Here is a 56,943-nt window from a genome sequence, read left to right on the forward strand (position 1 = left end):
TATAGGCGAGGATTGCAACACTCCTATACTACTGTTGAACAAGAGCATCAATCCCATGCTTGTTGCTACACTTGCTGCAAAAATATATACCTTGACAAGATAGACAGCAACATAAAATCTTTTAAAAAATGGTTTATTATTGACTTGCTGAGCCAGAGAAAACCTCACAATAACTCCAATAATAAGCAATACACCAAACACACTCAAAATTGAAATTAAAAAAATCAATCCTATGTATTCTGTATCAATTGCTCTTATTATCAGTATATTTGCCAAAAAAAGTACCAAAAGCTGTGTTCCAACAAAAGATTTAAGATAGATTCGTTTGAGGATTATGAAGTTGCTCAAGCCATTAAGAGAAAATATAGCTATTTCTTTATTTCTTAAAATTATCCATATAAACATAAAAACAAAGTAAAAGAAAAGAACAACTTTAATAAGGAATACATAGATATCACTGACTCTAATAATTGGACTGCTCGGAATATACCATGACGGCTGATTCTCTAAACTGGCAGAGCTTGTTTGAACTTTTGAGATTTGATTAAACTTTTGGGATAAAGCTTCTAAAACTCTTTTTTTATCGTCAGATTTGAAAAATATACTGGCTCCTTGATATTGCTCATCTGTCAAATCTTCTATAGGGCTATTATTTATCTTTACCTTATAATCGAGGTCTCTAAACTTCTTTTCTTTTCTAGGATGATAGTGTGTTTCAAAATAAGTAATATTTGATAGAGGGGATCCATAATCAACATTACCTTTTCCATCATTTTTATGCCCTAGAAAACGCACACGGATAATAAAAGGAACATCAAATTCTTGCGAAACCTCTTTTATTGCCTTAATAAAATCTTTACGATTTATAAACTCTACCTTCACATCAAGGTCGTTAAGGTCATTATTGGGATTATTTATTTTGGGCTGATAAATCTGGGTATAATTTGGAAGTTGAACAGCTTCCCTCAACCGTGTGGCTTCTTTATCGGTATAACGCATATAAGCAATCATGCAAGTAATCAAAGAAAAAAGGAGTAATAAGGTAAATTTCAACAGCTTATTCATCACGATTTACCATTTATTTCCAACTGCCTGATAGCCCCAGCTATATCCTCCATAACGATAACCTGTAGAAGATATCCAAACTTTATAACCTGCCGGATACCAGCCACTACTTTGATTTCCTCCGCCTTGGACATAAGCAGTGCTTTGATGCTTTACAGCCCAATTATAATACTCTGATGTCAAGGTTTTCTTCCCCAAAGCGGCATCTGGAAAAGTTTTATAATATGCCACCTGTTTGCCGTGTTTCGTAAAATTATTTTGCAAAATACGAACAGCACGTTCCATCTTTTCAACACTATCGCCAAAAACACCATCGGCAGATATTTTCTCAGCAGTCGCAATCTGACTTGCCCCAAAAAGAGCTAGCCCTAAAGTTGATACGGCAATAATTTTTTTGATTTTCATAATAAAGCTTCCTTTCAAATACAACTATTTTTTTCTAGGACAACAGTACTTTTTAGCCTCCTTCCTTTATTTTATATTTATTAGTCTAACACGAGAATCCTCTGATAATTTTCCCTCTACATTTAGTTTTCATGAAAAAGTAGAAATACTTTAAGCTTGAAAAATGCGGCTGCTACATTTAGGCGAAAATCAAAAAAAGACTGAAATAATTCAGTCTTTTTATTCTTTTTTATTTACTCTGCAATCACTTCAACCTTATAGCCATCTGGATCAATAATAAAGTAATAGCGTGTGTCGGAGTTAGGAAGGACTTTAAGTTCGGTAACTTCAAACCCTGCTTGTTTTTGTTTTGTATGCAGTTCTTCCAAATTATCAACCGAAATAGCAATATGTCCATAGCCATTACCCAAATCATACGCTTCATGATTGTAATTATAAGTCAATTCTAATTCGTAGTTATCACCAGGTAAAGTCAAATAAACTAAAGTAAATTCATATTCTAAAAAGTCACGACGACGTTTTTCCTCAAAACCAAAAGCTTCTTGATAAAACTTGATTGAAGCGTCCAAGTCTTTGACGCGGTAACAGGTGTGTGCCATTTTCATTGTGTTTTCCTCCATTTTTAGGCTTCTAGGTACATTGCCCAGATATCGTCAAAAAGTCCCAAGTTAAAGTAAAAAGGGGCATAGGTTTCCAGGTATGTGGACACTTCGTCAAAGTCTTTCGATTGTTTGGGAAACTGTGTATCCGCAAAGGCAAGATTAGCCAAACGTGTAACGTCATCCACCTCAACTGGCGCCCGATGACGCATCAAATAAGTATAAAAAGGCTGTCTCATTTCCAGTTTTCCTCCAAAAACTTATGACGTAAACGGCTAGACAAAGCATAACGCTCAGGATTTGTTTTATAAAATCCTTGATGATAATCCTCTGCCGGCCAGAACTTTTGTGCGGGTTCTATTGTGGTAACAATAGGCTGATCAAAACGTCCAGAATTTTGAAGTGCTTCTTTTGACTTTTCAGCGACTTCTCTCTGTGAGTCAGCAGTATAGAAAATAACTGGACGATAGTTATCGCCACGATCCTCAAATTGCCCAAACATATCGGTTGGATCGGTCTGCTCCCAGTAAAGTTCCACTAAATCTTTGTAAGTGATTTTTTCATTATCAAAGATAATCTCCACTGCCTCAGTATGGCCTGTCTGATGATTGCAAACTTGCTCATAAGTTGGATTATCAACATGACCGCCTGTATAACCACTTGTCACAGCAAGAATCCCTGTTTGTTCCTCAAAGGGCTGTACCATACACCAAAAACAGCCACCGGCAAATATTGCTCTTTCTTTACTCATACTCTTTCCCCGTTCTTCTTAGTTGAAGATATTATAACAAAACTCACTCTATCATGCACTTATTTTTTTCTTTAAATTCCAAACGGCTTTTATTTATGGGAAAAAAAGCTGGATGAATCCAACTTTTTAGTGTTTTTATCAAATGAGCTCTGTACCTTCTGGACTTTGTTTAATTTTTTTATTCTTCATCAAACCGCCAAGCGCTTTTTTAAATTGTCCTTTAGATATACCAAATGTCGCTTTGATATCATCTGGCGCTGACTTATCATTAAAAGGCATTTTTCCACCCATACTCTCAAGATATGCGAGAATCATCTGTGCATCAGCATCCAACATTTCATAAGCACGTGGTCTCGCACTAAGGTTTAAACTACGGTCTTGATCACGGAAGCCAATGACACGTACCTGAAGCTCTTGCCCGATACGGAGTGTGCCAAAAGCTTCGTTAGGATGGATGAAACCAAGCATATTATTATCTGGAAGATAGACGAAAGAGCCCGTTTCTTTGTTACGGTAAACAATCCCGCGTAAGTCTTGGTTTTGCATATTGTCATAGGCCGGTCCTGACATTTCCCAGAAATCTTGGTGCCAAGCTAATTTACCCCAAAGACGATCTTTCGCATCAACGACGATTTTAACAAAGAGCTTATCCCCTTTTTTAGGCCATTGATCTTTATCTTCTGGTAGCGGAAGATCATCAAGCGAAACCACGATATCTTTCCCAGCTAAACCAATATCAACGAAAGCGCCCAAGTCACGACGAACATCGGTCACTGTGCCCCAGCCGAATTTTTCACGTGTTGCTGTTGGTTCTTGCGTTGTCATGCACATTTTGTCAGATTTATCCACATAGGCAAAACCTGTGACGATATCCCCTACCTGGTGTTCGCCTTCTGATTTTGCAAGACGTATGATATTATCATCTTTCTGCAAAAAGTAAAATTGATCATTCTCAGCTGTAATAATCGCTGAAAATGTTGTTGCTAATAAATTATTCATTCTGTTTCCTTAAAAACGGCTCCGCAGAGCCGTTTATTTCTGATTGTTTTTTTTTGCTCTCTCTCGATTATATAGAATAAAATCTTTTACAATCAAATGACGATACAAACTTAAACATCCAAAAGTTCTTTTTCTTTTTCAGCAGCCATTTTATCTGCTTCTTTAACAGCATTATCTGTTATAGTTTGAATGTCTTTTTCAAGTACTTTCAAATCATCTTCTGTGATTTCTTTTGCTTTTTCTTGTTTTTTCGCTGTATCGATAGCATCACGACGGATGTTACGGATTGCAACTTTTGCACCTTCGATGTATTTACCCATCTCTTTAACCAACTCTTTACGACGTTCTTCTGTCAACATTGGGATAACCAAGCGAATAACTGAACCATCATTTGCTGGTGTAATTCCAATATCACTGGCATTCAAGGCATGCTCGATATCTTTCAAGATTGTTTTATCAAATGGTGTAATCATCAAAACACGCGCTTCTGGAATTGTGATTGATGCCATTTGATTTAGTGGTGTTGGTGCGCCATAGTACTCCACAGAGATGCGGTCGAGCAAGCTCGCATTGGCACGACCTGCACGGATGTGACCAAGGTCACGTTGCAAGCTGTTCAATGAGCTATTCATACGTTCTTTTGCATTATCAATAATTTCGTTTGCCATGATTTTTCCTTTTTATTTTATTATAAATTTATTCTACAGTTGTTCCGATTTCTTCACCTTGAACAACACGTTTAATGTTTCCAGATTCATTCATATTGAAGACAACAAGTGGAATGTGGTTGTCCATTGACATTGTTGAAGCCGTTGAGTCCATAACGTGAAGACCTTTTGTGATAACGTCCATGTGTGTAAGGTTGTCAAATTTAACTGCTGTTTCGTCAAGTTTTGGATCTGCATTATAGACACCATCGACACCATTTTTAGCCATTAAAATAACATCCGCATTAATTTCTGCTGCACGAAGTGCTGATGTTGTATCTGTGGAGAAGTATGGCGAACCTGTTCCACCTGCGAAAATAACGACGCGACCTTTTTCAAGGTGTCGTTCAGCGCGACGACGGATATAAGGCTCTGCAACAGCTTTCATTTCGATAGCTGTTTGAACACGAGTAGGTACGCCAAGTGCTTCAAGTGTATCTTGAAGAGCTAAGCCGTTCATGATTGTAGCTAGCATGCCCATATAATCTGCTTGGGCACGTTCCATACCGATCTTTTCACCGGTCACGCCGCGCCAGATATTTCCACCGCCACAAACAATGGCGATTTCTGCACCAAGAGCGTATACTTCTTTGAGCTCTTCAGCAACTTTTTTCACTGTTTCAGGATCAATTCCAAAACCCTTTTCTCCAGCTAAAGCTTCGCCAGAAAGTTTCAAAAGTACGCGTTTATATTTAATATCAGCCATAGTTACCTATCTCTTCTCTATTCTTTTTTATCCCTACTATTTTACCATAAAATTTAGCTGAAAAAAAGACCATATGGTCTTTTAACAAGATTATTTATTTTTTGCAGCTTCAACATCACGCGCAATAACCAATTCTTCGTCTGTTGGTATAACCAAAACTTTAACACGTGATTCTGGAGTAGAAATGATGCCATTCGCCCCGCGGACATTCTTTTCTGGGTCAATTTCCATACCAAACCAGGACAAGCCTGCTACAATATCACGACGAGCATCAGTATCGTTTTCCCCAATACCTGCTGTAAAGATAAGTGCATCTGCTCCATTGAGGACCCCGAAGTACTGTGCGATAAATTTCTTCAAACGGTCAATAAACATTTCATAAGCTAGGATAGCTTTTTCATTGCCAGCGTTACGTGCTTCCTCTAGGTCACGCATATCACTTGAAAACTCTGATACACCAAGTAAGCCAGATTTTTTATTGAGCACATCAATAACATCTTGCGCTGACCGTAGGCTAGGATCACTTTCAAGCATATAAGAAATCACCGAAGGGTCCATTTCTCCTGAACGTGTGCCCATCATAACACCCGCTAGTGGTGTGAAGCCCATTGAAGTATCAACAGACTTTCCGCCTTCAATAGCAGTAATCGAAGCACCATTACCAATGTGAGCGGTGATAAGTTTTAGGTCTTCTAGTGGTTTCCCTAAAACTTTTGCTGCTTCACGTGACACATACATGTGTGAAGTTCCATGCGCTCCATATTTACGAATAGCATAGTCGGTATAGTATTTTGTTGGAATGGGATAACGGAAGGCTTTTTCTGGCAATGTCGTGTGAAAAGCTGTATCAAAGACAGCTACAGCAAGTGCATCTGGAAGTAATCGTTTAAAAGCCTCAATCCCTAGCACATTTGCTGGGTTGTGGAGAGGGGCTAAAGTTGAAAGGTTTTTTATCTCTTCTAAAACTTCAGGAGTAATTACAGTAGACGTATTGAAAAATTCTCCACCCGCAACAACACGGTGACCAATAGCTGTAATCTCACGGAAACTACTAATGAGTTTAAAATGTATCAACTCGTCCATCAAAAGCAAGACTGCTTGACGATGGTCAACAATATCCTGCTCTCTTTTATGCACTTGATCATCAAACTTCGTTGTTGAAATAGAATCTTTCAAACCAATACGTTCAAAAATACCTTTAGCAATAACTTTTTCTTCTGGCATATCATAAAGTTGCCATTTTAGTGATGATGATCCAGCGTTAACAGCGAGTGTTTTTTCCATATTTTAAAAATCCCTTCAATATGTAAGTGTTTTCTTTTTGTCTTACTAGTATAACATAACTTTAAAAAATATCTTAAAAGAAATATTAAAAAAACGGCATTTTACACGCCGTTTTATTTTATTTCGCTTTTGCCGCTTCAACATCGCGTGCAATTACAAGCTCCTCATCAGTTGGAATAACAAAGACTTTAACGCGTGATTCTGGTGTTGACATTTCTCCTTCAAATCCAAAAACATTCTTAGAGAAGTCAACATCAATACCAAACCATGACAAACCTTTTAAGACGCCTTCACGTACTGGAGCTGAGTTTTCCCCTACACCTGCTGTAAATACAATCGCATCGGCACCGTTCAAAACAGCCAAGTATTGACCAATGAATTTTTGAATACGATCAACATACATTTCGAATGCTAAGGCTGCATCTGTATCCCCAGCATCACGAGCAGTAATAATTTCACGCATATCAGAAGACAAACCAGAAACACCAAATAGTCCTGACTCTTTATTCATCATGTTGACAACGTCTTGAGCATCCTTGAGTGAATCGTCGTTAGCAATAAGATAAGGGAAAACAGAAGGATCCATATCGCCTGTACGTGTTCCCATCATAATGCCTGCTAAGGGTGTGAAGCCCATTGAAGTGTCGATGGACTTGCCACCTTTTACAGCAGTGATTGAGCCCCCATTACCGATATGAGCAGTAATGATTTTTGTATCCTTAATATCTTTGCCTAACATTTTTGCAGCTTCTTGTGCCACAAACATGTGTGAAGTTCCGTGTGCTCCATATTTACGCACTGCATTTTCAGTGTAATATTTTTTAGGCAATGGGTAACGGAAAGCTTTTTCAGGCATTGTTGTGTGGAAAGCCGTATCAAAAACAGCTACCGCTGTTGCTTCAGGCAACAACTCCAAGAAAGCCTTTATACCAGCAGCATTTGCTGGATTGTGAAGGGGAGCAAGCGGTGAAAGCTCTTCAATTTGTTTCAGTACTTCCTGATCGATCAAAGTAGATTTTTTAAATAACTCTCCACCAGCGACAACACGGTGACCTACTCCTGCAATCTCTGAAAATTCTTCAACAATATGGAAACGTTTCAAGTCTTCAAGTAAAATGTGAACGGCTTGTGTATGATCTACAATATCCAACACACGTTCTTCTTTTTGATCATTAAATTTTACGGTTGTGACTGAATCTTTCAAGCCAATACGTTCGATTAAACCTTTTGCAAGAACTTTTTCTTCTGGCATTTCATACATTTGCCATTTCATTGATGATGAACCAGCATTAACCGCAAGAGTTTTTGTCATTTTATCTATCCTTCTTCTTTCAAATTTCTCTTAAATTATATCACAAAACCAATTTGAAGGCAGTGACTGGCCAAGAGTTTTTGGTCAAATCTTAACATTTTTCACAAACTCAGACATAAATTCTTGCAAAATAGAACGGTCTGCTAAATCAGACAAGGGGTAAACAAAAGTCGGTGTATTTGTCTGGTTTTTACTTAATAAATAAATTGATTTCCCTGCACCTTTAAAGAGTGATGAAGGTAATGTAATAACTGCAGCAACATGCGCATGCTCTTTAATCCAAGCCTTCAAAAACTCAGACTGTGCACTTGTCAAAAGATTATCTGGAGCTAAGAAGAGCGCAAAACCACTCTCTTTCAGATATTTGAAAGATTGCTCAACCATTAAATGGTGCACATAGGTATGTTCTGATTTGTCATGCACTTGAAAATGGCTGGCTGTTTCATCGTCTGGATAATAACCAACTGGGAGATCACTCATCACAACATCCACAGGTTCCAAGGGCTGTGGTTTAACGGCATCGATTTGGAGAAAACTTGCTTCTGTTCCCATGACTTCTGACATTGAAGCGGACAAATCCAACAAGAGGTCATCTACTTCAAAACCAACATAGTCTACTTCTTTTTGCATGTGAACCAAAAGCGTTTCCGCCAAATTCCCCGTTCCTGAGCCAAATTCTAGTAAACGAATCTTTCTTTCTTTGTGTAACTCCTCAATGATAAAATTAAAGATGAAACCAATAGAATCCGGAGTTAAATTATGATTTGCCTGCATTGGTGCGACACGTGACCCCTGAAGCAAAACAAACTGAAACAGCTTTTGCCATTCACTTTTCGTGAGGTTCATTGAACGAACCTTATCATTATTTTCCTTCGTCAGTGACGCAAATTCTAAAGCGCCTAAGTAAGCTGCATTTTGTTCCACAAAAGCATCATAAAAATCAGTCAAGAGCTCTGCTTGAATTGCCATAATATTCTCAAGAACTAATCCAAAGGCTTTTTCGATTTTCTCTATATCCATGTAACCTCCAAAAAATAGTCTGCCCGAGACAAACTATTTCTTATTTTATAATTTTTCAATTTCCACAAGAGCCTTAACAGCGAGGGCTAAGAGTGCAATCACCATTGCAATTTCATATAAAGCAGCACGGTGACTGACCGCTTGACCGATGGCTACAGCCACGATGAGGACAGACACAGATGCAAAAACAAAGATATCTGCACTTCTTCTCACATCCTTCGGCATTAAAAAGATATAGCCCAAGGCAAATAAAACTAAAAGTATCAGATAAAACATGCTTTTCTCCTTATTTTTGGCTTCTTAGTCTTTCCTCAAATTCCTCTGCTGTTTCAAGCGCCATATGCAAACTATTATTTATTCAGCAGTTTTTTTCTTTTTCGTTGCTTTTTCACGCATTGCTTTGTCAAGAATTTGTTTACGCAAGCGGATTGATTCTGGTGTTACTTCCATGTATTCGTCATCACCCAAGAATTCTAATGATTCTTCAAGAGACAAGATTTTAGAAGCGTTAAGGACTGAAGTTGAGTCTTTATTAGATGAACGAACGTTTGTTTGTTGTTTAGCTTTTGTAACGTTAACTGTCAAGTCATTATCACGTGAGTGCTCACCGATAATCATACCTGCATAAACTTCTGTACCCGCTTCAACAAAGAGAACACCACGCTCTTGTACGTATCCCATAGCATATGATGTTACAGAACCTTGGTCCATAGAGATCAAAGCACCACGGCTACGTCCACCGATTGTTCCTTTAACCATTGGCATATATTGGTCAAATGTGTGGTTCATGATACCATATCCACGTGTCATTGACATAAATTCTGTTGTGAAACCAATCAAACCACGTGCTGGAACCAAGAAGACTAGACGTGCTTGACCATTACCTGTGATTTCCATGTCCAACATGTCACCCTTACGTTCTGAAAGGGCTTGGATAATTGATCCTTGGTATTCTTCAGGTGTATCAATACGTACACGTTCAAATGGTTCACATTCTACACCGTCAATTTCTTTAACGATAACTTCTGGACGTGAAACTTGAAGTTCATAGCCTTCACGACGCATTGTTTCGATAAGGATAGACAAGTGCAATTCTCCACGACCTGAAACGATCCATTTGTCTGGTGAATCAGTATTTTCAACACGAAGTGATACGTCTGTTTGAAGTTCTGCTTGCAAACGTTCTTCAACTTTACGTGCAGTTACCCATTTACCTTCGCGGCCTGCGAATGGTGAGTTATTTACAAGGAAAGTCATTTGAAGTGTTGGTTCGTCAATGTGGAGAACTGGCAATGGTTCAATGGCATCTGTAGGTGTAACAGTTTCACCTACGAAGATATCATCCATACCAGAAACAGCAATCAAGTCACCTGCTTTTGCTTCAGTGATTTCTTGACGGTCAAGGCCAAAGAAACCAAAAAGTTTTGTTACACGGAAGTTTTTAGTTGAACCATCAAGTTTAGACAGTGTTACATTGTCCCCAACTTTAATTGTGCCACGGAAAACACGTCCGATACCAATACGACCCACGAAATCATTGTAGTCCAAGAGAGAAACTTGGAATTGCAAAGGTTCATCAGAGTTATCGATAGGAGCCGGGATGTGTTCGATGATTGTATTAAAGATTGGATCCATTGTTGCTTCTTGATCTGCGGGATCATCGCTCAATGAAGATGATCCATTAATAGCTGAAGCATAAACAACTGGGAAGTCCAATTGATCATCGTCGGCACCAAGTTCGATGAAAAGTTCCAACACTTCATCTACAACTTCTTGTGGACGTGCAGATGGTTTATCAATCTTGTTCACGACAACGATTGGTGTCAAGTTTTGATCCAAAGCTTTTTTCAACACGAAACGTGTTTGAGGCATTGTACCTTCATAAGCATCTACGACAAGAACAACACCATCGACCATTTTCATGATACGTTCTACTTCACCACCGAAGTCCGCGTGTCCTGGTGTGTCCAAGATGTTGATGCGTGTGTCGCCATATTCTACAGCTGTATTTTTAGCAAGGATTGTGATCCCGCGTTCTTGTTCAAGGGCGTTAGAGTCCATTGCGCGTTCAGCAAGGTTTGTACGGGCATCAAGCGTTTGTGATTGTTTAAGTAACTCATCAACCAAAGTTGTTTTACCGTGGTCGACGTGGGCAATAATCGCAACGTTTCTGATGTTTTCGCGTAATTTAGTCAATTTATTTCTACCTATTCTTTCGAAAAATTCATACGGAAATCGCGTCTCCGTAGCTTGAACGCTAGCTTTTATGGTGCGCCCAAACAATATATCAGATTTATTATAGCACACTTTTTGTCAAAGGCGAAAATGCACGCGTTTACAAGTTTTCTAAGGGATAAAATTAACAAATTTGACTCACTTCCTACTATGAAAATTAGTTTATATTTTTGAAATAGTCCAAACAAGTTAACCGTTGGTTAAGAAAAATAACGACTAAAAAGTCACTTAAAAACTTATCAACACTTGAAAACCGCTTACAGTTAGGGTAAAATAGAACAATGAAAACACTTTATGATGTACAGGAATTGTTAAAAAAATACGGTTTTATTAATTTCATGACCAATCGCTTAGATGCGATTTATTTTATGCAACAGGAACTTACAAATATGGTTGAACAGGGGATTTTTGAGAAAAGTGATAAAGAATACCTCACTGCCCAACTTATTTTACGTCGTGAAGAAAGAATTGAGAAGGAAAAACTAAATGGCTAACAAAATTATTGGTATTGACCTCGGCGGAACTTCTATCAAGTTCGGTATTTTGACACTTGAAGGTGAAGTTCAAGATAAATGGGCTATCCCGACAAATATTCTCAGTGACGGAAAACATATTGTCCCTGATATCATTGAGTCTATCAATCACCGTTTAAATCTTTACAACTTGGATAAGTCTGACTTTATTGGTATTGGAATGGGCACGCCTGGTACAGTAGATATTGAAGCTGCTACTGTCCGAGGTGCATTTAACCTTAACTGGGCCGATACTCAAGAAGTTGGTGCGCCTATTAGCGAAGGCGTCGGCCTACCATTCATTCTTGACAATGATGCAAATGTTGCAGCTTTAGGCGAGCGTTGGGTCGGAGCTGGTGAAAATCAGCCAGATGTTGTCTTTATCACTTTAGGAACTGGAGTTGGTGGCGGTATTGTTGCTGCTGGAAATCTTATCCACGGTGTTGTTGGCGCTGCCGGTGAAATCGGACATATCGTAGTAGAACCACATGATGGTTTTGCTTGTACTTGTGGAAACCATGGTTGCTTAGAAACAGTCACTTCTGCTACTGGCGTCGTACGTCTTGCAAGAAAATTCGCTGAAGAATACGAAGGAAGCAGCCAAATTAAAGCAAGTATCGACAATGGTGACGAAGTAACTTCAAAAGACATCTTTATTGCAGCAGAAGCAGGTGATGCCTTTGCACTTAGCGTTGTGGATAAATTTGCTTATTACCTTGGTTTTGCTTGTGCTAACCTTGGAAGTACCCTAAATCCTGCTGCTATTGTCATCGGTGGTGGCGTTTCTGCTGCTGGAGAGTTTCTTCGTTCTAAAGTTGAAACTTATTTCCAAAAATATTCGTTTTCAACAGTACGTGATTCTACAAAAATTAAACTTGCTGAGCTTGGCAATGATGCTGGTATCATCGGTGCCGCAAGCCTTGCTTTAAAATTCAAATAATAATCTTAGGAGAACTTAAATGATCTGGATCATTGACTTTATACTTTTAGCCCTCATTGTTGTCTTTTTTCTCTATCCACGTTGGACACTCAAACGTAACGCCAAAGTCGTTGAAGCACCTGAATTTGAACGTTTGATGGCTACTTCGCAACTTATCGATGTACGCGAAGCAGCAGATTTCCGAGTAAAACACATCCTTGGTGCTCGTAATTTACCTGCTTCTCAAATAGAACAAAGTTTGAACGCAATCAACAAAAAGAAACCTGTATTACTTTATGAAAATGGTAAACCAACAGCTTCAGTCAAAGTTGCTAAACAACTCAAAAAAGCTGGCGTACCAGAAGTTTATATTCTTAAAACTGGCTTGAACAACTGGCCTGGAAAAATTAAAAACGGATAAAAAAAAAAAGACCTTACCGCGTGTGTAAGGTCTTTTTTATTATCCAAGTTCTGCTTCGAGCATCCAGATTGTTTTTTCAACATCTCCGAGTGCAACTGTATAAAGGTCAACAGTAACTGCATCATTTTCAGATTCAGCAATATCCATGCCTTCTTGGAAAAGTTTAGCCAAGTATTTGTAAGTATCCAAGACACCGTGCAAACGTTCAGACATTGATTTATCCCAAGTTGCTGGTTGAAGCTCAATTTTTGACTTCTCATCAAACTCTTTAAGCGTTGAAACTGGTGAACCACCAATCGTAATTAAACGTTCAGCAAATTCATCTAAATGCTCGTTAAGTCCATCCATGAACTCATCCATTTTAGGATGCAAAGTCAAGAAACCAGAACCACGCATATACCAGTGTGTTTGATGAACAAGTGCTGCTGCTTGAGATAAATCTGCAACTGTTTGATTCAAAACTTCTTGTGTTTTTTCCTTAGACATAGAAACCTCCAATTTTTTATTTCTATTACAATTATATAAAAAAAGAGGTCAATTATAAAATATTCTGCTTAAGATTGTGAGTTTTTTATCTTTTTATCGTATTAATAAACATGCTTATATTTTACTTCATTATCGGGACCATCTTTGGCTCTTTCCTCGGTCTAGTAAGTGAGCGCTGGGATACAGAAGCCTCAATTATTTTTGGGCGTTCACAATGTAGTTCTTGCCAAAAAGTCCTCAAATGGTGGCAACTCCTTCCTTTAATCTCTCAATTCATCTTTAAAAGTAGGTGCGCCTTTTGTGGAGAAAAATTTTCTTACAGTTATTTTATCTTAGAATTTCTTACCGGAATTCTCTTTGGTGCACTTTGGTTTGATTTAGACTTACTCCACTTTTTAACCCTCTTCATAAGCTTACTTTTGAGCAAATTTGATATTGATACTTACTCTTATCCTTTAAATATTGGTTTAGGCTTTACTGCTTGTTTTTTTATTTTCTTTCCTATCAGTCCCATAAGCTATTTCTGGCTCGGTCTTGCTTGTGTTTCTTTTTTTATCAATATTGGGATTGGTGCTGGCGACTTCCTCTGGCTTTTCTTGGTATCTTTTTCTGTATCTTTAGAAGAAATCCTCCTACTTATCCAACTGGCTTGTATGTTTGGCCTATGTTTTTTACTCATTAAAAAAAGGAAAAAACTCCCCTTTATTCCTTTTCTCAGTTTTGCATATCTAATCGTAATTCTTCTGCCCCAAATCCCGTAAGGGTCACTCCAAGAAGGCGGACTCCTATTGTTTCATCATAATCAATCTCTTCCAGTAAATCCTGAGCCACATGTGCAAGTGTAATTGCTTCATTTATCTTCTCTGAAAGTTTTTTGCGTTTCGTAATTGTCTTAAAATCAGAGTAACGTAACTTGAGTACAACTGTATCACCCAGAAGTTGATGGCGTTTCACATTAGTAGAGACGCGTTCGGAGAGGTTAGCGAGTTCCTGTTTGATATCTTCACTATTATAGAGGAGTTTGCTATAAGTTCTTTCTTTACCTACTGACTTTCTTTGACGACTTGTCACAACTGGAGCATGATGAATACCATTGGCTTTCAAAAAAAGATTCCAACCATAAACCCCAAAGCGTTCAGCCAAGAGTAATGGGTCAGCTGCTTGAATTTCCGCGCCGGTAAAAATTCCCAGCTCATGCAGCTTTGCTCCAGTAGCCTTACCCACACCGTGAAATTTTTCCACTGGCAGTTCTGCTAGAAAATCTTTTGCTGCCTCGGGCAGGATGACAGTCAAACCATGGGGCTTTTCATAATCCGAAGCAATTTTTGCTAAAAATTTATTATAGGAAACCCCCGCTGAGCAAGTCAAACCAAGCTCAATAAAAATATCATGCTGTATAAGTTTCGCCACTTTGATTGCACTTGTTGATCCGATCTTATTTCGCGTAACATCCAGATAAGCTTCATCAATGGATGCCGCTTCTACTTCATCAGTATAACGATTAAAAATTTCCCGCACTTGTTCTGATATGGCACGATACTTTTCATAATTTCCACTGATAAAAACAGCTTGTGGACAGAGTTCATAAGCTTCTTTTGCACTCATAGCCGAGTGGATTCCAAAGGCTCTAGCTTCATAGGAACACGTTGAAACAACGCCACGTCCTCCTGTTTCCAGTGGATTCCGTGCGATAACCACAGGCTTACCTTTTAATTCTGGATTGTCCCGTATTTCTACTGAAGCGAAAAAGGCATCCATATCAATATGGATGATTTTTCGTGACGTATCATTGACCAGTGGAAATGTTAGCATACTTTTATTATATCATAGAGCTGATAAGCGGTATAGGTTTACAGATTGGGGTATATAATTTAATGGTGCTAGTTTTTTGGGGATAATGATTGTTACTTTTAAATCATTTATCTTCTACTTTAACAAATAAAAAAACTTCCTGTTGAGGAAGTCTTTTTGTTTTTACAATGTATTTTTTGTCAACTGACTGAGCAAATCCTCAAAGGCTGCTTCATATTGTTGGATATTGCCTGCGCCCATGAAAACATAAACACCGCGGTTGTGATCCAAAAGTGGCGAAACATTTTCCACTGAAATAACACGAGCAGGCTTACGTACTTTATCCGCAAGGTCTTGTGCTGTAATTTCATGGTGGTCAACTTCACGCGCAGAGCCATAAATTTCAGCAAGATATACAGTATCTGCAGAATCAAGGACTTGAGCAAATTCATCTGCAAAGGCGATTGTTCGTGTAAATGTATGAGGTTGGAAAACGGCTACAATTTCACGATCTGGATATTTTTGACGCGCTGCATCAATCGTTGCTTCGATTTCGGTAGGATGATGTGCGAAATCATCAATAATGATTGTTTCGCCAACTTTTTTCTCTGTAAATCGGCGTTTTACACCAGAGAAAGTCAACAAATGATCAGCAATATCATTCATATCCAAGCCAAGCTGATGTGTTACACCAACTACCGCTAAAGCATTTGCAATATTGTGCTTCCCATAAGCAGGCACGACAAAGTGTCCGATTTTTTCACCGCGGAAATAAGCATCAAAAGATGAGCCGCGTGTTGAGCGGATGATATCTTTTGCTTGATAATCATCTCCATCTTCAAAACCATAATAGTAAATCGGTGCTTCTGCTGTAATTTTACGTAAATAAGGATCTTCTCCAAAAACGAAAATACCTTTTTTAATATTTTGAGCATAGTCTTGGAATGCAGAGGCTACATCATCGATATTTTGGAAATAATCAGGATGGTCAAAGTCAACATTTGTAATAATTGTATATTCTGGATGATAAGGCATGAAGTGACGTTCATATTCATCAGATTCAAAAACAAAATACTCACTGTCCGCATTTCCACGTCCTGTACCATCACCAATCAAGTATGACGTATCCACAGCGTTTTTCATGACATGAGCTAAAATTCCTGTCGTTGAAGTTTTACCATGCGCCCCCGCAACCCCAACACTGATAAAATCTTCCATGAAATGACCTAAAAACTCGTGGTAACGTTTAAAAGTGAAGCCATTTTTTTCAGCAAAAGCAATTTCTACATTATTGTCCGTACGGAAAGCATTCCCTGCAATCAACTCAACTTCTGGTGTAATATTTTTCTCGTCAAAAGGAAGAATAGGAATACCCGCTTCCTCAAGTCCACGTTGTGTAAAATAGTAGTCAGTTGTATCCGAGCCTTGTACTTTTTTACCCATTTGGTGGAGCATAAGAGCGAGTGCACTCATACCTGAGCCTTTAATTCCTATAAAATGATATACTTTTTCCATGATAAATAAGAAATTTCAGTCGGAACTGAAATCTTTTCTCCTTCTTTTATTTAAAGTCCGCGGTCAAATAAGTTCTTCCGTTTATTATCGAAATACTCATTTTTTGCAGTTTTAGCCTTATCTTCTCCTTTTTGAGGAGAGCCAGAAATAATAGCTTCATCGAGGTTTAATCCTCGTTTTTTCATATCCCGAATCGGATTATTAGTGGCTGGACGTCTTGGAGACATCGGCTTTTGTTCGATTGTCTTCTTTTCACTCGATGCCGGTTTCGCTGCATTAAGTACTGCTGATGAACGGCGCAAAGAAAAATCATCTTTATCACGCTCTAGCGGATGAACATAGCCTTTTGGACGTTTAGGAGGTACCGCTGCTTCTCTTTTGGCCTTTTCTTTTGATTCATCAACACTCGTTTTTTTAGGCATTTTATCAAAAGAACTATACCCACTATGATTGCTATTTAATGGACGATGTTGAGTGCTATAGCTGACCTTTGTTTTTATTGGCTTATAGACATCTGAACGTTTTTTATCAGACATTTGAACACCACCAAAAGAAGCCTCGTCTTGTTGACTAGGATTCTTAGTAATCAGTTGTGAATTTGTCATGATGACGCGTGTGTCTTTTTCAAGCATTTCATCATCATCTATGATTGGAAATACGACTCTTCTTCCTTCGTTCATTGCTTGCCCTACTTAATTTTTTGTTTGTCTTGAAACTTTTCCTCTACGTTCCTTAAAAAGTTTGTTTAATCTTATTTTTTTCTTAGGTAAGTGTTTCAATTATTATTATATCGCATTTTCAGTGATTTTTAAAGTTATAGTCCCAAAATTTCTCTGATTTCTGCTTCGCTGAGCGTCTTATCAATCACATCACCGTCTAAAACATTTGCAATCAAATCTTTTTTACGTTCCTGAATCTCCATGATTTTTTCTTCAATCGTTCCTTGTGTAATCAAGCGAATGACTTCAACAGTACTCTTTTGCCCCATACGATGAGCTCTTGCAATGGCTTGTTCCTCAACCGCTGGATTCCACCAGAGATCGACCAGGATAACAACATCAGCACTTGTAAGGTTCAGACCTACACCACCTGCTTTCAGTGAGATGAGGAAAGCATCACGACTTCCAGCATTAAAGGCTTGTACCATTTCTAACCGTTCTTTGACTGGAGTTGAACCCGTTAGCTTATAAGCTGTGAGATCCAATTTTTCCATGGCTTCTTCAATATAAGGGAAGGTTTTGGTAAACTGTGAGAAAATCAAAGGGCGATGACCAGAAGCCTTGACTTGCTCTAAAAGCTCCATCAAACTGTCTAACTTCCCAGAACCACCTTCATAATTGTCCATGAAAAGTGCCGGTGTATTACATATTTGACGGAGTCGTGTGATTCCTGCCAAAATTTCAATACGTGATTTCTTAAGACTCGCACTGTCCATTTGACGGACAGATTGTTGCATCAATTCCAATTGTGCTAAGTATAAGAGCTTTTGCTCTTCAACCATGTTATTGCGTAAGGTCATTTCCATCTTATCAGGCAACTCTGTCAGAACTTCTTCTTTTTTACGACGCATAATAAATGGATGGATAATACGGGCAATAACTTCTGGCGACATCTTATTAAATGTTTCCCGTTTTGGTAAAAAGCCAGGCATTACCACTTGGAAAATAGCCCAAATTTCTTCTAAGCGATTTTCCAACGGCGTTCCTGATAAAGCAAAAGTATGCTCAACATTCAGTTGACTAAGTGCTCTATTTGTTTTACTGCTGTAGTTTTTCACAGCTTGTGCTTCATCCAAGAGAAGATAGTTAAGCTTCTTGTCTTGATAATCATCGAAATCCTTAAGGAAACTTCCGTAACTTGTAATATAAACTTGATGTTTCCCGTGAATCAAAGCATCACGATCGGCCTTCATCCCATCAACAACCACATAATCTACCGTGTCCGTAAATTGCTCAAACTCACTGGCCCAGTTGTAAATAAGGCTGGCAGGAGCAGTGACTAAGGCTGTTTCATCTTCTTTTAGATTTGATAGTAAATAGGTGATTGCTTGTACTGTTTTACCCAGCCCCATGTCGTCTGCCAACACACCTCCTAAGTGATAGTGCGTTAACATAGACATCCAACGAACTCCTGTTTCCTGGTAACTTCGCAGTTCTGCTTTGACATGCTCAGGTTTTTCGTAAGGGAAGGTTTCTGGGTGCGTTAAGTGTTCATAGAAGGCTTTAAATTCATTCGAAAAATTGCTACTTGAAATATTTTCAAATATTTTAGAAACTTGGAAGCTACGTGTCACATTGACTTCTAAGCTCGTTCCACTAATAGTAAAATTATCATCCAGTTCTCGTAAAGCCGATTTCAACTCACTGAACTTCTGGTCAAAGATAAATAATTTTCCGTTTTCACTGACATAATATTCCGCATTATTTTGCAGTTGTGCAATAACATTTGCAAATTCATTTTCGCCGATGCTTGGCATTTCAAAGGCGATATCCAACAAGCCTCCTCGACGATCAATCATGATTTCCGGCACTTCATCGACTTTCATATCCATTAGTCCAGGAGACAGTTTTACTTGACCTAATTTCTGGAATTGGGGCAAAATTTTAATAAAGAAAGTTTCTGCAAATTGTGCCGAAAGCGTAACAGAACTTGTAAAAGAACGTGTGAAACCAAAACGAGCCATGAGCGTAAATATCTTATTTTCTAGGCGTAAGTCTCTTGAAAACTCGAGTGTTTCTAATTCATGGAAGTGTTCCACTTTAAAATTTCCATAATCAAATTGAACCGAAAGTTCTATATTTTGTCCATCAGGATTAGCAAAGTTAAAAATCGGTGTAAAGGGGCGAATAACAAAATTTTCAGGAGCTGAGATTTGACCTAAACTAGAAAGTTGTTGCAGTGCTTGCGCTACTTTGTCCTTATCCATATATGAAAATTGATTATGTTTTGCACCCTCAAGTTCTTTTTGAACCAGCTGTAACAACCGTTTTTGTTCATGGTCAACCTTATAAAAAACATGATTATAATATAAAAGCGAACCACTGTAAAAGGAACTGAAAGCATTATCTTCGATTTTTAGCTCAATAAAGTCTCTTTGGCTTGTCACACTAAATTTAAAAATTTCTGAATCTTCGTCAAGAGTAACGAAGGTGAAATAGTTAACCAATGCACCTGATAATCTCAAGCTAAAACGTGACAAGTTAGAAGCCAAATCCATTGCCTCTTCAATAAAAAGATAAGGGAAGTTGAGGTAACGTCCATTTTTAATATATAGTTGATTGGCCATTTGGGCATCAAGTTTGCCATGTATTTTAAGCAAGAAATTCAAAAAGTCTTGACTGGCTTCATCGAAATTATCAAAAAAGAGATCAACATAGTGAAGAGCACCAAGCGAATATTGTCCAAAGTTTTGCAATGTTCTCAAAAAATATGGAATATCCTTAATCACATAAGCCCTACCTAAACGTTCGCTATATAAGCGTAAGTCAAAATACATGAAGTAATCCATAGAAAAAACATCATAGAGTTGTGAATTATCTTCAACATGTACTTCAATCGAAAATTGCTCTGCTCCGAAATTAACTTGTGTTTCCCCATTCAAGGCATCTAAAAAGGCAGCGTTGGCAGCCAATTCATCATTTGCCACTAGCTCAATCTTTTCTATATTTTTTTTATCGTCTTCGATTTCTTTATTTTCATTCTTGAGGTATTCTTCTACTGCAGCAATGTGCTTACAATAGCGATGATTACGCTGAAAATCAGCACAAGAACAATAGTCCTGCGCTCCATCCATATCGTAAATTACTTGTTCTCCTGCAACCTCTGCAGAAAGTTTAAAATCTTCTATTGACGGATCAATTAAAAGCCCCTGACTATACAGGGCTATTCCTTCACTGCGTACACGTGCTGGCATCATTCTGCTCATTTTATCTTTATCCTATTTTTGATGCCTTTTTGCACCAACTCTCCGTCTATTTTTTCTTCTAAATCCCTTTAAAATGTGCATACATTATACCATATTTGGCTAATTTTTTCACGAATGCCCTAATAAAAAACGTATGTCCGTCTTCAATAAAAATTTTTTCTAAGACTTAGTTCCTTCAGTGTAAGTCAATGTAAAAACCTTTTGATATAAAAATTTTTTAAGTCCACTTTTAATTTTTTAATTTGTGCAAAAATTTGAATTTTTGTATTATTTGTATTATACTTTACACTATTAAAATAAAGAGGCTCAAAAAATGATTAACGCTTATCACACAGTTTTGTTGTTGATTATGGGCTCACACTAAGTACTGGAAAGTAAAGGTGTGAGTCCTCTTTGGCGTTGGTCAAAAAGGGGCAAAGAGATGTCCCTTTGGGCATCTTTTTTTAATTTATTTTTAACGATTATTGCTACTCAAACGTGACAATAAAATGAGAGGAGACTTAATTTGACTTAGAATTTTAAATTAAAAATATTTATTTTTATAACGAGAGGAATTTATAATTGGAAAATAATCAAAATTTACAAAAGAGAATGGCAACACGCCATATCACTATGATTGCTCTAGGTGGAGCAATTGGGGCTGGACTCTTTAAAGGGAGCGCTTCCGCTATAGAATCTGCTGGTCCTGCTGTCCTTCTTTCTTACTTTATCGGAGGCGTGGTTTTATTCTTTGTGATGAAGAGCTTAGAAAAATTAGTTCTCAGCTCGGATGAACCACATGGCCTCTCAGGTTTGGTTCAACCTTATCTGGGTAACCATGCGGCCGACTTTACCGACTGGGTGTATTGGTCACTTTGGATGATTAATATTATTGCCGAAGCTGTCGCTGCTGCTAGCTTTATACAGCTTTGGTTTCCTAATATCCCTTCATGGGCTTTTGTCTTACTCATCGCTATCCTAACGTCACTTATTAACCTACTGTCAGTAACATTCTTTGCCGAAACGGAATACTGGCTTGCTTTTATCAAAATCAGCGTTATCATTCTTCTTATTATTTTTGGTGTCATTTTAGTTGCACAAAACATTTTTAATACCAACTTGATATCTGCATTTTCAGGGATGACAAAATATGGTGGCTTTGCGCCACACGGACTTAAAGGCGTTATCAATTCTTTATTGATTGTTATCTATTCCTACGGTGGTTCTGAACTCATTGCCATTACTGTTAGTGAGACAGAAGATCCTAAAACTGCTATCCCGCGCGCTATCCGAGGCGTTATTGGACGTATCATTTCTTTTTATATCGTCCCAATGTTCCTCTTGCTCCTTATCTACAACTGGAACGACTTGGCAACATCAACAATGAGCCCGTTTGTCATGGTCTTTAACAAAATGCATATTCCATTTGCTGCAGATATCATTAATTTCATTATTATTCTGGCGCTCTTTTCTTCAATCAACTCTGGCATTTATGCCTCTTCAAGAATTTTATTCTTCCGCTTAAAAAATCATAAAGGGAAGTTTTCGCAAAAAATTGCTACTTTAAATAAAAGCAAGGTTCCTCAAAGAGCTGTGCTCTTCTGCTCTGGGACATTGTATATTGGTGTTGTTCTTTCTTACTTCTTAGGAGACAGCTTATTCAACTATCTCGCTGGTTCTTTATCTTACACTGTCCTTTTAGTTTGGTTCTTAATTAGTCTTGCAGGCTTCTTATTGGCGCGTAAGGCCAAAGCTCTAGGTACTATGAGTATGAGTCTTATTGCTCTTATTGCTTTGTTATTGATTTTCTTTGGTATCCTTACTACTAACCCTATTGGAGTAACCCTCTTTACCGCACTACTTTACTTTATTATATTAATCAGTTATCGGAAAAAGAACGATCCTGTAGACAATATCAGTTAAGAAATATTAAACATTTTCCTTTTTAAAAGGAAAATGTTTTTTTATGTGGTAGTAAAAAAAGCTGACAGGACTGTCAGCTTAAATTTTTTATGAGTGTTTCAATCAATACATCGCGATCTGCAATCCATTGTGCCCGCTCATCTTTCAGATGCACACGATTGGATAAGAAAATCACCGCTTTTTTTGCTTCCAGATTCATCAGGATGAAAGTTCCTGTGTAACCTGTGTGCAGTAACCATTGGTCATGTAGGAAGTCCCAAGCTAAACTTCTTGGACGTTGACCCGCTGCAAAATTTTTCTGTAGGGCCAAATATTTTGTGTCTGAAAAATAACCTTGAACAAATTTCACTAAATCATTCATGGGTGCAAAAAGCCCTGCTGATCCACAATGTTTTCCTAACACTTTTGCTTTTGGATCATGAACTGTTCCCACTCTCGTATCTAGACTTGTGGGTACAGCATTGGTAACAGGACCAAAAGATGTGGCAGACATGTCCCACTTTTCAAAAACCTCTGCTTTAAAAACTACGTCTAAAGATTTCCCATAAAGCTTTTCAAGCATAAAGCCCAACAAAATAAAGTTAATATCTGTGTAGTGACAACTTTTGTCTTCCGTTACCTCGATATGGTCAATCGCCTCTTTTAAACCTTTAAAATCTAACTTATCACGGTTTTCAATAAACGGATTGATACCTGTTGTATGAGTAAGAAGCTGTCTCAAAGTGATGCTCTCATCATGAAAATCAGGATAATAATACGTAAACGGAGCATCCAGACTTAACTTTCCTGATAAAACGAGGTTAATGACTACTGTTCCTGTACCTACAACTTTTGAAACGGAAGCTAAATCCCATTTTTTCCCTGCAACCAATGGCTCGACTTGTGGAAGTATTGCTTGATTGCCTCGAACAAACTCTTGAACCTTTGTTCCTTCTACAATAGCAATCTGGCAGCCTGGGAAAATTGCTTCTGCCACATAGTCATCAATTGTCGCTAAAAATTCTTCTTCACTTTTCATAGGCCTTGTTTTGTAAACCAAAGTTCCATGTGGTGTGGGATGTCAATAGCCAATGTCTTTGCTTTTTTATCCAGATACAATTTTTCATCAGGTAAATCATCTGCAAACTGAGCCAAATCAAAAGATGGCGACACTTGAAAACGTAAAAGCATCAGGTCTAGCTTTTCATCCATATTAGCTGTCAAGTCAGGTCCATCATTTTGACAAAAGACCAGATGCAAGCCAGCAAGATCTAAAAGATTCCCTTGCGCTTTTACAGCAAGAATTTTTTCGTACTCTGAAATAATAGACTTTTCAGCAATATTAATTTGCACTTCTTTAATAGCGAAATCGGATAATCCTGTAAATTCTCCCTCATCAAAGTCAACTTCAGATTTAGCAACTTCCATTAAGTCTGACCAATCATTTACAGATACCATCAGAAAAACATCACTTTCTGGAGAAACAGCTTCAAAAGCCCAACTGTCTTTTACCTGATAAAGATGTGTGACTTGGTCCAGATTGCGCGCTAAAAGCTGTTCGATTTCATCCTCATCAGCTTGGATGACTGTACGTCCATGTTTTTTCACACCTTGAACTGGAACTACACCTGGTGATTCCTCTAAGATTAACCTTGGTTGCTTTGCTGCATAACCAGATAAAAAAACTTCTGCATTTTCTTCGTGCAAGACTTTCATGCCAAGCACATCACGATAAAAATTTAAATTTTCTTCGCGATTGAGTACACGGTAGCCTGGTAAGCAAACTTCTAAATTATTTATGAATTCTTTCATTCTGATTCTCCATTTATCTTCTTATATTTTATTAAAACTTATACAAATTATCAATGATTATATGTTAGAATTGTTCTATGATTAAATTTCGAGACCTTATTAAAAAACCTTGGACCTGGACAATTCTTCCTGCTCTTCTCTTTGCCCTTCCTTTTTCTTTACGGGCTGGTTGGGGGCAATGGTTAGGACTCAGCCTCCTTCTTTATCTAATTAGTTTAATTTTTACTTATAAAAAATCAATCTGGCTTGCTTTCTTTGTACTTTCTTTATTGCCAAGTTTTGCTACGTCACTCATGAGCCAATTGCATTCTGGAAGAGCTTTTTCTTCTCTTGACCAAGTGATCTTTTTTATGATTTTCTTTATTGCTCTTGGCGTATCTTACTTTCTTGCTCGCCGCCGTAATATTATTCCACCGATTGCTATCAAAGAATTTCCCTTGGGCAAAATCGCCCTCGGATTTGGTGCGCTTTTCTTAGTTTCACTCTGTGTCAACATTTTAGCACAGGCGCTTGGTTTACACGCAAGTACAGAAAATCAAGAGGCATTGAATAGTCTCGCCCAGGTTATTCCTTTAGGCATCTTTGCTGTCCAAACGATTTTTGCCGGTTTCTTTGAGGAACTCACTTACCGTGTTGGCCCTTTCGAAGTTCTCTTCACAAAAAATAAATTTTTAGCTTTCATGACAGCAGCTCTGCTTTTTGCAGGTATGCACAGTCCAACAGATCTTTACAGTTGGCTTGTTTATGGCTCAATGAGTCTGGTGTTAACCACATTCTATTTTAAATACCGAAATTTTTACCTCAATATGGCCATTCATATGGCTTGGAATTTTCTGGGAATAAGTATGACATTTTTGCTAAAGTAAACATCTTATGGTATATTAAGATTGTAAAATTAAAAATTTGCACAATGGGTGCTCTAAGGGAAACCAAGAGCTGAGAAACACCATTTGACCTGATCTGGTTAGTACCAGCGTAGGAATGTGTTTGTATAGGGGACTGCTGTCTTCAATTCTCTCTAACCCTCCTTTGTGCCAACAAAAGGAGATTTTTTATGTCTAATTCTAAAGTTTTAGAACTTACAGAAACAGCTATTGCTGCTGCATTAGCTCTTGTCTTGAGTTTCATCTCGATAAACTATGCTCAAGTTTTTTATCTTGAGCTGGCAGTTATTCCCTTACTGGTCTTAGCCTTGCGCCGCGGCGTCTTTTGGGGCATGACAGGCGGGCTAGTATTTGGCCTACTTCTGATTGTATTAGGTCAAGCTACTATCTTGACTCCAGTACAGGCCTTGCTTGAATATATTGTTGCACCGATTTCTCTTGGTTTAGCTGGTGTTTTGCGCAAAAAGGACTCTAGCCAAACACGTACAATCTTTGCTGTAGCTTTTCTCGGCGTTCTTATCAAATATTTTTGGCACTTTGTCGCTGGTGTTATTTTTTGGGGACAATATGCTTGGAAAGGCTGGGGGGCTATTCCCTATTCATTTGTTGTCAATGGAATAAGTGGACTTGCGACCGCAGCTCTTGCTGCTCTAGTCCTTGTTCTGCTCTCCAAGAGTGCACCTCAGATTTTTCAAGCGAAAAAGTGATATAATGAACGCATGAGCAAGAAAAAGAAACTGAAAAAAACATTAGTTGAACAAATTCTGGACAAAGGTCAAGTCAATCATGAAGGGCTTGCTCTCAATGCTTTAGAAGCAGAGCTCATGCCTGAAGACATCCAACATCGTGACATTTATAAAACGCTCGCACTTATAGGAGATAAAACGGGTCCAATCGTTGGGATTCTTCCTCTGACAGAGCATCTTTCTGAAAAGAAATTAGCAAAGGTCTCCGGAAATAAGAAGGTCCACATGATTCCTCAAAAAGATTTGCAGAAAACCACTGGATACATCCATGGTGCTAATAATCCTGTCGGTATCTGGCAAACCAAAAGGTTCCCTATCTATATCGATACCATCGCACTGGATGCAGATAAAATCATTGTTTCTGCCGGTGAAGTCGGCCGTTCTATACGCCTCAATCCAAAAGAACTCGCAACTTTTGTACAAGCTGAATTTGCTGAAATTCGTGAAATTTAAATAAAAAGGAAAGCTTAACTATGGCTTTTCTTTTTGTTTTTACATCTCGATTTATTGTTCCGACAAATAACACTTTACAAAAGTACCCAAAACCGCTAAAATTAAGCTATGTTACCTAAGATTATTGCCACTTTATATCCGCTTCTCAGCTGGATCGTATTGGTTTTCGCTTTTAAATTTTTACGTATTCGCCACTTGACTAATCGAAAACTTCGCATTCCTGATATTTTTGTCCTCTTTTTAATTTTTGGACTCCAACTTTTTTCAGAGCAATTTACTGCTATCAATATTTTGCCTTACTACTTTTTGATTCTTTCCTTCTTAGCTCTCGTCTTATTGCTATTAGATTTGTTCTATTTTAAAGACTTCAAATATAAACGTTTCTTTAAGCTTTTTTGGCGCATTACTTTTGTGATTACTTTTGCTCTTTACATCGCTATGATTGTCATGATTTACATGCATTGATAAAAGAACCATACTAATGGTTTTTCTTTTTATATATGATTCATAAAAAAAAACCAGAAAAACTGGTTTTTTTATTTGTTTCCGAGTTCTTTCAAAAGAACAGCAAATTCTTCATCTGTCAGCGTAATTCCCTTGCCCATCTTTTCATGGTCGGGCGACCACTGGCGCAAATCATACTTAGCTTCCATGCCATTCCATGACACGCGGTTAAGCTCTTTTGTCCAGCCTTTAGCATTTTCAGATAGAGTAATAAGATGCTCCTCAATTTCAAATTTTAAATCAGCCATATACACCTCCTATATTAATGATACGTAAAAAGTGTTAACTTTTCACAATTAATCTTCAATAAGTTGAATATCAACACCTAAAGCCGTCATTTTTTCTATGATACTATCGTAACCTCGAAGAATAAATTCAATATTTTCAATCGTTGTTGTACCTTCGGCGATAATACCAGCCAAAACTAAACTTGCTCCTGCACGCAAGTCGGTAGCACGAACATGAGCACCTTGAAGCTTATTAGGTGCTTCATAAATAATATGATCATCTACAGTTGAGATTGTAGCACCCATCCGTGCCATTTCTGGCACATGGTTGACACGTTTTTCATAAATCGTATCCTTAATCCAACCACGGCCTTGTGCTTTCAGTAATAACGGTGTGATTGGTTGTTGTAAATCAGTCGCAAAACCAGGGTAAGGTACTGTCTTAATATTGATAGCTTTTAAGTTTTCTGAGCGATGAACCTCGATAGAGTCCTCACGAATGGTCATGCGTACACCCATTTCTTCAAGTTTAGCAATAAAAGATTCTAAGTGTTCGTAGATAACATTGTCAACGATGACACCGTCTCCCATAGCTGCAGCCAAAGCAAGATAAGTTCCTGCTTCAATACGGTCAGGAATGACCGTATGACGTGCACCGTGCATTTCTGATTTTCCTGTAATACGAATCACATCTGTGCCAGCCCCACGTACCTTTGCGCCCATGTTATTCAAGAGTGTAGCTACATCAATAATTTCTGGTTCACGTGCTGCATTTTCAATAATGGTTACACCTTCTGCTGTACTCGCTGCAAGCATTGTATTAATTGTTGCACCTACAGAAACCATATCCATATAGATGGTTGTGCCATGTAATTTTTCTTCTTTAGCTTCAAGGTGCATGGCATCTTCAAGGTAAGATAACTCTGCTCCTAAAGCTTCAAAAGCTTTAACATGAAGATCCATAGGACGTGGACCTAAATCACATCCCCCGGGCAAACCAACTGTTGACTTCCCAAAACGACCAAGAAGTGCTCCATTAAAATAATACGATGCACGCAAAGAGTTTATCTTACCATAGGGCAATGGCTTTGAAACAACGTCACGTGTATCAATCGTCAAAATACCCGCATCAGTATCACGTTGAATTTTTGCGCCCATGATTTCCATGATATCAACCAAACTTGCAACATCTGAAATATCGGGAACGCCTTCAAGTGTAACAATATCGTTAGCTAAAATCGTTGCCGGAATAAGGGCAACTACACTATTCTTAGCTCCAGAAATCGTTACCTTCCCTGAGATACTTTTACCACCATTGATTACTATTTTTTTCATAAATTTATTACTCTATCACTTATTGTTTTATTTGAGACATGAAATACATGTACCCTCTATTCTACCATTTTTCCCGTCTTTTGAATAGATGAAAAGCATCCTTTTTTCTTCGCAGATCTTCATCTATGAAATGTATTCATTTATCTGTCTAAAATCTCATTGTATATTATTATTTAACATTAGAAAAAAATGATAATATAACATTAGACACAAAAAATAAAGAAAGGGATAAATGATGAATTTTTCACTCAAAACTTCTTTCATCCCAAACAAAAAGAAAGCAACCTTTTTTAAAGCAAATTATTTTTTCAATATTAATAATGACATGCTCAACCATTTGGAACGTGCTCAAATAAGTCCAGTGCCTTCTCTTAATGAAGCAGATTATCAAGCTTATAATAAAATAATAAGTGCTGAAGGGAAATGGATTGGCATGAGCTCGGAACTCCTTCCTAAAAGTCAAAGCTATTCTCTCAAGAACAAAACCTTAAAGCTCCCCGGCTATACCTTTGAAGGATGGGCTAAAGTCCGTAACCGTCACAATGTACTTGCTCACCCCCAATCTCAGGAACAAGCCCAACTGTATGCTGGACCAACTTCAGTTATTCATCGCACCAGAGTCTATAATCCCAGCTTCCTCTGGAAACCTCAAGAAAAACATCACTTCGAGCCTATTGGGCAAATCTATGACTTTCATGCACAATGGACACCAATCAAATATCCTGTACGCTACAGCGCTAAAACAATTTGGAATGAACCACTTGAGTGGGACCATCCTGAAGGTATGCGAAGCATTGAACAAGGCTACATCTCACCAGCCAAAGTCAAATTACCTCACTATCACTTTGTCGGCTGGCAAGTAGAGGATGCTCCCTTAAGCAAAGAGCAGCTAATTATTCCTGCTGGTATTGGTCCTGTCGATATTATCGCTATTTTCGAGCAAATATCCTGATTCAGTATGATCAGCACTTTCCCTTATTTTAGGAAATCTTGACCACATTAAAAAAAACGCTCGTTAAAGCACGAGCGTTTTTTATATTAAGATACTTCTTAATTTTATTCAAAGACAAATTGGTTGTGATAAAGCTCAGAGTAGAAGCCACCAAGATTTACAAGCTCATTGTGGTTTCCTTCTTCAATAACTTCACCGTCCTTAAGAACAACAATTTTATCTGCATTAAGTATTGTTTTCAAACGGTGGGCAATAACAAATGAAGTACGACCAGCAATTGCTGCTTCCATAGCCATTTGAATTTGTTCTTCTGTCACCGTATCAACGTTTGATGTTGCTTCGTCAAGAATAAGCAAATCAGGGTTAGTCAAGATAGTACGGGCAATCGAAATTTGTTGTTTTTGACCTACAGAGAAAACATTATCGTCGTCATCCACAAGCGTTTCATAGCCATCTAGTAAGCTCTCAATGAATTCGTGGATATGTGTCGTCTTGGCTACTGTGATAACTTCATCCATAGTCGCATCTTTTTTACCAAACTTGATATTGTCCGCAATGGTTCCAGAGAAAAGGACAGATTCTTGCAAGACGATCCCAACTTTTGAACGTAATGAATCTAAGTCAAATTCACGAATATCGGTACCGTCAAACTTTATTCCCCCTTTGTCCACATCATAGAAGCGATTCATGAGGTTCATAACAGTTGTTTTACCTGATCCTGTTGGACCAACCAAGGCAACCATTTGGCCTTTGTTTACATTAATGTTGACATCTTTGAGGACCGGCTTGCCAGGAAGATAACTAAAGTCAATATCTTCAATGTGTACACCTTCAGAAATACCTTCAAAAGTTTTACCATTTTCAGGACGTACTTCTTCTTTTTCATCAAACATCACATTCAGACGTGTTGCACCAGTTACCGCAAGTTGCAATTGACCGAAAGATGAAGAAATCTGCATGATTGGGTTGTAATATTGTTGCGCATATTGGATAAATGTAGCAAGCAAACCAAAGGCTGCAGCAGTTGATAATGAAGCATCATTAAGGAGGATATTAGCACCTGCAAAAATAACCAAAGCCAAAGTCAAGAGGGAGAAGCCATTCATCAATGGGAAAATCATACCTGACCAAGCTTGAGCTGCGAAGGTTGTTTTACGTACTTTATCATTACGTACTTCAAAACCTTCGATTGCATCTGCTTGAAGTCCTTCAACGATAATCGCTTTTTGCCCAGAGATTTTTTCATCCATATAAGCATTAAGTTCGCCGACTTCTTTTTGTTGTCTATCCGTGTATTTCTTAGCTTGAATAATGATAATCACAGCGCAGAGAACGGCCACAGGAGTTGTAGAAATTGTCACTAATGCCATCTTGACATTTTGGTCGAAAATCATATACAAAATCCCGATGAACAGGGCAAAGTTAGTGGTAACGTTCACTGCTGCTTGATTCAATGTGTTTTGAATATTATCCAAGTCTGAGGTAAAGCGGGCGAGAATATCTCCATCCGCATGACGGTCAAAATACGAAATTGTTAGGCGTTCCAACTTACCAAAGAGACCTTTACGCATACGGTTTGTTGAGTGTGCAACGATACGTGTAAAGAGCAAGCTATAGATAAGTTGCGCAATACCTGTCATCACGTAAAAAGCAAGTAGCATCCACATTGAACGCATAAAGTCAGCCTTGCTTGGTGCATGTGATGTAGCTACCTTCATCAAGTCAGAAATTGACTGACCATTAAGATTAGCACGGATAGCTTCTGGAACATTGGCATCTGTAAGCTGGTGCCAATCTGTCGGAATCTTAGCCATAGCTTGAAGACTATCAATTGTTGTTCCTGAAGGAAGGTTAGAAGTTACCGCAGTTGGTACATTAGCAGATGTCAGACTATGCCAATCAACCACTTGTCCAGTAGCTTTCCCCATTTGCGCAGCAATCTGCTGCAAGGCGTCCTGAGCTTGGTTTGCTCCTGCCGCTATTTGTTGTAAACCTTTCATCGCTTCATCAGCGTGTTGATGACTAAAATAATCACCAACGTAAGTCGAAAGATGTGTGATAGAATCCCCGAGAAGTACGGGCGCTTTAACTTGCAGATAAGTAGCCGCAATGATAAATATCGCAATCACGAGGAATTGTAATTTATATTTTTTGAAGTAGAGATAGAAGAACTTCAATGCACGAGATGTATCATTCATAATCTTTTTTCATTTTCTTGTTTTTCATTAATATATTGAAGAACATTGAAAATTTAGTCCTCCTTTGCTTTCTGTGTATCATAGATTTCACGGTAAACTGCAGAATTCTCAACGAGCTCTGCGTGTGTGCCTTGCGCCACAAGTTTACCTTCATCAAGGACCAGAATATTGTCCGCATGAACGACAGATGAAATCTTTTGAGCGATAATAATTGTTGTCGTATCTTTTAAGTCATTGCTCAAAGCTTCTTGTACCAGTTTTTCTGACTTGGCATCAAGCGCTGATGTTGAGTCATCTAAGATAAGGACTTTAGGATCTTTGATAATACCACGCGTGATCGACATACGTTGCTTTTGTCCGCCTGAGAAGTTATTCCCACGTTCTTCAACCTGTGATTCATAATGATCGGGCAGTTTTTCAATAAACTCTGCTGCCTGCGCAATGCTGGCTGCACGGCTCATTTGCTCCAAGGTCGCATCTGCTTTCCCTTGTTTCAGGTTGCCAGAAATTGTCCCAGAGAAAAGAATTGCTTTTTGTAAGACAATTGAAATTGTGTTTTTCAGAGTAGCTTTAGAAACATGGCGTAAATCTTTTCCACCTACACTTACTGTACCTTCAGTTGGGTCAAAAAGACGCGGAATCAATTGAGCCAGGGTTGACTTACCAGAACCCGTTGCTCCGACAATACCAACCATTTGTCCAGGTTGAATTTCAAAGCTGATGTCTTGTAAGGTTGGATGTTCATCGTTAGGATAAGCAAAAGAGACATGATCAAACTTAACAGAACCGCTAAGTTCTTCGTCCGCAACATCTTCAAACACCATCGCAGGTTCAGTTTTTAAAATTTCGTTAATACGTCCAATAGAAACGAAACCACGAGAGGCAAACATTGACATCATACCGCCCATGATAATCGCCATCATGATTTGCATCATGTATTGGATAAAGGACATAATCCCACCAAGCGTATTAGCCGCGGTATTCAAATCACGTGTTACATAAGTAGAAACCAGTAAAATTGCGCCAAAAACAGCCAATTGTGAAATGATTGTAAATGCGGGAATCATCGCAGCAAAAGTGTAACCTACAGCCATATTATGACCCAATAACTCATCAGATGTGGCATCAAATTTTTGGATTTGATCTTTTTCTTGAACAAATGATTTAACGACACGAGCACCACGTAGGTTTTCTTTGGCAATTCCATTGATACGGTCCATCAATTTTTGGAAAACCATAAAGTGAGGACCCATAGATTTCATGGATAACATCGTCACTAAAACAATAAGAACAACCATCACAATAATAATCCACCAAAGTTCTGGCATCGTGATAATAGACAAGATAAAAGCACCAATAAAGAGCAACGGTACTCGAATCAAGACTTGGAAAGTCATCATTAGAAGTGTTTGCACTTGGTTGATATCGTTAGTCATCCGAACAACAAGATTACCTGCATTAAACTTCTCAATATTTTCATAAGAAAAAGTTTGAATTTTTCGGAAGGTTTCTTCACGGATATCCGCCGATACAGACTGAGCAATCTTTGCAGCAGTTACTGTATTAAGGATAGAACCAATTAATCCCACAGCGGCTATAAGTAGAAGATATACCCCATAATGATTAATTTTATCGACCTTGTCCGATATCGAAATAGATTCTGCCATAACACTCAAAATGTTCTTCATATATTGGGGCTGCCAAAGAGCGGCACCAACTTGAAGAAGCATGGTAGCAAGGGCAGCGAAGACAAGCAATTTGTACTTGCCGATGGCTTTCATTACCATAAATAAAAAAGTTTCCTTTCATTTTCTTGTCAAAAATAACAAGAATAAATACGTTAGCTGAAAAATTATAACATTTAAGCATCTATTTTGCAATGCTAATAACTAACACTATTAGTCTTTTCTTTAGTTTATAACAAAAATAAACTAACAATTTAATTTTACCGTTTTTTAATAAGAGTGTCAATCATTTGCGACAACTTATTTATAATAGAAATTAAGCTCAAAAGCTTCCACGTTCAAAGCCGAAAAGCGACCTTATAGAATATTATTTCGTCCTTTAAAAGCAGCTCCTCTGCTTTTTTGTTATAATTAAGCTTATGAATAATAGCAAAATATCACGCTCTCATAACCTTAAACTCGCCGAACGAGGCGTGTGGGTTAGTATAGCGGCTTATATATTTCTGTCTCTTTTACAACTTGGTGTAGCTCAAATCACCAATTCAGCCTCCCTTCTCGCGAATGGTTTTAATAATGTCACCGATATTTTAGGAAATATTGCTATCGTGATTGGTTTACGTATTGCGCGTATCCCTTCTGATAACGACCATACGTATGGGCACTGGAAGGTTGAATCAATTGCTAGTCTGATTTCTAGTTTCATCATGTTCTTCATTGGCTTTGAAGTTTTGCGCCAAACAATCGTTGGTTTTATAGAAGGAAGTTCCACTGAAATCAACCCCGTTGGTGCAGCAGTGGCTTTATTTTCTGCCTTTGTTATGATTGGCGTTTACCTCTACTCTAGCCGTTTAGCGAAAAAAACTCAATCGAAAGCACTTGAAGCTTCCAGTAAAGATAACCTTAGTGATGCACTAACATCCTTGGGTACAACTGTCGCCATTGTGGCAGCAGCCTTGCATTGGATATGGCTTGACCGTATTATGGCTCTTGTTATCTGCGGTTTCATCCTGAAAACGGCTTATGATATATTCCGTGATAGTGTTTTTTCACTTTCAGATGGTTTTGATGACAATCTTTTAGCAGATTATAAAGAAGCGATTGAGCTCGTAAACAAAGTCAAGTCTGTAAAGATGATTCGGGGTCGTACCTACGGCAGTAATATCTTTCTGGATGTTGTCGTTGAGATGTCCCGCGATCTTTCTGTCTATGAAAGTCATGCCGCTACCGAAAAAATAGAACGCATGCTCATGGCTGGTTTTGATGTTTATGATGTTGATGTCCATGTCGAACCCGCTGCGTTACCTGAAGAAGAACACTTTGCTTCACGTGCATTAGAGCTTTTGCCCAAAGAAGAGGCCCTTCTCAACGGTAAACATCTTGATCAACTTTTAGCGCCTCAATTTCAAGCTATTACGACAAAGGGTAAAATTATTCAACAGGAAGAATATATGGCAAGTGCTGTTGAAACAGAAGATTTAGCCATCCAAAATTACCAAGCAGAGCAAGTCAGCAAAAAGACATTTATCCTTACCTATCATTACTTGGACAATCAAAAAAGCTACACTGTATCAAGTATCTGGCGCAGAAATGAATATTGGCGTTGCATTTATCGCCAAGTGACAGGAGAAAGCTAGTATGAAACAACAAGAAGAAATTATGCTGAGCCTTACAGATCTCTTTAATAAAATGGATCAACTTCGAAAACCTCAAATGGTCGAAAAATTCAAAGGTTATTCTTTTTTGGAAATCGCCTGCATTGAGTTCATTGCCAAGCTTAATAACCCAAATGTCACACGGTTGTCAGAAGAACTATATGTCACTCGAGGAGCAATTAGTAAAGCAACAAAAAAACTCCTCCAAAAGCAAGACATTATAACATTTAGAAATCCCAACAACAACAAAGAGATTTATTTTAAACTGACTTCAAAAGGAAGAAAAATAAATCAGCAGCACGAAGATCTTCACAAAGCTTTTCTACTCAATGATCAAGCAGTCTTTGATTCCTTCAGTTCTGAAAAATTAGAAACGATACTAGAGTTTACTCAACTTTACAATCAACACCTTGATAAAGAACTCCGTAACAACTCCATATAGAATGGGGTTGTTTTTCTTAATTTAGTTTTTGTTGACAAAGAAACAATAATAAGTTATACTTTTATAGTTTCCAAGGAAACATTAATAAGGAGTTATATGCATACACTAAATAAACACGCATTGAGTTTTGGCTTATTTTCCGTTTTTCTTACAGGCCTTGGCTTTACCATTATCAATCCTGTGGTTCCTTTTTTACTGGAGCCCTATACCTCATCACAAAATCAACCCTTAGTCATCAGCTTCTTGACCTCTATCTATGCCTTATGCACTTTTCTTGCAGCGCCAGCTCTAGGAACATTGAGTGATCGCTATGGCCGTAAACCGATTTTACTTTTCTGCTTACTTGGCTCTGCCTTGGGTTATCTCATCTTTGGCATGGCTGGAGCACTATGGCTCTTTTTCCTTGGCCGTATCATCGATGGTATTTCCGGAGGAAATATTGCCACTTTATTTGCCTACTTTTCCGATATTACGCCAGCTGCTTCCCGCACTAAAATCTTCGGATGGATTTCTGCCCTTGTTGGAGTCGGAACATTGTTAGGTCCAACTTTTGGAGGACTGTTAGCTCATTATGGTAACCGCGTTCCCTTTTATTTTGCTGCTGTTCTCAGCTTATTCAATCTCCTCTACGGCCTTTTCTTTATGCCTGAAAGTCTTTCACCAAAAGAAAGACTTGTTAAGCTAGATCCACATCAGCTTTATCCCTTTGCACCTCTCAAAAACTTATTTGAGATAAAACAACTGAACCGTTTATTTCTAGCTGCACTGTTATTGTGGCTTCCAAATGGTGCATTACAAGCTATTGTTGCTCAGTTTTCTTTAGATAACTTCTCTTGGCAACCCGTACAAATCGGTCTTCTATTTTCTATTATGGGACTTCAAGATATTTTTAGCCAGGCGCTCATTATGCCTTTTCTATTAAAAAAATTGACGGACCAATACATCATTAAATGTGCGATAGTTGCGGAACTCTTTGGCTATATTTGTATGGCTGTCTCTGCCTTTACCCTGCACCCTTTCTATTTTGTAATTGGTATTTTTATCTACGGTTTTGGTGATTCGATTTTTGCCCCACCATTCAATGGAATTCTCTCTAAATCAGTCACTGAACACCAACAAGGACAGATTCAAGGGAGTAGCCAAGCTTTACAATCACTAACGCGTATTTTAGGTCCTATTATTGGGGGACAACTTTATGTTCTCTTCGGCTCTTCGGCTCCTGCCTGCATGGGAGTTATCCTGTTAATCGTTGCTCTGACAATTTTCAAAACAAAAAACCGTCAAAAATGACGGTTTTCTTTTATGTTTTTAGACGTCTCATAATCTGCGGTAAACGTTGAATATTATCAAATACCAACATGAAAATAACCGTTCTTATGGGAATCTGTACAAGCAAAGGAAGTCGCGTAGCTAATAGAACCTTAAAAGGTGTCTGATACATGAGCGAAAGCCAAAAAGTATTAAGTAACACGGTTTGGAGAACCATTGTTACACTTACAACAGCTAAAATGTAGAGCCAATCTTTACCTCGTGTTAGACTGAACTTCTTGTTATAAAAAGCCCAACCATAGATAAATCCGACTAGAGCTGCTGTTATAGTCATACCTGGCGAGGAAATACTTCCTCGGAACAAAACGCCAAATATATCACCCAGCCCTAAAGCTAAACCTGCCCATAAAGGGCCAACAAAGAAGCCAATCAAACCATCAGCAATAAATCCTGGCGATAACTTCCAAAAACTACTCCCAAAAGTGAAAGAACGTAAAATGATGGACAATGCCAGCAAAATCGCCAAAAAAACAAGCTGTATGAGTGACAGCTTCACAGTAAATCTTTTCATATAGTACCTCCCAAGGATCTGGTGAGTAACTGATTATATGAGAATCAGCGGATGCAAGCCTCTACCGCACTTGAAAAATTCAAGTTTCGTCTGTGAACGACATCCCATTTCACAGCACTTAACGCATTGGCCCTACTCTGTTAATTTTTTTACTTTTATAGTTTACCACATACCTTGTTCAGATAATTCTCAATTTCAAGGCTTTTCTTTTACATTGGGTTTTAGATGTTTACAGAAGTTTGCTACACAGAAAAAACCTCTTAGAATTCAGCTCTTTCTGATTTCTAAGAAGTCTTTTTTACAATTCTTTTTCTACATCTACGATGGCAGCTTCGACTGCACTCTTTTGATTATTAATCAGTGATACACGTGCATCAATTTGTTTAATCGCCATCTCGATTGAACGTTTAAGCCCTGGGTTACTCAATTTTGGTTCAAAGAAAGCTTTATATTCTTCAAACTTTTCGGCTGTCTTAAAGACATTACCTGGATAGATAACAAACTTATCATAGCTCATATCACCGCCAAGTTTTTCAGCAATCCAATCCCAGTTTTCTTGCTCCCAAGTCCATGCAGCATCTTGAGCGAAGTCTTTCGCTAAGAGGTAGAACCAAGAGAATGCAATATCTTGAGGTTTAACGATATCCGCATTTTTGAAATCTTCCAAGAGTCCTTTAATTGCTGCTTCATCACGGACATTGGCTACAGCTGCAGCTAATTCACGTTTTAGTTCTTGGAGACTTGTTTTCACATACGTATCCATATAAGAAGCTACAAGTTCCGCAGAATTACTTGTTTTAATTTCGTTATTCAAGACAATTGGTCGAATATCCGCAGGAATAGTTGCTACATTGTCTTTATGCGCTGCGTAAATCTCACTCGCTTTTTCTACTGCTTCAGGATTTTCAGAGTAGAGAGTCCGTGAGAGTACTGTCCCACGTAAAGTTTCGTCTCCAGCTGATTCACCAGCTTTTTTCTCCCATCCCAAACGTGCATAGTTTTTAGCAAAAACTTTACCCACAAGTGATTTGTAAGATTTTTCTGTAGCTGACTCATCATCAATAAAGATATCTAGCTCACTAAAGATTTGGTTAAGCGCTTGGTTGACGATATAACTTTCTTCATTGGCAAAGGCTGGTAAGATATTCACAACATCAGCGTAGCTGATAACCTCACCTTTAGCAAGATACTTACGGTCTTGAAGAATTTGGAATTTCGTAATATCTTCCAGTTTCTCAAGATCGGCCAAAAGGTTATCTAAAAGCTGACCTTTATAATCAATAATATAATGTGCTGCGTGTGCTTCGTTGAAGAAGAGCGGTTGGCCTTCATTTTCAGCCTTAAGTGCTGCATAGCCCGGAATTTCAACTTTTTCCGTAGTCAACGTATCTGGCAAGCCTTTCCAGTTTGTGTTCAATGGAATTTGCCACAAGCGCCCTTTATCTTCCCCTTTACCAATGAAGAATTGTTGTTGGCTTAAAATAAGCGTGTCATCAACAACTTCCGCAGTCAAGACAGGATAACCAGGTTGGTTTACCCATGAATGCATAAATTCGCCCACATTTTTACCTGATGTACTTGAGAGTGCATCCCAAAGATCATCACCTACGGTATTGCCATATTGGTGCGTTTCAAAGTATTTGCGAAGTCCTGCAGAAAAGTCCTCATCCCCTAACCATTTACGGAGCATGACCATCAAGCGTGAACCTTTAGCATAGACAATAGCAGCATCAAAGAGTGTACCAATTTCGTCAGGATGATTCACATCCACATGAACAGATTGAACACCATCTGTAGCATCACGATCTAAAGCAAGGCTGGCTTCCTTAACAGAGAAGCTTTCCCAAACTTTCCAATCAGGTTCAATAGCATCAATTGCCACGTATTCCATGTTGTTGGCAAATGATTCATTGAGCCACAAATCATCCCACCAACGCATTGTTACCAAATCACCAAACCATTGGTGGGCTAACTCATGCGCAATGACTGTTGCTACATATTGTTTGCTGGCAACTGTTGCATTTTCTGGGTCAACCAGCATGCAGACTTCACGGTAAGTGATACAACCCCAGTTTTCCATAGCACCTGCTGAGAAGTCAGGCAGTGCAACGTGCCAGCTGTGTGGCAATGGGTAAGGGGTTTTATAGTAATCCTCGTAAAATTCAATTGAACGAATCGCAATATCCAAAGGAAAATCTAAAACATCTTCAGAATGTGCTTTCGTTGAGAAAGTTCCTACTTCAACACCAGATTCTGTACGTCCTTTTTTATACTGCATATCCCCAAAGACAAAAGCAAGAAGATAAGAACTCATACGAACTGTACGTTCAAATACGTGAATTCCTTCAATATTGAGAAGTTCTGGCATATTGGAAATAATAATATCACCTGGTTCTTCATCAAATTTAACCGATAGATCAAAAGTAGCCTTAGCTTCTGGTTCATCAATTGATGGGAAAGCTTGACGGGCAAAATGTGATTCAAATTGCGTACCGATAAGCATTTTCTTCTCACCGTTTACTTCGTAATATGAAGGATAAATGCCCATCATGTTATCTGTGATTTTACCTTCATATTCAAAGGAAACAGTCACTTGACCTTTTTGGCCCACTTTAACTGTAAGTTCTTCGTTGGCATTATCCACCGTAAAGTCTGCTTCAACACTAAAAGCAGAAACTTTAGTAATATTTAAATCTTTTTGGTGGAAATAAATAGTTTCAGCTTTAGCTTCACCTTTGATTGCCACCTGACCTTTGAAGGTCTTTGATTTGCGGTCAATATCAAGGAAAATTTTATAATTTTCTGGTACAAATGTTTCAATTAAACGTTTTACTGCCATAATGTTGTTCGCTTCCTTTTTCGTTAGTTTACTTAATTATAGCAAATTGTTTAGAAAATTTCGAGAAAAGCTTTGCTTTCCCACATTTAATTTTTAAAGGTGCTTACGTAAATTATTAAATGGTCTATTTTTCATTTATAGGAAAAAAGTTTATTAGATAAGTAGAAACCCTTTAATTAGATAAAGGGTATTCAAAAAAAGATGAAAAAATAGACTTTTCTGTTAAAATAAAGTTATGAAAAAAACAAAGTTTTCAGTAACGATTGATGAGAAGGGAAAACTCCTTCTTGAACTTTCCTCTGGTGCCACGATCCGTATCTTTGATAGTAATAATAGTCGTTTTGCCCTCAAAAAAGGCGAAATATTTTTCCTAACGAAAAAAAGCCAGATTATTATGATTGCTGCCGATAAAAAAATAATCCCTAAGTTGGAATTTGATAAAGTTATTGTCCTTGATCCTAAGGCATATGAAATAGACACTGCCTATCTTGAAGCTTTTCTCCTCGACAAAGCTCAAGAAGCTTCTATGAAGTTAGCCGTCTTTCCTGAAAGGATTAAACTCCCCTCAAATGTCTATACCATCTGTAGTAAAGCTGCTGATGAATTTTTGCCTAGCCTTGAAGCGTTCGGTTTTAAACTCTCAAAGAAGAAAGCTTTTTCAGCTAAAGCGCAACACCGCTGGAAAAAGGCTATCTCAGATATTCCATTTCATATTAAACATGAAGGAACATCCGGCACAGTTATCTGGCAAAAATCTACCGAAATGCGGCTGCTTGCAGGTGCAAAAATGCTACCTAATGAGGCAGCTCCTAAAAGGGCCGATGGTACCCTTGGCTTCACTGCAAAATTTACGTTAAACCTTAGGGAAGAAAATCAAGAAAAATTCGATCCTGAAACTTGGACCACTACTGAAGACATCATTCTGCGTTCCGTCAATGAAATCGGCCATTTTCTCTACTTTGCAGGAACAAACAGCTGGTTGGAAATGTTTGATGACCAAGGACGTTCAATCCATGAACTAACCGTTGTTAACTAAGGAGCGACTATGATTGATTATACTCTAGAGCATAAAAACCCGTTCATCTTAGCGGCTTATGGTTTTCCCATTCAAGCCGCGCTGCAAGACTACCGCTCTTTGGCCCTCGAAAGAGAAATATTTGAGTTGAGTTTGCAAAATGATGGCCGCTTAGCAAAGCTCAAGAAAAGAGCTAAAAATGAGCGGGAGTGGTCTGTCCATACGGATTACCTCGGAAAACCTTGGAATTATTTTGCAGTGGAGAGTCGCAAAGAGCTGAAGGATGACTGTCGTTTACTCAAATTTCCTGAAAGTAACTATATTGTAATTTCTGATACAGCAGCTAAGGGAAAAATTTTTGAACATTTGTCACATCAAGCTTTTCGAAAAATTCTCCCCAAAGTTATGGACTATACCTATCTTGGTGGTCCACATCTTGCTTATCGTCAAGAGCGACCTGATGGCAGTTATTACGGTGAGATTTGGTTACCGGTCATTAAAAAATAAAAAAAGCTCAGAAATACTCTGAGTTTTTTTGCTTCAAATATCACCAAAAACAAGGCTCGGGCGCGCATTAAGTGATAAATCAGTAAAGTTTTCCCTTTCCATCTCTATAGTTGCTGCTGCTGCTATCATTCCAGCATTATCACCACAGAGGCGAAGGGGAGGCAATATGACTTTAATATCCTTCATATCGGTGGCAAGCCGCTCACGTAAACCTTGATTAGCGGATACTCCTCCACCAACGATTAAGGTTTTAGCTGGGTATTGTTCAAGGGCACGTTTGGTTTTAGCAATTAAGACATCAACCACCGCTGCTTGAAAACTGGCAGCTAAATTTTCTAAGTCTGTAGCCACTAAATCTTGTCCTTGCTGTTTTGCATTATGAACAAGATTGATAAATGCCGATTTCAGACCACTAAAAGACATTTCCAAACCATCTGCTGCAGTCATCATTGCACGTGGAAAAGCATAAGTATCTTCTCCTTTATGTGCCAACTCATCAATCTCCTTCCCTGAAGGATAAGTTAGCCCCATGACACGGCCGACTTTATCATAGGCTTCCCCTGCTGCATCATCTCGTGTTTCACCAATTTTTTTATAGTTTCCCTCAGATTCCACATAAACCAACTCTGTATGCCCACCACTGACTAAAAGAGCCATGGCTGGGTATTCAATAGTATCTACTAAAGCTGCAGCCATAAGATGACCAGCCATGTGATTGACAGGAATTAATGGAAGCTTGTTGGCCCAGGCAAAGGTTTTCGCTGCCATAATGCCCACAAGTAAAGCCCCAACAAGCCCTGGACCTTCTGTTACAGCTACAGCTGAGAGTTCTTTTGCAGTAATACCAGCTTGCTCTAAGGCCTCATCAATACAAGCGGTAATTTGTTCCACGTGATGCCGGCTAGCCACCTCAGGGACTACTCCACCAAAACGTTTATGGCTATTCACCTGACTTGCAATAACATTAGAGAGAAGTTCTGTGCCATTTTTCAAAACAGCGACAGATGTCTCATCACAAGAGGTTTCGAAAGCTAATATATATTTGTCATTCATTTTATTGTATCTTCCTCATTAGAATCGCATCTTCTGTCGGGTGCGAATAGTAGTTTTTCCGAGTATAGAAGGCCTCGAAATTATATTTTTTATAGAGATTTTGTGCTGGTTTATTAGATTCCCGTACTTCTAAAAACAGGGTACCAGCAAAATCAGCAACTTGATCCATCAACGTGCTGGCTATTTTGTTACTTTGAAATTCTGGCTTCACTGCAAGGTTGGTAATTTCCATCTCTTCCATGATCACTTGAATTGCTAGGAAACCAACAAGCTCATCGTCTACTTCAGCTAGAAAATAGATATCCCTTTTCAGGTTGCTAAGGAGATAGGATTCAGACCAAGGTGATTCTCCATAGCAAAGCTCTAAAATTTCTTTTAGCTTACAGGCTATGTCCTGCGTATCAAACTTTGCAGAATCAAAACGTTCAATTTTCATGTTCAGCTCTCAACTGTCTTGACATCCACACAGCATCACCGCCGTCCTCATAATAGTGAGAAATCAGCTTCCCTGTTGAAAAACCTAAGCGACGGTAAAGACCTTGAGCTTTTGTATTGTCACGCCGCACTTCAAGCGTCATCTGCTGCTTACCAAGAAGTGTCATTAGACGAATCATTTGGTTGACGAGATTACTCCCAACACCCTTACCTTGATAGGCTACAGCAACCGCAAGATTTGTGATATGCACGACTTTACCCCGTTCCGTAAGGCGAACCCCAATGAAACCAATAAGATTATCGTCAACGACTGCTGAAACAAAGAAGGCATTCTCATCCTGAACTATCTCGTGTTCAAAATGCGAAAAAGTCCACGGAACTTCTCCATCATAAACATCACGCTCAATTGCAAGCATGTCTACAATATCTTTACGCTCTGCCAAGCGATAATCTACACCGTCAATATTTGACTTTAAGTCCACCTCATCCATATTAAGATAACGACGTGGTTCAAATCCTTTGAACATATTCGCCAGTAGCGTTTTCAGATTCTTCATGTGTCTCCAACCATTTCTCTTCTGCTTCAACTTTTTTCAAATAATTTGGAGCAAAGCCGTGAACCGCTACAGGTTTTAGGTTTTTTCCAAATAGGGCGATTTGATAAGCTGAAGGTAGTTTGTCTAAGCTGTCTTCAATAATTTCAAAGTTTGTAAACCCTGCAGCTTCAATGTCAGCCACAAAGTTTTCTGTTTCCCCTGTAAATACAAGCGGAAGATTCTTATCTAAGTTTGCTAAGAAGTCACGAAAGACACAATGCTGTCCTATGACAACTTCTTTATCTTCTTGGTAAAGCGCAGCATAAGCGTTACCCCGACGTGCATCCATCACAGGAACAACGGTTCTGTCCGTTTTCAATCTTCTTGCAATAGCGAAAAGACTTGAGACACCAACGATGTCCTTATTTAAACTGTAGGCAAGCGTCTTTCCGACAGTCGCTGCTAAACGTAATCCTGTATAAGATCCTGGACCTTGGGCTACAACAATGCGGTCAAGTTCACTCGCTTCTACTGCTGATTGGTGCATCAAAAAGTCAACAGATGTCATCAGAGTAGTGCTATGATTTTTCTTTAAATTTAGAGTAATCTCTCCCAACAAAACATCATTATCGACAAGTGCCACAGACAAGGCCTTACTTGAACTGTCAAAAGCTAAAATTTTCACGAGATTCTATTCTCCATTCTTCTTATTTTATTATACCCTAATATCTGCATCTCAGTAATTACTTTTCACACTATCGAATATGCAAGTCAGAACAAAGTGTGTAGCTCTTTTAAACATCTAGAAGTATACGATAGCATCTATTATAACATTTTTTATATTTCTTGAAATTTTTCGCTTTCCTATTTTGTATTTTTCTTTATCACTGACAAAAGTATTACTATTATTTTCACTCAACTTTTTGTCTGTCTTTTACTTCTTTGAAAAAGCTCTTCTTGTTCTAAATGCTTTGGCTCTATAAACCTTTACTTTTCATTATCTCCATTTTATGCTAAAATGAAAGTAACTGTAAAACTGAAACACTCGGAAAGAAAGGAAAGCGAATTTTTATTCGCTCAAATATAATATGATTTTCAAAGCATTTTACCAAGAAGACAAAACACGTTCACCACGTCGTGAAACAACTAAGGTTCTCTACCTTGACCTTGATGTTACAGATACACGTGAAGGTGTCATCTTAGCGCGCGAACTTTTAGCTGCAAACACAGACTATCACGTTGAATTCATCGATTCACTTTCAGACGAAGCCGTTGAATATGAAAAAGAAAACGGTGGCCTTGAAATTACAAGCTTTTAATTAAAAAAAGATGCTTGCAACCTGCATCATCAAAAGATTTACTGCAAAACACTTTAGAAAGGGACAAAAGTCACCACTCTAAAGTGATTTTGTCATACAAATATGTATAGAAAGAAAACAATGATTAAACCATTAAAAATTAACTCCGACGAAGTCGCAGTTTACGCTATTGGCGGACTGGGCGAAATCGGAAAAAACACATATGGTGTCGAATATCAAGATGAAATTATCATCATCGATGCCGGTATAAAATTTCCAGAAGATGACCTATTAGGTGTCGATTATGTTATCCCAGATTATAGTTATATTGTCGAAAATATCGACCGTATCAAAGGGCTCTTCATTACACACGGACACGAGGACCACATCGGTGGTATTCCCTTCTTGCTTAAGCAAGCGAATATCCCTATTTATGCAGGTCCGTTATCACTTGCTTTAATTCGTGGAAAATTAGAAGAACACGGGCTTTTGCGTGATGCAAAACTCTTTGAAATTCATGCGGACAGCGAAATTAAATTTAACAACTTAAGTGTTAACTTCTTCCGTACAACTCACTCCATTCCAGAACCTTTGGGTATTGTTGTGGAAACACCTCAAGGTAAAGTTGTAGCTACAGGTGACTTCAAGTTTGACTTTACGCCTGTTGGTGAGCCCGCTGATTTACATCGTATGGCGGCTCTTGGTGAAGAAGGTGTTTTGCTTCTTCTCTCTGACTCAACCAATGCCGAAATTCCAATCTTCTCTCACTCTGAAAAAGTTGTTGGCCAAAATATCATGAAGATTTTCGAACGCATTGAAGGACGCATTATTTTCGCTTCTTTCGCTTCAAACATCTTCCGTTTACAGCAAGCTGTTGATGGTGCTGTGAAAACCGGACGCAAGATTGTTGTCTTTGGTCGTTCTATGGAAAAAGCCATCGTTAACGGACTTGAACTTGGATATATAAAAGCCCCTAAAGGAACTTTTATTGAACCAAATGAGGTGAACCAATACAATTCAAGCGAACTACTCATTATGTGTACAGGTTCTCAAGGTGAACCAATGGCTGCTCTAAGCCGTATCGCTAATGGTATGCACCGTCATATCACACTACAAATGGGAGACACTGTTGTGTTCTCATCTAACGCGATACCAGGTAACACACATGGTGTAAACCAGTTGGCTAACACAATCACCGAAGCTGGTGCAACCGTGGTTTATGGTAAGATGAATAATATTCATACTTCTGGGCACGGTGGACAACAGGAGCAAAAATTGATGCTCCGTTTGATTAAACCAAAATACTTCATGCCTGTCCATGGTGAGTACCGCATGTTAAAAATTCATGCCGGGCTCGCTCAAGATACTGGTGTACCTAAAGAAAATTGTTTCATTTTCGAAAATGGAGATGTTCTGGCTTTGACTGCTGATTCAGCACGTTATGCTGATCATTTCCCTGCTGCTGATACTTATGTTGATGGCTCAGGTATTGGTGATGTCGGTAATGCAGTGCTTCATGACCGTCATGAGCTTGCTGAAGATGGTATTGTTCTTGCTGTTGCTACTGTGGATTTCAAAAATAAAACAGTGCTTGCAGGTCCTGATATGTTAAGTCGCGGCTTTATTTACATGCGTGAGTCTGGGGATTTGATCCGTAATGGTCAACGTGTACTTTTCAATGCTATCCGTGAAGCCATGCTCAATACCGAAAATGCTAATGAAGCTGTTGTGGCACGGGCAATGCGTGAAGCGTTGGCTCCATTCCTCTATAAACAAACTGAACGTCGTCCACTTATCGTTCCGATGATTATGACACCTGACGAAAAATAATACAAAAACCACATCTTTCGATGTGGTTTTTTATTTCCTGTTCTAGGCGCATTAAGCTTATTTTCAGTTATTTTACTATAATTAAGGGTAAAAACATTTAATATCTGAGGACTTTCATGTATAAATTCTCCAAAATTATCTTTGCTTATTATCTTCTGTTTCTATTTTGGGGGATTCTTTTTAAATTTGATATCACACATACGATAAATACAGCACATTTATTCCCTTCCCGTAGCTTAAATGTTTCACCTTTTGATGCTTCTGGTGGACGTTTAGAAATCCTTTTCAATGTCCTTATTTTTATTCCTTTTGGTTTTTTTATGGGCCGCTTTTCAGAACGGAGCTTTCTTGGAAAATGGGGAGCAATTTTCCTTGTCAGTCTCTTTGTCGAAATCCTTCAATATATTTTCGGCATCGGAGCCACCGATATAACCGACATCATCACAAATACTTCCGGTGGTTTGATGGGACTCTTGCTTTATCATGCCTTTCAGAAAAACGAAAGAAGACAAGATGTAGTAAGCTTGTTTTTTGGTGGCTTTCTTCTCTTCTTTACTTTCATTCTTTTACTTCATTAAAAAGAGCTGATGTTAATCAGTTTTTTTATTTGGGCATACTCAATGGAAAACCGCTGATGGAGAGCTTCTTTTTCTTCCTCACTAATAAAGGCGCCATCAATAGCATAATGATTGATTTTTTCAAAATCATTCACCTGAAAATCATACCATTCTGCAATTTTCTCATATTCCTTTTGCAAATTGGTATTACTTACTGTGCGATTGTCAGTATTTATGGTTACATGAAGACCTTTCTTATACAATTCTAAAAAAGGATATTCTTCAAGATGGCGGATAGCTTTTGTTTGAAAATTACTGGTTGGTGCCATTTCCAAAACAATACCCAACTCTATCAAAACATGTTGATAGTCTGGAAGCTCTTTCGTCATAATGCCATGTCCCAAACGTGTTGCTCCCATCTCGACAGAATCAATAATGTTTTGTTCGCACCCTGGACACTCACCTGAATGCAGTGTGACTTGTACCCCACGACACGTCACCTTATCCAGCAAGTTTTTAAATTTTACTTGAGGGTAGTTTACTTCATCGCCTGCCATATCAAAGCCAACCAAATGCTCATCATCGATTTCATCAAAAAGCGGAACCAACTTTTCCAAACGCTCGATTGGCACCTGACGAAGACCACAGAGGAGAACATTTGCGACAATATCAAAGTCTTCTTCAGCACGAGAAACACCAGCAATAACAGCTTCTACAGCTTCTTCAAGTTCTAGATTTTTTTCCAGATGCTGACCAGGTGCAAAGCGAATTTCAATATATTTGACATTATCCTCAGCAGCTTGACGAACCACATCATAAGCTGCTAGCTCAAGATTAGTATAGCTTTGTAGTAATGGAAGAACGAAGTCAAAACGCTCCAGATATTCCAAAAGACTTTGAGTCGTTTCTGGCGCTTGTGCACAATTCAGTATTTCATCATCACTCATATTAAAATCGTACCCTATGTTATTAGCCAGCTGCTTAATACAAGGCAAACTGAGTGAACCATCAAGATGACAATGAAGTTCAACTTTCGGCATTAAAGCAATGGTTTCTGAATTAAGCATTAGATTAGAGCCCCCATAAAAATATATTTTTTCTATTTTACGCTTTTTTCTTACGACATGCAAATTTTTTCGTCAAGAAAAAAGATATTGGAACACGATATTCTTACATAGCATTGGTGAGCGATTTTATTTTTGAAACTTTAAGCGAAAGGAGTCCAATGTTAATTTTTACCCCAACCTCTTTACTTATCTATTTTAAGCACATATTCCTTGTGCCCTTTGATTTCTTTCTCCTCCACCTTTGTTTCAGGCGGAAGTGTGAAGGCTGGGCGGACATAGGCAGGGTAAACTACGCCATTTCCTCCAAACCTCCCCTCATAACCAATCACTTTAGCCACTGCAGAGGCAGTTTCAAAAACTGTACGCAACCACCAAGGATAGCTAACAAGGTCTCCTTCTAAATAGGCAAGTCTATCCTCTCTAATCCCTCCTTTTCGTCTGAAATATAGTAAGTTACAGTCACCTTCCAAACGGAGTCCGTCCTTAAAATTTCCTACATCAATATCCGAAAGCAAGAAAAGCTTCCGCTCTATTTTTTCCAAATATCTTTTTGATGATGTCGGTTCTAAGGGTTCAATCGCAATTTCTGTGAGAGGGATCCGATCCTTCACTCCTTTGGAAAAACGCTTGATAAAGTCTTTATGCATAAAAGCATCCGGTATGCTATGTCCGTAGTAGGCTTCCTCCCAGCCTTCCCGAAAAGACATGGGCGGATCTACAAGATGCTTTCGAAGCAATAAGACATTGCCTTGATCAATATAATTTTTCGTGAGCACCAGATAGGGCACTAACTTACCATCTTCTTTGATGTGAATGGTGTAGCCCAAGCGTTTGTCCTTGTCATAGGCTAAATCTCTTAATACTTGTGGCTCTTTTGCGGGTAATAGATAAATAAAATCCTTTCTTTTCACAACTATAAATACAGCAATAAGTATTTGTAGCAAACTTAAGACTAAAAACATCATCATCTTTTTTTTACTTTTCAATCGTCTTTCTCCTTAAAAATCGTGATAAATCCTTCACTAACTAATACGAGAAAAAAACGAAATTAACACTAAAAAAAGCAAAGAAAAAAGAACAAGAAGTTATCCTTGTTCTTTTAGTTTGCCGCGGCATTTGCCACAGGCATATTTTTTTATATCAATTTTACGTTGACGTTGATAAATCTGATGACAGCTTTGACACACATAAGTATGTTTAGCCTCTCTTATTGATGGAGCATAACGTAACCCCCCTACTTGAGCAAGTAAATCCTTGAACTCCCTGTCTTTATGCTTATAACCTCGTTGCTGGTCATAGAGATGGTAATGAACCAGCTCATGGAGAATAATACCATCAAACTCTGCTCGATTTGCCATTTTAGGGTTAAAATCCAAATGCATATCCTTAGGAAAAAAGCGGCCTCCCGTACTGCGTAGACGACTATTCCACTGGGCAGTATGCAGAAATGGACGCGCAAATTTCTCTACAGAAAGTTGACGCACATGGTCTGTTAATTCCTCATTGTTCACGTGGCTCAACCAAAGTTAAATTAATCTTACCGCGCTCTTGGTCAATGGATTTTACCCAAACGGTTACGATTTGTCCGACAGAAACAACTTCATGAGGATTTTTCACAAAGTTTTTGCTCAGGTCAGAAACGTGAATCAATCCGTCATTTTTAATACCAATATCCACAAAGGCACCAAAATCGACAACGTTACGCACTGCTCCTTCAAGTTTTTGGCCCACACGTAAATCGCTCGCGGAAAGAACATCTTGGCGTAAGATTGGTGCATCAAAATTATCACGTAAATCACGTCCTGGCTTTGTCAAATCAGCAATAATATCTGTCAATGTTTCGCGACCAACACCAAGTTTTTCTGACATTTCGGCAATATTTACTTTTTTCAAAATTGCTGCGGAATTCGCATCAAGATCTGCTATATTAAGTGTTTCAAGTAATTTTTCGACCACTTGATACGACTCTGGATGGACTCCAGTGTTATCAAGGAAATTCTTTGCTTCAGGAATACGAAGGAAGCCTGCTGCCTGCTCAAAAGCTTTCGCCCCTAAACGTGGAACTTTTTTCAACTGCGCACGGCTTTTGAGAGCTCCATTTTCCTCACGAAACTTCACGACATTGTTGGCTAAGGTTTTGTTAAAACCAGCAACATGTGAAAGTAGTGCTGGACTTGCTGTATTTACATTGACACCAACTTGGTTGACGACCGTTTCAACAACAAAGTCCAAGTTTTCGGTAAGTTTCTTCTCTGCAACATCATGTTGATATTGTCCTACACCAATAGCTTTCGGTTCTATTTTCACCAACTCAGCCAAAGGATCTTGCAACCTTCTTGCAATGGAAATAGCCGAACGCTTTTCTACCGTCAGGTCCGGAAACTCTTCACGCGCCAACTCCGAAGCCGAGTAAACAGAAGCCCCAGATTCACTCACGATAACATAAAAGACATCAGAAAGACTGTTTTCTTTTAAGACTTCGGCAACAAAAGTTTCCGATTCACGACTGGCTGTTCCATTACCAATAGCTATCATATCGACCTTATATTTAGAGATTAGTGCTGCTAACTCCTTTTTCGCTTGGGCAATTTGACTCGCATTAGCAGGTTTTACGGGATAGATAACTGTCGTCGACAAAAGTTTACCTGTTGCATCAACAATGGCGAGCTTTGCTCCTGTACGATACGCGGGGTCAAAACCCATCACTGTACGCCCTTTAAGCGGTGCCACCAAGAGTAGGTTTTTCAAATTTTCACCAAATACTTCGATGGCTGCATCTTCAGCTTTTTCTGTTAATTCACCCCGTACTGCACGTTCCATCGCTGGAAGCAGCTTTTTCTTCACTGCTTCTTTTATGGCTAAACTCATATATTTGTTGTTTCGCGCAGCAAAACGATTTTCAAAAAAGCGTAAAATCTTATCTTCATTATGTTCAAATTTTACAGAAAGAACGCCCATCTTTTCACCACGATTCAAAGCAAGCACACGGTGGTTTGGAAGTTCAGAGATTTTCTCTGCAAATTCATAATATATTTGAAAGACTTTTTTCTCATCGAGGCTTTGCTCTTTCAGACGACTTTCTAAGAGGCTATTTTGTTTCACTTCGCTCAATAGCCAGCTCCGCAATTTAGCATCCTCAGAGATTGCCTCTGCCAGGATATCCATGGCCCCTTGAAGCGCTTTTGCTACTGTGGCGAAAGTTTCATTCGTATATTTCTCTGCTTCTTCTTCAAGACTTGGTGTATTTTTAACAATGAGTTGTGCAAGCGGGAAAAGACCGTTTTCTTTCGCCACTGTGGCTTTTGTACGACGTTTTTCTTTATAAGGAAGATAAAGGTCTTCAACTTCGGACAGCTTCTCAGCCGCTGCTATTTGAGCCTTAAGCGCATCCGTTAATTTGCCTTGCTCCTCAATCTTGGACAGCACTGCTGTTTTTCGATCCTTAAGTTTTGTTAGGCTATCATTTTCGTCAATAATTTTTTTGATTTCAACTTCATCTAAGCTACCCGTAACTTCTTTTCGATAACGGGCAATAAAAGGTACTGTGTTACCTTCTGCTGTCAGTTCAAGTACTTTTTGAACTTGTGAACTTTTAATATTTAGTAATTCAGCTATTTTTTGCGTATTTTCCATTCTTCCATTTTACCATATTATCACCATTTTCAATTCATGTGATTTCGATGTTTATTTGCTAAAATAGCTCTAGTAAAAAATTAGAAAGTGGAAGAAATGGAATATTTAGAATTAGCCCAAACACGCCATGCCGTCAAAAAGTTTGATAGGAAAAAAGTTCCTCTTGAAGAGATAAAAGGCATTATTAAAACTGCTCGTTTAGCCCCTTCAGGAATTAATATACAAAGTTGGCACTTTGTCGTTATTGATTCAGCTGAAGCCAAAGCCGCACTTTTAAAAGAAGTCAATCCTTCAAATCACGAACAGATTGAAACAGCAGGTGGCTTGATCATGATTTTTGCGGATAGTCAATATGCCGATCGCCTTAAACTTATTAGCGAGCGTGGCAGTGAAGAACTTTCAAGCCTTGACATTGAACGCTTTACTCAACGCTATCAAGCTTATGTCAATAGTTTTGATGCTGAATATCTCAATACCTATATGTCTATGACAACTGGCCTTGTCACAATGAACTTGCTCTATGCCATCTATGATAAAGGTTATAAGGCCAATGTTGTCCTTGGCTATAAACGCACAGAAAAAATCAATGAGATTCTCAACGTCGATAAAAAATACCGTCCAGAACTCATCATCCCTTTTGGAACTTCTGAGGAAACTGGCCAACCAAGCTTTCGTTTGGGGCTTGAGGATATTATGGAAATTCGGTAATAAAAAATCTGCATTTAAGCAGATTTTTTATTTTATCTCATAAAGCTAAAGTATCTTGGAATCTTTCCTAAATCTCACTTTCAAAAAATTTTTCTATTATATCTTGTCGAACACAAATATAACTCTTGTTTTCCCGATTAGGATATGTTCGATTACTCAGCACAACTAAAGCACGCATCTGTAAAAGATCTAAACATATCACACCTCCCGTAAAACCTGTATGATAGAGCTGCCCAGCACTACGAGAAAGCCAGCCTAGTGTCCGTCCCGAAACCTCAAATGTCTGTAAAGTCGTTAACAGCTCATCAGATAAAATATCCCCTGAAAAAACTGCTCTAACAAAAGTTTCTAAATCTCCAATCGTGCTGAAAAGTCCCGCATGACCTGCTTCTTTTTCCCAGAGATAGGCTTTCCCATCGTGAACAATACCTTTAATCTTACCTCGAGATAGCGTAATCTCTGTCGGTACAGCAGAACTTTCATCTGGAAAATAGGTCGTCGATACCATACCCAAAGGCTCAAAAACATGAGTGCGAAAACTCTCTTCAAGTCCACAACCGTCTATTTTTTCAATGATTTCTCCCAGGAGTAAATAACCAATGTCGGAGTAAATCGTGTGCCTTTCATTAGGCAAAGGGAGGTTAATTTTCTTCAAAAAGTTCCAAAAGAATTCCTGTGAAAAATCTGTTTTATCTGTAAAGTCAGCAGGAAAGCCTGCACGGTGCAAGAGAAGGTCTTCGATTGTTAATTTCAACTCTTCAAGCATAGGAAAAAACACGCCGATCGAATCTGAAAGAGATATTTCTTCGCGGTCTATAAGTTGAAGTATGCGCGTTGTTGTTCCGACAACTTTAGTCAGGCTAGCCAAGTCATAAAGGGACGATGAGGTGACTTTCTCAACATAATCTATTGTCCCACCATATACAGTTTGACTGTGTTGGTTTTCCATATAAAAAGCCGCAAAGCCAGGTGTATCTTCCCGAACTACTGCGGCTTCCAATATTTTAAAAATATCATTTGCTTTCTCGGATAACATTGGCGATATTTCCATCTTTTTCCTCAAGTAATTTTTTAGCTTCATCGCTTGAAATACTTAACTCCAGCATCAGAATTGCGACATTCACACGTTCTCCAGATTCATAAAAGACTTTTTCAGCTTCTTCAAAACTAACACCTGTTGCTTGAGAAACGATACGAATACCACGATTCACTAACTTCTCATTTGTCGCTTGGACGTTAATCATCAAATTCTGGTAAACCTTACCTGTCCTAGCCATAATTCCTGAAGAAATCATATTTAACACCATCTTCTGTGCAGTGCCTGACTTCATCCGTGTTGACCCTGTGATAACTTCAGGACCAACAGCAACATCTATCCCCACATCAGCTACTGTAGCCATTTCACTGTTTGGATTTGCAGATACTGAAATCGTCAGTGCGCCCACTTTTTTGCCATATTCCAACGCTGCCAAAACATAGGGTGTCCGGCCACTTGCAGATAACCCAATCAATATATCTTGAGGCGTTAGCTCAACTGCTTTTATATCAGCCAATCCTAGTTCACGAGAGTCTTCGGCACCTTCAATGGCCTTGTAAACTGCTTCGTCCCCTCCTGCGATAATTCCAAAAGCTCGTGTTGCGGGAACACTGTAAGTTGGTGTTAATTCAACACCATCCAAAAGTCCTAACCGGCCACTCGTTCCTGCCCCTATATAAATGATACGCCCGCCTGTCGCAAAACGTTCAGCAGCACGATCAATAGCTTGAGCAATTTCAGGTAATACAGTTGAAATCCCTGCTGCTACTTTCGCATCTTCATTGTTCATGATTTTAACCATTTCTAAAGTCGAAACTTGGTCTAAATTCATGGAATTCGGATTACGTCCTTCTGTAGATAAACTCTCAATTTTATTCAATTTTTTCTCACTTCATTTAATTTTTTTTATATTTTCAGCCGTTTTCTTCATACGCTTCGTCAATTTCGGTCCAATCATCTCTTCAATAACACCTAGATATAATACTGTGGCCACTTGAAAGGATGACTCAAAAGAAGCAATTGCGCCCACCCGTAACAGGTGCTCTGTTGTAGGTATCGCAATAACACCGCTCACACGTTTACTTATTTCATTAGACTGATTTTTAGTGACAATATAAGATTGAGCACCGCGTTCACGTGCAATATCCAAAGCAGCTAGAACTTCTTTTGTCTCTCCTGAATAAGAAAAACTTAAAACAACGTCTTGCTCATTGAGGTAAGCCAAATTTTCCATCACCATATGCCCATCCCAACTGTGCAAAGCCAGAAAACCAGCCCGGTTAAATTTGTGAGCCAAATCATAAGCAATAACTCCTGATGAACCTACACCAATAAGATAAATTCTCCTCGCTTTTTTCAAAGCAGAAATAGCCTCTTGTATCACTTTTTCATCTAGAAAATTAGCTGTATCCGAAACTGTCGTGGAGAGCATAACAGCAACCTTATCAATAATTGTTGATAAATCATCATTCTTTTGAACGATGGGATCAATCTCTATGATTTCGTTTGAAGCTATAGCATTAGAACTTTGCGCCATTGCAATTCTAAATGTATCCAAGCCTTCATAACCGAATTTACGAACAAATCTTGTAATCGCGGAAGCGGATGTATCCGACTGTGCTGCAATTTCAGCAATGCTCATCGTCAGAACATCAGGATGTCGCAAAAAAGTATCCGCCACCCTTTTTTGACTTTGGTTGAGCGCTTCATAATTTTGCTTGATTTCCATTCTGATATTCATAAATATTTCCTTTTTCTATTTATCATCAATCATACTCATAATGGAGGCATCACTTTCACCTGGTACCATACGAGCAGTAATTTTTGTTCCATTTTCTGTTAGTTCCTTGAGCTGTTCTATATCTTGGGGAGATAAAAAGACAGATTTTTTTACCTGAACAGAGTCTTCGCCTTGTTTCGAGATATTTCCCACATTAAATTCGTCCAGTAGTCCAGCATCAACTAAAGCTTTCATATCTCCAATTGTTTTTGTCAAAACAAAAACACGTTCATCACCAAAGCGATTTTCCTTAAAATTCACAATTGCACGGCGAATACTTGACACAGTTAACTTTTTCCCCGCTGGTTTTGCCAACTGCAATGCACCGAGAACCATCTCATCATTCCATGCACTATCATTTACTACATAGAGTCGTTCAGCATTCACTACATTTGACCAAACGGCAGCAACTTGACCATGAATCAAACGCTCATCTACTCTTGCATGTATAATCATTTTACTATTTCCCCATTCTTCTTTCAATTAAAATTCTACTAGTTAAAGAGGTTACCAACAGCATTTAACATAGGCTGTAAATTTCCTAAAATCATACCCAAAGCAATCAGGACAAAAATCAAGCGTGTAGAGTTCATCTTCTTTTTACCTAGAAGCCAGTAGCTAAGTCCGACAATTGCAAGTGGCACAAGCCCTGGTAGAATTTTATCCAACATTTCTTGCACATTCATTGTTACTTCGCCCATTTTATAGGAAAGTTCAAGTTTATAGGTAATCACAGAAGGAATTAAGCCCCCTACCACGGTCAAACCAAGGATAGCTGCTGCATCAGTCAAGACTTTCATTTGTGATGCAAAACCAACAGCAATTTTTTTACCTTGTGCATAACCAATCTGAAGGAATTTCCAGCGAACGACGAGTACAGCTAATCCAATAATCAAAGGAATAATTAAGCTAACAACTTGTCCTGCTTGAGCTAAGTAAGCCGCCATTGAGAAGACAACAGCACGGTAAATAGCAATAAAAAGCGTATCCCCGACACCAGCAAATGGTCCCATTAAACCCGTTTTAAGACCGATAACTGCTTCTTCATCTGTTTCATTGAGTTCTTCTTCCATAGCTATGTTCGCCCCAATAATCAGATGACTCATGGCTGGTGTTGTATTAAAGAACCCAATATGTGTTTTCAAGGCTTTAGCCATTTTTTCTTTATTGTTACCATAAAGGCGACGTAAAGCCGGCATAATTGTGTAGGCATAGCCTAAATCTTGCATACTTTCGTAATTCCACCCCCATTGGAAACCAAAGAGATTGCGAATGTAAACTTTTTTTAAATCTTTTTTTGTGATTTCTGGTTTATTATATTGTTCAGTCATTGAAGTTAACCTCCTCATCTACGTAGAGATTTTCTGATAAATCTGTTCCCGTAGC

The 56,943-nt window shown here is 38.5% G+C and carries 58 protein-coding genes, 1 pseudogene and 2 riboswitches (2 of these 61 cut by a window edge); of the genes and pseudogenes, 19 read left to right on the plus strand and 40 right to left on the minus strand.

Annotated features, from left to right (window positions below):
• The 13 genes from J0J36_RS08620 to typA form a co-directional block, all read right to left on the minus strand.
• Positions 1-1,011, minus strand: the 5' portion of a protein-coding gene (locus J0J36_RS08620; protein ID WP_242520616.1) for a DUF1430 domain-containing protein. Its footprint begins 1,008 nt before the window's first position; 1,011 of the gene's 2,019 nt are visible here — the first part of the coding sequence; its start codon is at positions 1,009-1,011; the stop codon falls past the left edge of the window.
• Between the two features lie 60 nt (positions 1,012-1,071).
• Entirely contained in the window at positions 1,072-1,470 is a 399-nt protein-coding gene (locus tag J0J36_RS08625) for a hypothetical protein (RefSeq protein WP_153925378.1), read from the minus strand.
• 233 nt (positions 1,471-1,703) lie between these two features.
• On the minus strand, positions 1,704-2,075 hold the full coding sequence (locus J0J36_RS08630; RefSeq protein ID WP_019292235.1) for a VOC family protein: 372 nt from the start codon (positions 2,073-2,075) through the stop codon (positions 1,704-1,706).
• Positions 2,076-2,092: 17 nt separating this feature from the next.
• Entirely contained in the window at positions 2,093-2,308 is a 216-nt protein-coding gene (locus J0J36_RS08635; protein ID WP_003133330.1) for a YozE family protein, read from the minus strand.
• Complete coding sequence (gene msrA, locus J0J36_RS08640; protein ID WP_019292236.1) at positions 2,305-2,820, minus strand: peptide-methionine (S)-S-oxide reductase MsrA; 516 nt, start codon at positions 2,818-2,820, stop codon at positions 2,305-2,307. Before msrA ends, J0J36_RS08635 begins: the two co-directional genes overlap by 4 nt.
• A 138-nt stretch (positions 2,821-2,958) precedes the next feature.
• Positions 2,959-3,819 (minus strand): S1 RNA-binding domain-containing protein, encoded by an 861-nt coding sequence (locus J0J36_RS08645; protein WP_019292237.1) that lies wholly within the window; start codon positions 3,817-3,819, stop codon positions 2,959-2,961.
• A 110-nt stretch (positions 3,820-3,929) separates the two neighbouring features.
• The gene (gene frr, locus J0J36_RS08650) at positions 3,930-4,487 is read right to left on the minus strand and encodes a ribosome recycling factor (protein WP_017368646.1); all 558 of its coding nucleotides are present in this window, start codon (positions 4,485-4,487) and stop codon (positions 3,930-3,932) included.
• A gap of 28 nt (positions 4,488-4,515) precedes the next feature.
• Entirely contained in the window at positions 4,516-5,232 is a 717-nt protein-coding gene (pyrH, locus tag J0J36_RS08655; protein ID WP_019292238.1) for a UMP kinase, read from the minus strand.
• A gap of 90 nt (positions 5,233-5,322) precedes the next feature.
• Positions 5,323-6,516 carry an acetate kinase gene (locus tag J0J36_RS08660; protein ID WP_019294231.1) on the minus strand — a complete coding sequence of 398 codons (1,194 nt, stop codon included), beginning with the start codon at positions 6,514-6,516 and terminating at the stop codon, positions 5,323-5,325.
• Positions 6,517-6,634: 118 nt separating this feature from the next.
• A complete protein-coding gene (locus tag J0J36_RS08665) occupies positions 6,635-7,828 on the minus strand; it encodes an acetate kinase (RefSeq protein WP_019292240.1) in 1,194 nt (397 codons plus the stop codon).
• A gap of 84 nt (positions 7,829-7,912) precedes the next feature.
• Positions 7,913-8,848: a class I SAM-dependent methyltransferase gene (locus J0J36_RS08670; protein WP_019292241.1), complete on the minus strand. Its 936-nt coding sequence runs from the start codon at positions 8,846-8,848 to the stop codon at positions 7,913-7,915.
• Between the two features lie 45 nt (positions 8,849-8,893).
• Positions 8,894-9,124: a DUF3165 family protein gene (locus J0J36_RS08675; RefSeq protein WP_019292242.1), complete on the minus strand. Its 231-nt coding sequence runs from the start codon at positions 9,122-9,124 to the stop codon at positions 8,894-8,896.
• 78 nt (positions 9,125-9,202) lie between these two features.
• The gene (gene typA, locus J0J36_RS08680) at positions 9,203-11,044 is read right to left on the minus strand and encodes a translational GTPase TypA (RefSeq protein ID WP_019335381.1); all 1,842 of its coding nucleotides are present in this window, start codon (positions 11,042-11,044) and stop codon (positions 9,203-9,205) included.
• A gap of 320 nt (positions 11,045-11,364) precedes the next feature.
• Here typA and J0J36_RS08685 point away from each other — a divergent pair, with 320 nt between their 5' ends.
• The 3 genes from J0J36_RS08685 to J0J36_RS08695 are packed head-to-tail and all read left to right on the plus strand — an operon-like array spanning position 11,365 to position 12,935.
• Entirely contained in the window at positions 11,365-11,577 is a 213-nt protein-coding gene (locus J0J36_RS08685; RefSeq protein WP_003133311.1) for a YqgQ family protein, read from the plus strand.
• Complete coding sequence (locus J0J36_RS08690; protein ID WP_019292244.1) at positions 11,570-12,535, plus strand: ROK family glucokinase; 966 nt, start codon at positions 11,570-11,572, stop codon at positions 12,533-12,535. Before J0J36_RS08685 ends, J0J36_RS08690 begins: the two co-directional genes overlap by 8 nt.
• 19 nt (positions 12,536-12,554) lie before the next feature.
• A complete protein-coding gene (locus J0J36_RS08695) occupies positions 12,555-12,935 on the plus strand; it encodes a rhodanese-like domain-containing protein (RefSeq protein WP_019292245.1) in 381 nt (126 codons plus the stop codon).
• Positions 12,936-12,974: 39 nt separating this feature from the next.
• Here the strand turns inward: J0J36_RS08695 and J0J36_RS08700 are convergent, their stop codons facing one another.
• Entirely contained in the window at positions 12,975-13,421 is a 447-nt protein-coding gene (locus tag J0J36_RS08700; protein WP_003133306.1) for a DNA starvation/stationary phase protection protein, read from the minus strand.
• Between the two features lie 110 nt (positions 13,422-13,531).
• Here J0J36_RS08700 and J0J36_RS08705 point away from each other — a divergent pair, with 110 nt between their 5' ends.
• The gene (locus tag J0J36_RS08705; protein WP_019292246.1) at positions 13,532-14,182 is read left to right on the plus strand and encodes an A24 family peptidase; all 651 of its coding nucleotides are present in this window, start codon (positions 13,532-13,534) and stop codon (positions 14,180-14,182) included.
• Here J0J36_RS08705 and dinB read toward each other — a convergent pair.
• From dinB to J0J36_RS08725, 4 genes are all read right to left on the minus strand, one after another.
• On the minus strand, positions 14,136-15,233 hold the full coding sequence (gene dinB, locus J0J36_RS08710) for a DNA polymerase IV (RefSeq protein ID WP_019292247.1): 1,098 nt from the start codon (positions 15,231-15,233) through the stop codon (positions 14,136-14,138). The genes J0J36_RS08705 and dinB overlap by 47 nt on opposite strands.
• 162 nt (positions 15,234-15,395) lie before the next feature.
• Positions 15,396-16,727, minus strand: a complete 1,332-nt coding sequence (murC, locus tag J0J36_RS08715) for a UDP-N-acetylmuramate--L-alanine ligase (protein WP_019292248.1) — start codon at positions 16,725-16,727, stop codon at positions 15,396-15,398.
• A 50-nt stretch (positions 16,728-16,777) separates the two neighbouring features.
• Positions 16,778-17,407, minus strand: a complete 630-nt coding sequence (locus J0J36_RS08720; RefSeq protein WP_019292249.1) for a hypothetical protein — start codon at positions 17,405-17,407, stop codon at positions 16,778-16,780.
• Positions 17,408-17,541: 134 nt separating this feature from the next.
• Positions 17,542-20,652, minus strand: coding sequence for a DEAD/DEAH box helicase (locus tag J0J36_RS08725; protein WP_019292250.1), 3,111 nt, complete (start codon positions 20,650-20,652; stop codon positions 17,542-17,544).
• Positions 20,653-21,213: 561 nt separating this feature from the next.
• On the opposite strand from J0J36_RS08725, the gene J0J36_RS08730 reads away from it, so the two are divergent.
• Complete coding sequence (locus J0J36_RS08730; RefSeq protein ID WP_019292251.1) at positions 21,214-22,554, plus strand: amino acid permease; 1,341 nt, start codon at positions 21,214-21,216, stop codon at positions 22,552-22,554.
• 73 nt (positions 22,555-22,627) lie between these two features.
• Here the strand turns inward: J0J36_RS08730 and J0J36_RS08735 are convergent, their stop codons facing one another.
• Both J0J36_RS08735 and J0J36_RS08740 read right to left on the minus strand, forming a co-directional pair.
• Complete coding sequence (locus J0J36_RS08735) at positions 22,628-23,572, minus strand: serine hydrolase domain-containing protein (protein WP_153925381.1); 945 nt, start codon at positions 23,570-23,572, stop codon at positions 22,628-22,630.
• Positions 23,569-24,345, minus strand: a complete 777-nt coding sequence (locus J0J36_RS08740) for a CppA C-terminal domain-containing protein (RefSeq protein WP_206886706.1) — start codon at positions 24,343-24,345, stop codon at positions 23,569-23,571. The genes J0J36_RS08735 and J0J36_RS08740 overlap by 4 nt, the downstream gene beginning before the upstream one ends.
• A gap of 77 nt (positions 24,346-24,422) precedes the next feature.
• Here J0J36_RS08740 and J0J36_RS08745 point away from each other — a divergent pair, with 77 nt between their 5' ends.
• From J0J36_RS08745 to J0J36_RS08760, 4 genes are all read left to right on the plus strand, one after another.
• Positions 24,423-25,211, plus strand: coding sequence for a CPBP family intramembrane glutamic endopeptidase (locus J0J36_RS08745; protein ID WP_153925387.1), 789 nt, complete (start codon positions 24,423-24,425; stop codon positions 25,209-25,211).
• A gap of 34 nt (positions 25,212-25,245) precedes the next feature.
• A riboswitch (TPP riboswitch) is annotated at positions 25,246-25,344 on the plus strand.
• A 55-nt stretch (positions 25,345-25,399) separates the two neighbouring features.
• Positions 25,400-25,936 (plus strand): energy-coupled thiamine transporter ThiT, encoded by a 537-nt coding sequence (gene thiT / locus J0J36_RS08750; protein ID WP_019335383.1) that lies wholly within the window; start codon positions 25,400-25,402, stop codon positions 25,934-25,936.
• A 12-nt stretch (positions 25,937-25,948) separates the two neighbouring features.
• Positions 25,949-26,428, plus strand: a complete 480-nt coding sequence (locus tag J0J36_RS08755; protein ID WP_153925390.1) for an aminoacyl-tRNA deacylase — start codon at positions 25,949-25,951, stop codon at positions 26,426-26,428.
• A gap of 108 nt (positions 26,429-26,536) precedes the next feature.
• Positions 26,537-26,893, plus strand: a complete 357-nt coding sequence (locus tag J0J36_RS08760; protein WP_019292257.1) for a DUF3397 domain-containing protein — start codon at positions 26,537-26,539, stop codon at positions 26,891-26,893.
• Positions 26,894-26,964: 71 nt separating this feature from the next.
• Here J0J36_RS08760 and J0J36_RS08765 read toward each other — a convergent pair whose 3' ends face one another.
• Positions 26,965-27,180 (minus strand): YdbC family protein, encoded by a 216-nt coding sequence (locus tag J0J36_RS08765; protein WP_003133281.1) that lies wholly within the window; start codon positions 27,178-27,180, stop codon positions 26,965-26,967.
• 48 nt (positions 27,181-27,228) lie between these two features.
• Positions 27,229-28,494, minus strand: coding sequence for a UDP-N-acetylglucosamine 1-carboxyvinyltransferase (locus J0J36_RS08770; protein ID WP_019292258.1), 1,266 nt, complete (start codon positions 28,492-28,494; stop codon positions 27,229-27,231).
• 232 nt (positions 28,495-28,726) lie between these two features.
• On the opposite strand from J0J36_RS08770, the gene J0J36_RS08775 reads away from it, so the two are divergent.
• Entirely contained in the window at positions 28,727-29,446 is a 720-nt protein-coding gene (locus J0J36_RS08775; protein WP_019292259.1) for a hypothetical protein, read from the plus strand.
• Between the two features lie 104 nt (positions 29,447-29,550).
• Here J0J36_RS08775 and J0J36_RS08780 read toward each other — a convergent pair whose 3' ends face one another.
• Both J0J36_RS08780 and J0J36_RS08785 read right to left on the minus strand, forming a co-directional pair.
• A complete protein-coding gene (locus tag J0J36_RS08780) occupies positions 29,551-31,644 on the minus strand; it encodes an ABC transporter ATP-binding protein (RefSeq protein ID WP_153925393.1) in 2,094 nt (697 codons plus the stop codon).
• A 53-nt stretch (positions 31,645-31,697) separates the two neighbouring features.
• Positions 31,698-33,431: an ABC transporter ATP-binding protein gene (locus J0J36_RS08785; RefSeq protein ID WP_019292261.1), complete on the minus strand. Its 1,734-nt coding sequence runs from the start codon at positions 33,429-33,431 to the stop codon at positions 31,698-31,700.
• A 317-nt stretch (positions 33,432-33,748) separates the two neighbouring features.
• On the opposite strand from J0J36_RS08785, the gene J0J36_RS08790 reads away from it, so the two are divergent.
• From J0J36_RS08790 to J0J36_RS08800, 3 genes are all read left to right on the plus strand, one after another.
• Entirely contained in the window at positions 33,749-34,963 is a 1,215-nt protein-coding gene (locus J0J36_RS08790) for a cation diffusion facilitator family transporter (RefSeq protein ID WP_019292262.1), read from the plus strand.
• A gap of 1 nt (position 34,964) precedes the next feature.
• Positions 34,965-35,423 (plus strand): MarR family transcriptional regulator, encoded by a 459-nt coding sequence (locus J0J36_RS08795; protein WP_019292263.1) that lies wholly within the window; start codon positions 34,965-34,967, stop codon positions 35,421-35,423.
• A 96-nt stretch (positions 35,424-35,519) separates the two neighbouring features.
• Complete coding sequence (locus J0J36_RS08800; protein ID WP_040086176.1) at positions 35,520-36,713, plus strand: tetracycline resistance MFS efflux pump; 1,194 nt, start codon at positions 35,520-35,522, stop codon at positions 36,711-36,713.
• Between the two features lie 10 nt (positions 36,714-36,723).
• On the opposite strand, the gene J0J36_RS08805 is transcribed toward J0J36_RS08800, so the two are convergent.
• Both J0J36_RS08805 and J0J36_RS08810 read right to left on the minus strand, forming a co-directional pair.
• Complete coding sequence (locus J0J36_RS08805) at positions 36,724-37,263, minus strand: folate family ECF transporter S component (protein ID WP_019293643.1); 540 nt, start codon at positions 37,261-37,263, stop codon at positions 36,724-36,726.
• Positions 37,264-37,306: 43 nt separating this feature from the next.
• Positions 37,307-37,405: riboswitch (THF riboswitch) on the minus strand.
• 156 nt (positions 37,406-37,561) lie between these two features.
• Positions 37,562-40,102, minus strand: a complete 2,541-nt coding sequence (locus J0J36_RS08810) for a M1 family metallopeptidase (RefSeq protein WP_206886707.1) — start codon at positions 40,100-40,102, stop codon at positions 37,562-37,564.
• 235 nt (positions 40,103-40,337) lie between these two features.
• On the opposite strand from J0J36_RS08810, the gene J0J36_RS08815 reads away from it, so the two are divergent.
• Together J0J36_RS08815 and J0J36_RS08820 are read left to right on the plus strand one after the other, a co-directional pair.
• Positions 40,338-41,138, plus strand: coding sequence for a hypothetical protein (locus tag J0J36_RS08815; protein ID WP_019291801.1), 801 nt, complete (start codon positions 40,338-40,340; stop codon positions 41,136-41,138).
• 9 nt (positions 41,139-41,147) lie between these two features.
• Positions 41,148-41,624 (plus strand): effector binding domain-containing protein, encoded by a 477-nt coding sequence (locus J0J36_RS08820; RefSeq protein ID WP_019291802.1) that lies wholly within the window; start codon positions 41,148-41,150, stop codon positions 41,622-41,624.
• Between the two features lie 33 nt (positions 41,625-41,657).
• Here J0J36_RS08820 and tsaD read toward each other — a convergent pair whose 3' ends face one another.
• Genes tsaD through tsaB form a run of 4 tightly spaced genes read right to left on the minus strand, consistent with a single transcriptional unit; the run spans position 41,658 to position 44,333 of the window.
• Positions 41,658-42,677: a tRNA (adenosine(37)-N6)-threonylcarbamoyltransferase complex transferase subunit TsaD gene (tsaD, locus tag J0J36_RS08825; protein ID WP_019291803.1), complete on the minus strand. Its 1,020-nt coding sequence runs from the start codon at positions 42,675-42,677 to the stop codon at positions 41,658-41,660.
• 1 nt (position 42,678) lies between these two features.
• Positions 42,679-43,113 (minus strand): ribosomal protein S18-alanine N-acetyltransferase, encoded by a 435-nt coding sequence (gene rimI / locus J0J36_RS08830; RefSeq protein ID WP_019291804.1) that lies wholly within the window; start codon positions 43,111-43,113, stop codon positions 42,679-42,681.
• On the minus strand, positions 43,103-43,639 hold the full coding sequence (gene rimI, locus J0J36_RS08835) for a ribosomal protein S18-alanine N-acetyltransferase (RefSeq protein WP_019291805.1): 537 nt from the start codon (positions 43,637-43,639) through the stop codon (positions 43,103-43,105). Before rimI (J0J36_RS08835) ends, rimI (J0J36_RS08830) begins: the two co-directional genes overlap by 11 nt.
• Positions 43,623-44,333: a tRNA (adenosine(37)-N6)-threonylcarbamoyltransferase complex dimerization subunit type 1 TsaB gene (gene tsaB / locus J0J36_RS08840; protein WP_019291806.1), complete on the minus strand. Its 711-nt coding sequence runs from the start codon at positions 44,331-44,333 to the stop codon at positions 43,623-43,625. The genes rimI (J0J36_RS08835) and tsaB overlap by 17 nt, the downstream gene beginning before the upstream one ends.
• A gap of 403 nt (positions 44,334-44,736) precedes the next feature.
• On the opposite strand from tsaB, the gene J0J36_RS08845 reads away from it, so the two are divergent.
• From J0J36_RS08845 to J0J36_RS08855, 3 genes are all read left to right on the plus strand, one after another.
• On the plus strand, positions 44,737-44,967 hold the full coding sequence (locus tag J0J36_RS08845; RefSeq protein ID WP_017369648.1) for a DNA-directed RNA polymerase subunit epsilon: 231 nt from the start codon (positions 44,737-44,739) through the stop codon (positions 44,965-44,967).
• Between the two features lie 120 nt (positions 44,968-45,087).
• Positions 45,088-46,776, plus strand: a complete 1,689-nt coding sequence (gene rnjA, locus J0J36_RS08850) for a ribonuclease J1 (RefSeq protein WP_019291807.1) — start codon at positions 45,088-45,090, stop codon at positions 46,774-46,776.
• A gap of 116 nt (positions 46,777-46,892) precedes the next feature.
• Positions 46,893-47,354 (plus strand): VanZ family protein, encoded by a 462-nt coding sequence (locus J0J36_RS08855; protein ID WP_019291808.1) that lies wholly within the window; start codon positions 46,893-46,895, stop codon positions 47,352-47,354.
• Here J0J36_RS08855 and add read toward each other — a convergent pair.
• From add to J0J36_RS08875, 4 genes are all read right to left on the minus strand, one after another.
• A complete protein-coding gene (gene add / locus J0J36_RS08860; protein ID WP_153925397.1) occupies positions 47,351-48,400 on the minus strand; it encodes an adenosine deaminase in 1,050 nt (349 codons plus the stop codon). The two genes, J0J36_RS08855 and add, sit on opposite strands and share 4 nt — an antisense overlap.
• 182 nt (positions 48,401-48,582) lie before the next feature.
• On the minus strand, positions 48,583-49,386 hold the full coding sequence (locus J0J36_RS08865; protein ID WP_153925400.1) for a DUF6273 domain-containing protein: 804 nt from the start codon (positions 49,384-49,386) through the stop codon (positions 48,583-48,585).
• A 99-nt stretch (positions 49,387-49,485) separates the two neighbouring features.
• Positions 49,486-49,920, minus strand: a complete 435-nt coding sequence (locus J0J36_RS08870) for a SprT family protein (RefSeq protein ID WP_019291815.1) — start codon at positions 49,918-49,920, stop codon at positions 49,486-49,488.
• Complete coding sequence (locus J0J36_RS08875; RefSeq protein WP_019291816.1) at positions 49,901-52,033, minus strand: Tex family protein; 2,133 nt, start codon at positions 52,031-52,033, stop codon at positions 49,901-49,903. The genes J0J36_RS08870 and J0J36_RS08875 overlap by 20 nt, the downstream gene beginning before the upstream one ends.
• 96 nt (positions 52,034-52,129) lie before the next feature.
• On the opposite strand from J0J36_RS08875, the gene J0J36_RS08880 reads away from it, so the two are divergent.
• On the plus strand, positions 52,130-52,741 hold the full coding sequence (locus J0J36_RS08880) for a nitroreductase family protein (protein WP_019291817.1): 612 nt from the start codon (positions 52,130-52,132) through the stop codon (positions 52,739-52,741).
• A gap of 67 nt (positions 52,742-52,808) precedes the next feature.
• Here the strand turns inward: J0J36_RS08880 and J0J36_RS08885 are convergent, their stop codons facing one another.
• The 6 genes and pseudogenes from J0J36_RS08885 to J0J36_RS08910 form a co-directional block, all read right to left on the minus strand.
• On the minus strand, positions 52,809-53,777 hold the full coding sequence (locus J0J36_RS08885) for a serine hydrolase (protein ID WP_019335393.1): 969 nt from the start codon (positions 53,775-53,777) through the stop codon (positions 52,809-52,811).
• Positions 53,755-54,609, minus strand: a complete 855-nt coding sequence (gene murQ, locus J0J36_RS08890) for an N-acetylmuramic acid 6-phosphate etherase (protein ID WP_370569102.1) — start codon at positions 54,607-54,609, stop codon at positions 53,755-53,757. The genes J0J36_RS08885 and murQ overlap by 23 nt, the downstream gene beginning before the upstream one ends.
• A 60-nt stretch (positions 54,610-54,669) precedes the next feature.
• Positions 54,670-55,518, minus strand: coding sequence for a MurR/RpiR family transcriptional regulator (locus J0J36_RS08895; RefSeq protein ID WP_153925406.1), 849 nt, complete (start codon positions 55,516-55,518; stop codon positions 54,670-54,672).
• Between the two features lie 15 nt (positions 55,519-55,533).
• On the minus strand, positions 55,534-56,013 hold the full coding sequence (locus tag J0J36_RS08900; protein WP_019291821.1) for a PTS sugar transporter subunit IIB: 480 nt from the start codon (positions 56,011-56,013) through the stop codon (positions 55,534-55,536).
• 38 nt (positions 56,014-56,051) lie between these two features.
• Complete coding sequence (locus tag J0J36_RS08905; protein ID WP_019291822.1) at positions 56,052-56,888, minus strand: PTS system mannose/fructose/sorbose family transporter subunit IID; 837 nt, start codon at positions 56,886-56,888, stop codon at positions 56,052-56,054.
• A pseudogene (locus J0J36_RS08910) lies at positions 56,881-56,943 on the minus strand (PTS mannose/fructose/sorbose/N-acetylgalactosamine transporter subunit IIC); it runs 780 nt beyond the window's last position. Before J0J36_RS08910 ends, J0J36_RS08905 begins: the two are co-directional and overlap by 8 nt.

The organism is Lactococcus sp. LG1074 (assembly GCF_017309525.1).
Lineage (GTDB): Bacteria > Bacillota > Bacilli > Lactobacillales > Streptococcaceae > Lactococcus > Lactococcus petauri.

What these genes read in the sequence shown, in the direction of transcription:
- J0J36_RS08625 (WP_153925378.1), bottom strand. Translation starts at nt 1,470, where the DNA reads ATGAAAATCAAAAAAATTATTGCCGTATCAACTTTAGGGCTAGCTCTT.
- J0J36_RS08630 (WP_019292235.1), bottom strand. Translation starts at nt 2,075, where the DNA reads ATGAAAATGGCACACACCTGTTACCGCGTCAAAGACTTGGACGCTTCA.
- J0J36_RS08635 (WP_003133330.1), bottom strand. Translation starts at nt 2,308, where the DNA reads ATGAGACAGCCTTTTTATACTTATTTGATGCGTCATCGGGCGCCAGTT.
- msrA (WP_019292236.1), bottom strand. Translation starts at nt 2,820, where the DNA reads ATGAGTAAAGAAAGAGCAATATTTGCCGGTGGCTGTTTTTGGTGTATG.
- J0J36_RS08645 (WP_019292237.1), bottom strand. Translation starts at nt 3,819, where the DNA reads ATGAATAATTTATTAGCAACAACATTTTCAGCGATTATTACAGCTGAG.
- frr (WP_017368646.1), bottom strand. Translation starts at nt 4,487, where the DNA reads ATGGCAAACGAAATTATTGATAATGCAAAAGAACGTATGAATAGCTCA.
- pyrH (WP_019292238.1), bottom strand. Translation starts at nt 5,232, where the DNA reads ATGGCTGATATTAAATATAAACGCGTACTTTTGAAACTTTCTGGCGAA.
- J0J36_RS08660 (WP_019294231.1), bottom strand. Translation starts at nt 6,516, where the DNA reads ATGGAAAAAACACTCGCTGTTAACGCTGGATCATCATCACTAAAATGG.
- J0J36_RS08665 (WP_019292240.1), bottom strand. Translation starts at nt 7,828, where the DNA reads ATGACAAAAACTCTTGCGGTTAATGCTGGTTCATCATCAATGAAATGG.
- J0J36_RS08670 (WP_019292241.1), bottom strand. Translation starts at nt 8,848, where the DNA reads ATGGATATAGAGAAAATCGAAAAAGCCTTTGGATTAGTTCTTGAGAAT.
- J0J36_RS08675 (WP_019292242.1), bottom strand. Translation starts at nt 9,124, where the DNA reads ATGTTTTATCTGATACTTTTAGTTTTATTTGCCTTGGGCTATATCTTT.
- J0J36_RS08685 (WP_003133311.1), top strand. Translation starts at nt 11,365, where the DNA reads ATGAAAACACTTTATGATGTACAGGAATTGTTAAAAAAATACGGTTTT.
- J0J36_RS08690 (WP_019292244.1), top strand. Translation starts at nt 11,570, where the DNA reads ATGGCTAACAAAATTATTGGTATTGACCTCGGCGGAACTTCTATCAAG.
- J0J36_RS08695 (WP_019292245.1), top strand. Translation starts at nt 12,555, where the DNA reads ATGATCTGGATCATTGACTTTATACTTTTAGCCCTCATTGTTGTCTTT.
- J0J36_RS08700 (WP_003133306.1), bottom strand. Translation starts at nt 13,421, where the DNA reads ATGTCTAAGGAAAAAACACAAGAAGTTTTGAATCAAACAGTTGCAGAT.
- J0J36_RS08705 (WP_019292246.1), top strand. Translation starts at nt 13,532, where the DNA reads ATGCTTATATTTTACTTCATTATCGGGACCATCTTTGGCTCTTTCCTC.
- dinB (WP_019292247.1), bottom strand. Translation starts at nt 15,233, where the DNA reads ATGCTAACATTTCCACTGGTCAATGATACGTCACGAAAAATCATCCAT.
- murC (WP_019292248.1), bottom strand. Translation starts at nt 16,727, where the DNA reads ATGGAAAAAGTATATCATTTTATAGGAATTAAAGGCTCAGGTATGAGT.
- J0J36_RS08720 (WP_019292249.1), bottom strand. Translation starts at nt 17,407, where the DNA reads ATGAACGAAGGAAGAAGAGTCGTATTTCCAATCATAGATGATGATGAA.
- J0J36_RS08725 (WP_019292250.1), bottom strand. Translation starts at nt 20,652, where the DNA reads ATGAGCAGAATGATGCCAGCACGTGTACGCAGTGAAGGAATAGCCCTG.
- J0J36_RS08735 (WP_153925381.1), bottom strand. Translation starts at nt 23,572, where the DNA reads ATGAAAAGTGAAGAAGAATTTTTAGCGACAATTGATGACTATGTGGCA.
- J0J36_RS08740 (WP_206886706.1), bottom strand. Translation starts at nt 24,345, where the DNA reads ATGAAAGAATTCATAAATAATTTAGAAGTTTGCTTACCAGGCTACCGT.
- J0J36_RS08745 (WP_153925387.1), top strand. Translation starts at nt 24,423, where the DNA reads ATGATTAAATTTCGAGACCTTATTAAAAAACCTTGGACCTGGACAATT.
- thiT (WP_019335383.1), top strand. Translation starts at nt 25,400, where the DNA reads ATGTCTAATTCTAAAGTTTTAGAACTTACAGAAACAGCTATTGCTGCT.
- J0J36_RS08755 (WP_153925390.1), top strand. Translation starts at nt 25,949, where the DNA reads ATGAGCAAGAAAAAGAAACTGAAAAAAACATTAGTTGAACAAATTCTG.
- J0J36_RS08760 (WP_019292257.1), top strand. Translation starts at nt 26,537, where the DNA reads ATGTTACCTAAGATTATTGCCACTTTATATCCGCTTCTCAGCTGGATC.
- J0J36_RS08765 (WP_003133281.1), bottom strand. Translation starts at nt 27,180, where the DNA reads ATGGCTGATTTAAAATTTGAAATTGAGGAGCATCTTATTACTCTATCT.
- J0J36_RS08770 (WP_019292258.1), bottom strand. Translation starts at nt 28,494, where the DNA reads ATGAAAAAAATAGTAATCAATGGTGGTAAAAGTATCTCAGGGAAGGTA.
- J0J36_RS08775 (WP_019292259.1), top strand. Translation starts at nt 28,727, where the DNA reads ATGATGAATTTTTCACTCAAAACTTCTTTCATCCCAAACAAAAAGAAA.
- J0J36_RS08780 (WP_153925393.1), bottom strand. Translation starts at nt 31,644, where the DNA reads ATGAATGATACATCTCGTGCATTGAAGTTCTTCTATCTCTACTTCAAA.
- J0J36_RS08785 (WP_019292261.1), bottom strand. Translation starts at nt 33,431, where the DNA reads ATGGTAATGAAAGCCATCGGCAAGTACAAATTGCTTGTCTTCGCTGCC.
- J0J36_RS08790 (WP_019292262.1), top strand. Translation starts at nt 33,749, where the DNA reads ATGAATAATAGCAAAATATCACGCTCTCATAACCTTAAACTCGCCGAA.
- J0J36_RS08795 (WP_019292263.1), top strand. Translation starts at nt 34,965, where the DNA reads ATGAAACAACAAGAAGAAATTATGCTGAGCCTTACAGATCTCTTTAAT.
- J0J36_RS08800 (WP_040086176.1), top strand. Translation starts at nt 35,520, where the DNA reads ATGCATACACTAAATAAACACGCATTGAGTTTTGGCTTATTTTCCGTT.
- J0J36_RS08805 (WP_019293643.1), bottom strand. Translation starts at nt 37,263, where the DNA reads ATGAAAAGATTTACTGTGAAGCTGTCACTCATACAGCTTGTTTTTTTG.
- J0J36_RS08810 (WP_206886707.1), bottom strand. Translation starts at nt 40,102, where the DNA reads ATGGCAGTAAAACGTTTAATTGAAACATTTGTACCAGAAAATTATAAA.
- J0J36_RS08815 (WP_019291801.1), top strand. Translation starts at nt 40,338, where the DNA reads ATGAAAAAAACAAAGTTTTCAGTAACGATTGATGAGAAGGGAAAACTC.
- J0J36_RS08820 (WP_019291802.1), top strand. Translation starts at nt 41,148, where the DNA reads ATGATTGATTATACTCTAGAGCATAAAAACCCGTTCATCTTAGCGGCT.
- tsaD (WP_019291803.1), bottom strand. Translation starts at nt 42,677, where the DNA reads ATGAATGACAAATATATATTAGCTTTCGAAACCTCTTGTGATGAGACA.
- rimI (WP_019291804.1), bottom strand. Translation starts at nt 43,113, where the DNA reads ATGAAAATTGAACGTTTTGATTCTGCAAAGTTTGATACGCAGGACATA.
- rimI (WP_019291805.1), bottom strand. Translation starts at nt 43,639, where the DNA reads ATGTTCAAAGGATTTGAACCACGTCGTTATCTTAATATGGATGAGGTG.
- J0J36_RS08845 (WP_017369648.1), top strand. Translation starts at nt 44,737, where the DNA reads ATGATTTTCAAAGCATTTTACCAAGAAGACAAAACACGTTCACCACGT.
- rnjA (WP_019291807.1), top strand. Translation starts at nt 45,088, where the DNA reads ATGATTAAACCATTAAAAATTAACTCCGACGAAGTCGCAGTTTACGCT.
- J0J36_RS08855 (WP_019291808.1), top strand. Translation starts at nt 46,893, where the DNA reads ATGTATAAATTCTCCAAAATTATCTTTGCTTATTATCTTCTGTTTCTA.
- add (WP_153925397.1), bottom strand. Translation starts at nt 48,400, where the DNA reads ATGCTTAATTCAGAAACCATTGCTTTAATGCCGAAAGTTGAACTTCAT.
- J0J36_RS08875 (WP_019291816.1), bottom strand. Translation starts at nt 52,033, where the DNA reads ATGGAAAATACGCAAAAAATAGCTGAATTACTAAATATTAAAAGTTCA.
- J0J36_RS08880 (WP_019291817.1), top strand. Translation starts at nt 52,130, where the DNA reads ATGGAATATTTAGAATTAGCCCAAACACGCCATGCCGTCAAAAAGTTT.
- J0J36_RS08885 (WP_019335393.1), bottom strand. Translation starts at nt 53,777, where the DNA reads ATGTTATCCGAGAAAGCAAATGATATTTTTAAAATATTGGAAGCCGCA.
- murQ (WP_370569102.1), bottom strand. Translation starts at nt 54,609, where the DNA reads ATGAATTTAGACCAAGTTTCGACTTTAGAAATGGTTAAAATCATGAAC.
- J0J36_RS08895 (WP_153925406.1), bottom strand. Translation starts at nt 55,518, where the DNA reads ATGAATATCAGAATGGAAATCAAGCAAAATTATGAAGCGCTCAACCAA.
- J0J36_RS08900 (WP_019291821.1), bottom strand. Translation starts at nt 56,013, where the DNA reads ATGATTATACATGCAAGAGTAGATGAGCGTTTGATTCATGGTCAAGTT.
- J0J36_RS08905 (WP_019291822.1), bottom strand. Translation starts at nt 56,888, where the DNA reads ATGACTGAACAATATAATAAACCAGAAATCACAAAAAAAGATTTAAAA.